At 40.1% G+C, this 56,717-nt stretch carries 60 protein-coding genes and 1 tRNA gene (2 of these 61 cut by a window edge); 45 read left to right on the top strand and 16 right to left on the bottom strand.

The window, feature by feature from the left end:
- Positions 1–1,019, bottom strand: the 5' portion of a protein-coding gene (locus tag ACSZOX_RS07745; protein ID WP_437919291.1) for an ABC transporter ATP-binding protein. The gene continues 745 nt to the left of window position 1, outside the view; only the first 1,019 of its 1,764 coding nucleotides appear in the window; it begins with the start codon at positions 1,017–1,019; its stop codon lies off the left edge, out of view.
- Positions 1,016–1,771, bottom strand: a complete 756-nt coding sequence (gene truA, locus ACSZOX_RS07740; protein WP_437919290.1) for a tRNA pseudouridine(38-40) synthase TruA — start codon at positions 1,769–1,771, stop codon at positions 1,016–1,018. Before truA ends, ACSZOX_RS07745 begins: the two co-directional genes overlap by 4 nt.
- 300 nt (positions 1,772–2,071) lie before the next feature.
- Between truA and ACSZOX_RS07735 the strand changes: the two genes are divergently transcribed.
- Positions 2,072–2,545 (top strand): DUF4293 domain-containing protein, encoded by a 474-nt coding sequence (locus ACSZOX_RS07735; protein ID WP_437919289.1) that lies wholly within the window; start codon positions 2,072–2,074, stop codon positions 2,543–2,545.
- A 4-nt stretch (positions 2,546–2,549) separates the two neighbouring features.
- Entirely contained in the window at positions 2,550–3,008 is a 459-nt protein-coding gene (locus tag ACSZOX_RS07730) for a hypothetical protein (protein ID WP_437919288.1), read from the top strand.
- A 13-nt stretch (positions 3,009–3,021) separates the two neighbouring features.
- Here ACSZOX_RS07730 and ACSZOX_RS07725 read toward each other — a convergent pair whose 3' ends face one another.
- Positions 3,022–4,233 (bottom strand): NAD(P)/FAD-dependent oxidoreductase, encoded by a 1,212-nt coding sequence (locus ACSZOX_RS07725; protein WP_437919287.1) that lies wholly within the window; start codon positions 4,231–4,233, stop codon positions 3,022–3,024.
- A 147-nt stretch (positions 4,234–4,380) separates the two neighbouring features.
- Entirely contained in the window at positions 4,381–4,920 is a 540-nt protein-coding gene (locus tag ACSZOX_RS07720; RefSeq protein ID WP_437919286.1) for a DUF2892 domain-containing protein, read from the bottom strand.
- A 102-nt stretch (positions 4,921–5,022) separates the two neighbouring features.
- Here ACSZOX_RS07720 and ung point away from each other — a divergent pair, with 102 nt between their 5' ends.
- Positions 5,023–5,694, top strand: coding sequence for a uracil-DNA glycosylase (gene ung / locus ACSZOX_RS07715; protein WP_437919285.1), 672 nt, complete (start codon positions 5,023–5,025; stop codon positions 5,692–5,694).
- Here the strand turns inward: ung and ACSZOX_RS07710 are convergent.
- Positions 5,691–6,773, bottom strand: a complete 1,083-nt coding sequence (locus ACSZOX_RS07710) for a DUF6695 family protein (protein ID WP_437919284.1) — start codon at positions 6,771–6,773, stop codon at positions 5,691–5,693. The genes ung and ACSZOX_RS07710 overlap by 4 nt on opposite strands.
- A gap of 11 nt (positions 6,774–6,784) precedes the next feature.
- On the bottom strand, positions 6,785–7,255 hold the full coding sequence (locus tag ACSZOX_RS07705; protein WP_437919283.1) for an Lrp/AsnC family transcriptional regulator: 471 nt from the start codon (positions 7,253–7,255) through the stop codon (positions 6,785–6,787).
- A 329-nt stretch (positions 7,256–7,584) separates the two neighbouring features.
- Between ACSZOX_RS07705 and sufB the strand changes: the two genes are divergently transcribed.
- The 3 genes from sufB to sufD all read left to right on the top strand — a co-directional run bounded on the left by sufB (position 7,585) and on the right by sufD (position 11,215).
- The gene (gene sufB, locus ACSZOX_RS07700) at positions 7,585–9,036 is read left to right on the top strand and encodes a Fe-S cluster assembly protein SufB (protein ID WP_437919282.1); all 1,452 of its coding nucleotides are present in this window, start codon (positions 7,585–7,587) and stop codon (positions 9,034–9,036) included.
- A gap of 65 nt (positions 9,037–9,101) precedes the next feature.
- Positions 9,102–9,860, top strand: a complete 759-nt coding sequence (gene sufC, locus ACSZOX_RS07695) for a Fe-S cluster assembly ATPase SufC (RefSeq protein WP_437919281.1) — start codon at positions 9,102–9,104, stop codon at positions 9,858–9,860.
- Between the two features lie 47 nt (positions 9,861–9,907).
- A complete protein-coding gene (sufD, locus tag ACSZOX_RS07690; protein WP_437919280.1) occupies positions 9,908–11,215 on the top strand; it encodes a Fe-S cluster assembly protein SufD in 1,308 nt (435 codons plus the stop codon).
- Positions 11,216–11,334: 119 nt separating this feature from the next.
- Here sufD and ACSZOX_RS07685 read toward each other — a convergent pair.
- Both ACSZOX_RS07685 and ACSZOX_RS07680 read right to left on the bottom strand, forming a co-directional pair.
- A tRNA-Gly gene (locus tag ACSZOX_RS07685) sits at positions 11,335–11,407 on the bottom strand.
- 236 nt (positions 11,408–11,643) lie between these two features.
- Entirely contained in the window at positions 11,644–13,185 is a 1,542-nt protein-coding gene (locus ACSZOX_RS07680) for an NAD(P)/FAD-dependent oxidoreductase (RefSeq protein ID WP_437919279.1), read from the bottom strand.
- A gap of 152 nt (positions 13,186–13,337) precedes the next feature.
- On the opposite strand from ACSZOX_RS07680, the gene ACSZOX_RS07675 reads away from it, so the two are divergent.
- The 4 genes from ACSZOX_RS07675 (at position 13,338) to ACSZOX_RS07660 (ending at position 16,554) form a co-directional block, all read left to right on the top strand.
- On the top strand, positions 13,338–13,916 hold the full coding sequence (locus ACSZOX_RS07675) for a LemA family protein (protein ID WP_437919278.1): 579 nt from the start codon (positions 13,338–13,340) through the stop codon (positions 13,914–13,916).
- A gap of 77 nt (positions 13,917–13,993) precedes the next feature.
- Positions 13,994–14,431, top strand: coding sequence for a TPM domain-containing protein (locus ACSZOX_RS07670; protein WP_437919277.1), 438 nt, complete (start codon positions 13,994–13,996; stop codon positions 14,429–14,431).
- Positions 14,432–14,441: 10 nt separating this feature from the next.
- Positions 14,442–15,233 carry a TPM domain-containing protein gene (locus tag ACSZOX_RS07665; protein ID WP_437919276.1) on the top strand — a complete coding sequence of 264 codons (792 nt, stop codon included), beginning with the start codon at positions 14,442–14,444 and terminating at the stop codon, positions 15,231–15,233.
- A 181-nt stretch (positions 15,234–15,414) separates the two neighbouring features.
- Positions 15,415–16,554, top strand: coding sequence for a redoxin domain-containing protein (locus tag ACSZOX_RS07660; RefSeq protein ID WP_437919274.1), 1,140 nt, complete (start codon positions 15,415–15,417; stop codon positions 16,552–16,554).
- Between the two features lie 126 nt (positions 16,555–16,680).
- On the opposite strand, the gene pfkA is transcribed toward ACSZOX_RS07660, so the two are convergent.
- The 4 genes from pfkA to ACSZOX_RS07640 form a co-directional block, all read right to left on the bottom strand.
- A complete protein-coding gene (gene pfkA / locus ACSZOX_RS07655; protein ID WP_437919273.1) occupies positions 16,681–17,655 on the bottom strand; it encodes a 6-phosphofructokinase in 975 nt (324 codons plus the stop codon).
- A gap of 18 nt (positions 17,656–17,673) precedes the next feature.
- Positions 17,674–19,383 (bottom strand): protein-disulfide reductase DsbD family protein, encoded by a 1,710-nt coding sequence (locus ACSZOX_RS07650; protein WP_437919272.1) that lies wholly within the window; start codon positions 19,381–19,383, stop codon positions 17,674–17,676.
- A gap of 89 nt (positions 19,384–19,472) precedes the next feature.
- Positions 19,473–19,922: a protein-disulfide reductase DsbD domain-containing protein gene (locus tag ACSZOX_RS07645; RefSeq protein WP_437919271.1), complete on the bottom strand. Its 450-nt coding sequence runs from the start codon at positions 19,920–19,922 to the stop codon at positions 19,473–19,475.
- Positions 19,923–20,035: 113 nt separating this feature from the next.
- On the bottom strand, positions 20,036–20,809 hold the full coding sequence (locus ACSZOX_RS07640; RefSeq protein ID WP_437919270.1) for a biotin--[acetyl-CoA-carboxylase] ligase: 774 nt from the start codon (positions 20,807–20,809) through the stop codon (positions 20,036–20,038).
- Between the two features lie 49 nt (positions 20,810–20,858).
- Here ACSZOX_RS07640 and rsfS point away from each other — a divergent pair, with 49 nt between their 5' ends.
- The 4 genes from rsfS to ACSZOX_RS07620 all read left to right on the top strand — a co-directional run bounded on the left by rsfS (position 20,859) and on the right by ACSZOX_RS07620 (position 24,987).
- On the top strand, positions 20,859–21,233 hold the full coding sequence (gene rsfS / locus ACSZOX_RS07635; RefSeq protein ID WP_437919269.1) for a ribosome silencing factor: 375 nt from the start codon (positions 20,859–20,861) through the stop codon (positions 21,231–21,233).
- A gap of 37 nt (positions 21,234–21,270) precedes the next feature.
- On the top strand, positions 21,271–23,349 hold the full coding sequence (gene ftsH, locus ACSZOX_RS07630) for an ATP-dependent zinc metalloprotease FtsH (protein ID WP_437919268.1): 2,079 nt from the start codon (positions 21,271–21,273) through the stop codon (positions 23,347–23,349).
- Between the two features lie 351 nt (positions 23,350–23,700).
- Positions 23,701–24,348, top strand: a complete 648-nt coding sequence (locus ACSZOX_RS07625) for a LutC/YkgG family protein (RefSeq protein ID WP_437919267.1) — start codon at positions 23,701–23,703, stop codon at positions 24,346–24,348.
- Positions 24,349–24,360: 12 nt separating this feature from the next.
- Entirely contained in the window at positions 24,361–24,987 is a 627-nt protein-coding gene (locus tag ACSZOX_RS07620) for a rhomboid family intramembrane serine protease (protein ID WP_437919266.1), read from the top strand.
- Here the strand turns inward: ACSZOX_RS07620 and ACSZOX_RS07615 are convergent.
- On the bottom strand, positions 24,984–26,522 hold the full coding sequence (locus ACSZOX_RS07615; RefSeq protein ID WP_437919265.1) for a YifB family Mg chelatase-like AAA ATPase: 1,539 nt from the start codon (positions 26,520–26,522) through the stop codon (positions 24,984–24,986). The two genes, ACSZOX_RS07620 and ACSZOX_RS07615, sit on opposite strands and share 4 nt — an antisense overlap.
- A gap of 204 nt (positions 26,523–26,726) precedes the next feature.
- Here ACSZOX_RS07615 and ACSZOX_RS07610 point away from each other — a divergent pair, with 204 nt between their 5' ends.
- The 3 genes from ACSZOX_RS07610 (at position 26,727) to ACSZOX_RS07600 (ending at position 28,038) form a co-directional block, all read left to right on the top strand.
- Positions 26,727–26,996, top strand: coding sequence for a YtxH domain-containing protein (locus ACSZOX_RS07610; protein WP_437919264.1), 270 nt, complete (start codon positions 26,727–26,729; stop codon positions 26,994–26,996).
- Positions 26,997–27,137: 141 nt separating this feature from the next.
- Positions 27,138–27,557 carry a hypothetical protein gene (locus ACSZOX_RS07605; RefSeq protein ID WP_437919263.1) on the top strand — a complete coding sequence of 140 codons (420 nt, stop codon included), beginning with the start codon at positions 27,138–27,140 and terminating at the stop codon, positions 27,555–27,557.
- Complete coding sequence (locus ACSZOX_RS07600) at positions 27,532–28,038, top strand: hypothetical protein (protein ID WP_437919262.1); 507 nt, start codon at positions 27,532–27,534, stop codon at positions 28,036–28,038. The genes ACSZOX_RS07605 and ACSZOX_RS07600 overlap by 26 nt, the downstream gene beginning before the upstream one ends.
- Here ACSZOX_RS07600 and fcl read toward each other — a convergent pair.
- Entirely contained in the window at positions 28,035–28,967 is a 933-nt protein-coding gene (fcl, locus tag ACSZOX_RS07595) for a GDP-L-fucose synthase (RefSeq protein WP_437919261.1), read from the bottom strand. The genes ACSZOX_RS07600 and fcl overlap by 4 nt on opposite strands.
- 57 nt (positions 28,968–29,024) lie before the next feature.
- Here fcl and trmB point away from each other — a divergent pair, with 57 nt between their 5' ends.
- Complete coding sequence (trmB, locus tag ACSZOX_RS07590) at positions 29,025–29,675, top strand: tRNA (guanosine(46)-N7)-methyltransferase TrmB (protein WP_437919260.1); 651 nt, start codon at positions 29,025–29,027, stop codon at positions 29,673–29,675.
- A 9-nt stretch (positions 29,676–29,684) separates the two neighbouring features.
- Here the strand turns inward: trmB and ACSZOX_RS07585 are convergent, their stop codons facing one another.
- Positions 29,685–30,413, bottom strand: coding sequence for an RDD family protein (locus ACSZOX_RS07585; RefSeq protein ID WP_437919259.1), 729 nt, complete (start codon positions 30,411–30,413; stop codon positions 29,685–29,687).
- Between the two features lie 154 nt (positions 30,414–30,567).
- Between ACSZOX_RS07585 and ACSZOX_RS07580 the strand changes: the two genes are divergently transcribed.
- Genes ACSZOX_RS07580 through ACSZOX_RS07555 form a run of 6 tightly spaced genes read left to right on the top strand, consistent with a single transcriptional unit; the run spans position 30,568 to position 36,747 of the window.
- Complete coding sequence (locus ACSZOX_RS07580) at positions 30,568–31,530, top strand: stage II sporulation protein M (RefSeq protein WP_437919258.1); 963 nt, start codon at positions 30,568–30,570, stop codon at positions 31,528–31,530.
- On the top strand, positions 31,521–32,438 hold the full coding sequence (locus tag ACSZOX_RS07575) for an ABC transporter permease (protein WP_437919257.1): 918 nt from the start codon (positions 31,521–31,523) through the stop codon (positions 32,436–32,438). Before ACSZOX_RS07580 ends, ACSZOX_RS07575 begins: the two co-directional genes overlap by 10 nt.
- On the top strand, positions 32,425–33,225 hold the full coding sequence (locus ACSZOX_RS07570) for a hypothetical protein (protein WP_437919256.1): 801 nt from the start codon (positions 32,425–32,427) through the stop codon (positions 33,223–33,225). Before ACSZOX_RS07575 ends, ACSZOX_RS07570 begins: the two co-directional genes overlap by 14 nt.
- Positions 33,216–34,427, top strand: a complete 1,212-nt coding sequence (locus ACSZOX_RS07565) for a DUF4350 domain-containing protein (protein ID WP_437919255.1) — start codon at positions 33,216–33,218, stop codon at positions 34,425–34,427. Before ACSZOX_RS07570 ends, ACSZOX_RS07565 begins: the two co-directional genes overlap by 10 nt.
- Positions 34,424–35,419, top strand: a complete 996-nt coding sequence (locus tag ACSZOX_RS07560; RefSeq protein WP_437919254.1) for an AAA family ATPase — start codon at positions 34,424–34,426, stop codon at positions 35,417–35,419. The genes ACSZOX_RS07565 and ACSZOX_RS07560 overlap by 4 nt, the downstream gene beginning before the upstream one ends.
- Positions 35,419–36,747: a DUF58 domain-containing protein gene (locus ACSZOX_RS07555; RefSeq protein ID WP_437919253.1), complete on the top strand. Its 1,329-nt coding sequence runs from the start codon at positions 35,419–35,421 to the stop codon at positions 36,745–36,747. The genes ACSZOX_RS07560 and ACSZOX_RS07555 overlap by 1 nt, the downstream gene beginning before the upstream one ends.
- Positions 36,748–36,819: 72 nt before the next feature.
- Here the strand turns inward: ACSZOX_RS07555 and metK are convergent, their stop codons facing one another.
- Entirely contained in the window at positions 36,820–38,073 is a 1,254-nt protein-coding gene (metK, locus tag ACSZOX_RS07550; protein ID WP_437919252.1) for a methionine adenosyltransferase, read from the bottom strand.
- Positions 38,074–38,463: 390 nt separating this feature from the next.
- Between metK and ACSZOX_RS07545 the strand changes: the two genes are divergently transcribed.
- From ACSZOX_RS07545 to ACSZOX_RS07445, 21 genes are all read left to right on the top strand, one after another.
- Entirely contained in the window at positions 38,464–39,342 is an 879-nt protein-coding gene (locus ACSZOX_RS07545; RefSeq protein ID WP_437919251.1) for a diacylglycerol/lipid kinase family protein, read from the top strand.
- Between the two features lie 2 nt (positions 39,343–39,344).
- The gene (locus ACSZOX_RS07540; protein ID WP_437919250.1) at positions 39,345–39,695 is read left to right on the top strand and encodes a translation initiation factor; all 351 of its coding nucleotides are present in this window, start codon (positions 39,345–39,347) and stop codon (positions 39,693–39,695) included.
- 433 nt (positions 39,696–40,128) lie between these two features.
- Entirely contained in the window at positions 40,129–40,959 is an 831-nt protein-coding gene (locus ACSZOX_RS07535) for a MotA/TolQ/ExbB proton channel family protein (RefSeq protein WP_437919249.1), read from the top strand.
- Between the two features lie 97 nt (positions 40,960–41,056).
- Positions 41,057–41,707 (top strand): ExbD/TolR family protein, encoded by a 651-nt coding sequence (locus tag ACSZOX_RS07530; RefSeq protein WP_437919248.1) that lies wholly within the window; start codon positions 41,057–41,059, stop codon positions 41,705–41,707.
- Positions 41,708–41,727: 20 nt separating this feature from the next.
- Positions 41,728–42,276, top strand: a complete 549-nt coding sequence (locus ACSZOX_RS07525) for an ExbD/TolR family protein (protein ID WP_437919247.1) — start codon at positions 41,728–41,730, stop codon at positions 42,274–42,276.
- 26 nt (positions 42,277–42,302) lie between these two features.
- The gene (locus ACSZOX_RS07520) at positions 42,303–43,184 is read left to right on the top strand and encodes an energy transducer TonB (protein WP_437919246.1); all 882 of its coding nucleotides are present in this window, start codon (positions 42,303–42,305) and stop codon (positions 43,182–43,184) included.
- A 336-nt stretch (positions 43,185–43,520) separates the two neighbouring features.
- On the top strand, positions 43,521–44,465 hold the full coding sequence (locus ACSZOX_RS07515) for a PstS family phosphate ABC transporter substrate-binding protein (RefSeq protein WP_437919245.1): 945 nt from the start codon (positions 43,521–43,523) through the stop codon (positions 44,463–44,465).
- 32 nt (positions 44,466–44,497) lie between these two features.
- A complete protein-coding gene (locus ACSZOX_RS07510) occupies positions 44,498–46,237 on the top strand; it encodes a tetratricopeptide repeat protein (protein WP_437919244.1) in 1,740 nt (579 codons plus the stop codon).
- Positions 46,238–46,340: 103 nt separating this feature from the next.
- A complete protein-coding gene (locus ACSZOX_RS07505; protein ID WP_437919243.1) occupies positions 46,341–46,721 on the top strand; it encodes an NADH-quinone oxidoreductase subunit A in 381 nt (126 codons plus the stop codon).
- 73 nt (positions 46,722–46,794) lie between these two features.
- The gene (locus ACSZOX_RS07500) at positions 46,795–47,355 is read left to right on the top strand and encodes an NADH-quinone oxidoreductase subunit B (protein WP_437919242.1); all 561 of its coding nucleotides are present in this window, start codon (positions 46,795–46,797) and stop codon (positions 47,353–47,355) included.
- Positions 47,348–47,851, top strand: a complete 504-nt coding sequence (locus tag ACSZOX_RS07495; protein ID WP_437919241.1) for an NADH-quinone oxidoreductase subunit C — start codon at positions 47,348–47,350, stop codon at positions 47,849–47,851. The genes ACSZOX_RS07500 and ACSZOX_RS07495 overlap by 8 nt, the downstream gene beginning before the upstream one ends.
- 14 nt (positions 47,852–47,865) lie before the next feature.
- The gene (locus ACSZOX_RS07490) at positions 47,866–49,101 is read left to right on the top strand and encodes an NADH-quinone oxidoreductase subunit D (protein WP_437919240.1); all 1,236 of its coding nucleotides are present in this window, start codon (positions 47,866–47,868) and stop codon (positions 49,099–49,101) included.
- A complete protein-coding gene (locus tag ACSZOX_RS07485) occupies positions 49,094–49,618 on the top strand; it encodes an NADH-quinone oxidoreductase subunit NuoE family protein (protein ID WP_437919239.1) in 525 nt (174 codons plus the stop codon). The genes ACSZOX_RS07490 and ACSZOX_RS07485 overlap by 8 nt, the downstream gene beginning before the upstream one ends.
- A 1-nt stretch (position 49,619) precedes the next feature.
- On the top strand, positions 49,620–50,972 hold the full coding sequence (gene nuoF / locus ACSZOX_RS07480; RefSeq protein ID WP_437919238.1) for an NADH-quinone oxidoreductase subunit NuoF: 1,353 nt from the start codon (positions 49,620–49,622) through the stop codon (positions 50,970–50,972).
- 17 nt (positions 50,973–50,989) lie between these two features.
- The gene (locus tag ACSZOX_RS07475; protein WP_437919237.1) at positions 50,990–52,003 is read left to right on the top strand and encodes a 2Fe-2S iron-sulfur cluster-binding protein; all 1,014 of its coding nucleotides are present in this window, start codon (positions 50,990–50,992) and stop codon (positions 52,001–52,003) included.
- Between the two features lie 7 nt (positions 52,004–52,010).
- Entirely contained in the window at positions 52,011–53,051 is a 1,041-nt protein-coding gene (gene nuoH / locus ACSZOX_RS07470) for an NADH-quinone oxidoreductase subunit NuoH (protein WP_437919236.1), read from the top strand.
- A gap of 98 nt (positions 53,052–53,149) precedes the next feature.
- Positions 53,150–53,674 carry a NuoI/complex I 23 kDa subunit family protein gene (locus ACSZOX_RS07465; protein WP_437919235.1) on the top strand — a complete coding sequence of 175 codons (525 nt, stop codon included), beginning with the start codon at positions 53,150–53,152 and terminating at the stop codon, positions 53,672–53,674.
- A gap of 1 nt (position 53,675) precedes the next feature.
- Positions 53,676–54,173 carry an NADH-quinone oxidoreductase subunit J family protein gene (locus ACSZOX_RS07460; protein WP_437919234.1) on the top strand — a complete coding sequence of 166 codons (498 nt, stop codon included), beginning with the start codon at positions 53,676–53,678 and terminating at the stop codon, positions 54,171–54,173.
- Positions 54,173–54,502, top strand: coding sequence for an NADH-quinone oxidoreductase subunit NuoK (gene nuoK, locus ACSZOX_RS07455; RefSeq protein WP_437919233.1), 330 nt, complete (start codon positions 54,173–54,175; stop codon positions 54,500–54,502). Before ACSZOX_RS07460 ends, nuoK begins: the two co-directional genes overlap by 1 nt.
- Before the next feature lie 31 nt (positions 54,503–54,533).
- Entirely contained in the window at positions 54,534–56,453 is a 1,920-nt protein-coding gene (nuoL, locus tag ACSZOX_RS07450; protein ID WP_437919232.1) for an NADH-quinone oxidoreductase subunit L, read from the top strand.
- A gap of 39 nt (positions 56,454–56,492) precedes the next feature.
- A protein-coding gene (locus ACSZOX_RS07445) for a complex I subunit 4 family protein (protein ID WP_437919231.1) crosses the window boundary here: on the top strand, positions 56,493–56,717 show its 5' end (the start). The gene runs 1,221 nt beyond the window's last position; 225 of the gene's 1,446 nt are visible here — the first part of the coding sequence; the start codon lies at positions 56,493–56,495; the stop codon falls past the right edge of the window.

The raw sequence follows: 56,717 nt of genomic DNA, 5'->3' as shown, positions 1-56,717 counted from the left end.
GCTGGTTTTAATGTACCTTCGTTCGGTGTGAATTCTTGGGTATCCAATACATCGAATATGCGCTCGGCAGAAACCATTCCCATTTGTAGTGTATTGAACTTATCGATAAGCTCGCGAATTGGCCTAAAAATCATGTTAATATACATCAGAAAAGCCACCACGACTCCAGGAGAGATGCTATTTGCTAATATCTGCTTCGAACCATACCAAACCAACAAACCAGTTGCAATAGCTAAAATGATCTCGAGTACGGGAAAGAAAATAGAAAAGTACCAATTCGCACGAATGTTTGCATCTCTATGTTTTTTGTTGATTTCGTCAAACTTGCGCATCTCTTGCTCTTCGCGGGCAAAATACTGAATAATCGCCATACCACTGATGTGTTCTTGAAGAAAGGTGTTTAGATTGGATACCCAGGTTCTAACATCAATGAAAGCCGATTTCATCGACTCTTTGAAAATATAAGTCGCCCAAATCATAAGAGGCATTGGCACAAGTACAATAAGAGTCAGTGTCCAATCGGTATAAAACATGACGCCCAAGATGACGACAAGTTGTAACAAGTCACCTACGATTTGAATTAATCCCTGTGAAAAGATATTTGAAATGGTCTCTAGATCAGAAATAGTGCGTGTAATAAGCTTGCCTAGCGGCGTATTATCAAAATATTTTAAGCGAAGTTTTGTAATATGGTTGAAGACTTCTATGCGGATATCACGGATCACATTTTGACCAAGTACATTTGTTGCCAACGTATGGTAATAGCGCACAATTGTTTGAGCAAATAGCAATAACATCATAAGGACTAACATCCATGTCAATCCGGAGGCATCTGATTTCAAAATATAGTTGTCTAGGGTATATTCTATCAACATAGGAAGAGCAGGTGCCACAGCAGCCAGCAAGATGGTCAATATAACCGAGACCCAAAACATTCCTTGATAAGGACGCATGTAACGAGCCATTCTTTGTAGTAGCTTACTATCGTAAGTTTTTCCTGTTATTTTTTGTTCGCTCAAGATGAAATAGTGATATAGGGATAAATAACTTCAGTGAGATAAAGGCCATGTGCCGGTACCGACGTGCCTGCTTGTGACCTGCTTTTGCTCTGGATTACGTCTAAAATAGATTCGGGCGTTTTTTGCTTTAGTCCAATATCGAGCAATGTGCCCACAATTGCGCGCACCATATTGCGTAAAAAACGGTCTGCGGTTATATGAAAAACAAGTTTTCCATCCTGCCACAGCCATTCCGCTCTTTTTACGGTACAGATATTTGTAAACACTTGGGTGTTACTCTTTGAAAAACAGCCAAAATCTTGTTTTCCTAGAAGATAATGAGCTGCTAAATTCATTTTTTCTACATCTGGTATTTCTCGGATTTGCCAAGATTTGTGCAGTAAAAATGGGTCTTTATTGAAATGTATATGGTATTCATAGGATCTTTGTGTCGCATCAAATCGAGCATGAGCCTCTGTTGCGACAGGAAGAAGTCTGCGAACGGCAATGTCTGAAGGGAGTAACGCATTTAATGAATGCAGGAACCTGTCTGCATCAGGGATTAGTGTACCTGTTGCATCAAAATGAACATAGAGTTGTTTGGCATGTACTCCCGTATCTGTCCGCCCTGCGCCAATTGTTTCTATATCCCGGCGTAAAATCTTTTGCAGGGCTTCATTCAATTTTTGTTGTACAGAAACTGCGTTGTCTTGGATTTGCCAACCATGATATGCTGTTCCACTGTAAGCAATATCTAGAAAAAAGCGTTGCATTATATCTTCCACGCTACAAATGTAGGGAAAAGTATAATAAGCCACGGTGCGGAATGTATAATCTAACAATTCGATTACCGGAATACGATTCTTGGGTGATACGAAAGTTCCTATCCGTGTTGTGTTCGCAGAAATCGGGTAAACAACTCTTAGATTTAACTGTTATCTTATCGAGTACTACTTATGTGCGTAAAAGTAGGAGTGCTCTTTATGATCGCTAATTTATTTTGGAAGGAACGTAATTAGCTTGCAATAAAAAAGCAAATTTTCTAAGTTTGTCACTGGGTTTAAAATAAGATTATGATTCAACGTATTCAAACACTATGGTTGCTGGCTGCTTCGCTAACGCTCTTAGGGCTTTTTATATTTCCTTATGTAAGCTTTATCAATCTGGTTGGTTTAGGAAAGCAAATTTTTGTTACCGGAACCTACACTTCTCTGAACAACCAATCGTCACAAGAAAGCTCCTCCATCGTACAGGCTATAGTAGCTGGAATTGTAGCCTTATTTCCCTTGGTTATCATTTTCTTTTTCAAGAAAAGAAAGCGGCAGTTGCTTTTAGTAGTCACAGCAATTGTACTTATTATCCTGTTGGGTTTATGGATGTATAGTTCTGCGCATGCGGAGCTTGGTGCAATTTCGCAAAATCTACAAGCGGGAAACATTGGCGTAGGCTTTTTCCTCTTGCCGATCGCAATCATATTTTTAGCTATGGCTGCCGGTGGAATTCGTAAGGATGAAAAATTAATTAAATCAGCGGATAGATTGCGCTAAAGAGATGAAGTCTATAACCATTTTAGCCTGTCTTTTGTTGTGCTGTTGTTGCAACTTGTCCTTTGCACAAGAAGATCCTACACGTAATGTGTTGGATGATGTGCAAATTGATCTGAAACATGTAAAGTTAGACCCTGAGCATGATACATTGACTGTGGAATTGTTTTTAATATCCTATCAACGGCAACCACGAGAATTTAAGTTGAACACCTATGCGACTCAGGTAACCGATGATGCTGGTGAAAGACACTTTTTCACTTCAATAGAAATGGGCCGAGTGCTGTTACGCTTGGCGGACAAGCAAAATTATCTCCATTACCTCCTCGAAGACGACGTTCCTGTTTCATTGACTATAAAAGTCGCCGATTGGAAGAGTAAAGCCGTTCCGCGTAAAATTGCTTTGGTGTTTGAAGACAGTACAGAAGAAGGTAAATTTATTACCCAGGAGGTCGACTTAAAATAACCTCACATAGGCGTTATTTTTTCCTGTCGAAGCCATATAGGGTAGTTCGAGTGTCTTTTTTACCGCTGATCATGTTGGCAATAACCTGAGCGCCAATCATGCTAAACGTAATCCCATTCCCACCGTACCCTAATGTAAACAACATGTTGGGGGATCCGGGCCAAGGACCGATAAAAGGAAGTCCGTCGTCAGTGGAACTGAAAGTTCCACACCAGCTCATTTCTGGAATAAGTGGAACTTTGGGAAACCATTTTTTAAATTTCTTCTCCAATATAGCGGATTTTTTTCTTAGAAAATCATCGCGTTTGTTTGGCGAAGAAAAGGGAAGATCTTCACCTCCAATAATAATGCGATTATCACTTGTGGTTCGCATATACAGATAGGGGGAGCTCGTTTCCCATAACAATGCTCGATTGTACCAAAGTTGCTCTTCGTCGATAGGCTGTGATACCAAAGCATAAGTCGATAATAAACGCATGACGCGACGGGGAAGAAAATCTCCTGCCTCGAAGCCCGCTGCAATGACAACATAAGAGCAATAGATGTGTTGGCCATTTGCGGTTGACAATTTATAACCCGTATTTGTTTTTTTATAGTCGGTGATACGTGTGTTTGAAAACAGTTCGATTTTTCCTCGCTGACGGTAGTAATCTAGGATTCCGGTACTTGCAGCGTAGCAGTCCATTTGTGCAGAGCTGTCGTTGTATAAGGCTGCATGGTGAGTCGTACCTAATGTCTGTTGAAGTTCTTTCTTTTCGATGAAGTCTACGGGTAAGTGATGTTGCTTGCGGATCTTATATTCTTCTTTGAGCGCTCTACTGCTCGATTTTTTACTTGCGAGAAGAAATGTGGGGACATGTGAAAAACTTTGTTTTGTTTCTGTTTCCTCCAATACGTCAGCGATATCGTTGATTGATCGAAGACAATCGTGGTAGGCTTGAACAGCATGCTTTTCGCCGACTTTTTTAACTAACTCAGTTAATGGTACATCAATCTCGTATTGGAGTTGGGCTGTGCTTGCAGCTGTTGATCCCAAGCCCAATGATCTTTTGTCAATCACAATGCATTCTATATTTTTTTTGCACAGTTCGTGGGCAACAAGGCTTCCTGTTATACCTGATCCAATTATTGCAACATGTGTATGGATATCTTGCCGAACTGGATTATGATAATTGTATAATTTATTTTTTACGATCCAAAAAGGTAAACCTGAATGTAAGTCCATAGTGAGTTTACCTAAATAACAATATTGGAAGCTGCTTTGTTTAAATGTTAAAACAAAATTTCATCAATTTCTTCTATAGTAGAAAATTAAATCCAAGGTTTTTAAAAGGTGTATTCAAAATAAAAGCCGGCTTTATGCCGGCTTTTATTATCTAGAATATCGAATTTGCTGTTTGTCCATTAAGGACATCTGATCTTTCATCATCTTGATTTGATCCGCAAGTAATTTGTTTTTATCTGCCTTTTTAGCTTCAGATAGGAGCTTTTCGGCCTCTCTTTTGTTTCGTTTTGCCATTGCTACACCCGCAAGGCTCAGTTTTGCCAAAGCAACGTTATGATCCATATGAAGGCCTAAAGTGAGCGCTTTTTTGAAAAACTTTTCCGATTGAAGGGGAGCACGTTGGCTTTCTATAATACCAAGTAACATATGGTAATATCCGTGCTGAGCAGTAATGAGCTGTTTCTCGTAATTGTTTATTTTCTTAAGCCATTGTTCCGCTTTAGGCATGTTTTCTTTGCGAAGGAACCATTGTGCTAGTAGCATGTTCTCATTAAAAAATACAGTAACCCATGCAAGTATGGTAATTAAAATACCTAGGATCCCTAAAGCCCAGTGTCCAAACCAAAAAAGAACCACTGTTCCGATCAGTAAAAAGCTACTGATGATTATACGAACTATATTTGACATTGCTTTAAATTTCTAAAAATAAACTGACTACAAATATCCGGTTATTTTCGAGCTTATCCAACTTGTTTGCGGGATAAAATTGTAAAATTGTACATTTGTGGTATGTCGGAACGTTATGATCAAAGTTGGGCGGCTGTTTTGAAACCGCTTTTCAAACAAGATGCGATGCAACATCTGTCGGCTTTTGTACAGGAAGAGCGTCAAAAAACATTGGTATTCCCTCCCGAGGACCTGGTGTTTAACGCTTTTAAACTCACCCCATTTGAGAATGTCAAAGTTGTCATTCTGGGTCAGGATCCGTATCATAATGACGGGCAGGCGCACGGTCTATCTTTCTCTGTGCCGGATGGGATTGGGATTCCCCCATCTTTGCGCAATATTTATGCTGAACTTGCGACGGATATAGAGGGGTTTCGTTCCCCTTCAACAGGCAACCTGTCGCCTTGGGCAGAGCAGGGCGTTCTTTTGTTGAACGCCACATTGACTGTCCGTGCACACCAAGCAGCTTCCCATCAAAAAAGAGGTTGGGAAGAGTTTACGGATCAAATCATCCATGCTGTTTCACAAAAACTGGAGCATGTAGTTTTTTTACTTTGGGGCAGTTATGCACAGAAGAAAGCCTTGTTAATCGATCATAGAAAGCACCTTATTCTCAAGTCCGTACACCCATCGCCATTGTCCGTTTATAGGGGCTTTTTCGGCTGTAAGCATTTTTCGAAAGCAAACCAATATCTTTTAGATCATTCGAAGCTTCCGATTGATTGGCAGATTTAAGCGTATAGCTCTTTCAAATCTTTATACGCATAGTCTTCGGTCGCTAAGCGTTGGATATGATTAATTCGGATTTTACGTCCATATTGTTTGATATGTGTAAAGAGAAGGTGGCTGTCATATGTGACTTCAAAGGGTTGTGTCATGTCGATTTGTTCCATGGCTTCGCCTAGAACGACATATTCGAGCTCTCCTTTCGAAGTGAAGCGTTTAATTAGTATTTTTTCTGCTGAGACCGCTTGGATGGAAAACCAAGCTCCGTCGCCGACTCCCCCTAAATATTGAGCATCCTTAGGTACCGTGATTGGTTTAGAGGAAAAATCCATATAGCCGATGATCATGTCGTTGGGTAAAAGTAAGGCTTTCTGTTTTGTGACGTTGTCTCCAAGCTTTTTCAATAAAAAAGCGAACGACTGCCATCTGTTCATTTTGAAATGTTTGAAGCCCGTTGTACTAGAAAAGGAATATATCATACGGTCTTCTACGGCGTTGACTACATTACTTATAGGGCTCGCTTTGATCGTTTCAGGCAAATTAATACCGTGGCGCCATGTGTATTTGTTCGACGACCGAATCAACATTCTTGTAATGAAGCGGGAACAGTTATTATTGCTCCGCGCGACCGCACCATAAGGGAAAGTTCCCTGGTGGACGCAATCATCACCATAAGCTTTTGCGAGTTCAAAATTGATGTCTTTCGCTATGGAGAAGTATAGGATGCCTTCACCATACATCGCAGGTTTAAGCAACTCCATCTGTTCAATAATCTCTACAAGATTGACAATGTTATTTCCGTCAAATTTTGCTCTCATTTTAATCTCCAACCGTGGGTCAGAAAATTTAGATCTTGCCCTGCCGTAGCCTCTTGGTGTGATGTACCGCCCGAAATCATAGAACAGCATTTCTCCACTTGTACGTTTGATAATGACAATTCCTGTATGTCCTACTTTAAAGTTCAAGTTTTTGACGATGCCGATTTTTTTGAAAAACATCATCCATTTTTCATCCCCTCTTATCGTGGCATCTGGCCATGTTAAAACAAGGGCCAAATCATTACATTCAACTTGGTTTGTTTGTGGCATGTGTATTCTTCTTAATATTCCAAAGGAACAATAGGTTCTTTTTTACTGGTAGACATAATCATCATTGTTTGGAAGGTTTTCACAAAAGGAATTTTGGCAATTTTTTCCATGATGACCGCTTCGTAAGCTTTGATGTCTTTAACATAAACTTTTAGAATAAAATCACAATTTCCAGTTACATGGTGACATTCCGTGACTTCTGGTATTGCTTTAACCGCTTCCACAAATTCTGGAATGGCGTTGTGTGTATGGAAGTCTAGCGAAATTTGAATGAAAGATTTGATGCCCAAGCCCAATTTTTCTTCATCTACAAATGCGTGGTAGCTTTTGATAAATCCAGAGTTTTCGAGCTTCCTTACCCGCTCGAGAGTAGGAGCAGGAGACAATCCTATGTTTGATGCTAACTGCAAATTTGTGATTCTGCCATTCTCTTGCAAAAGCTTCAGTATTTTCAAGTCTGTTTTATCTGGTTGATATGGCATATTTTTAATCAGCTAAAAGTGAATATTATATTTTACGAAAAGTAAATGTACGGAATATTATTTCGAGAGCAAAGGTGATCGTGTAATAATTGATTATAGATAAAATTTATGTTAACTTATTTCTGTTATTACTTGTTTCTATCTGCGATCATCCGAATGTAAAAAAAGCCTTGCAAAGTCTGCTATAGCTATAAAAAAATGATATCTGTCACTTTTTTTAGTAAAAAGTCCGTTTAATTGGTTTGGCGAATCGGTTTTATTGCGTATTAAATCGTATCTTTGTAGTCCGAATTAGGGTAGGAATCGCCATTAATAAAAGGGGAAGAGAAATGAGTACCAAAGACGATGAATTACTAAAAGAGCTAGAGCTCGAAGAATATAAGTACGGTTTTACCACCGATATTGAAATGGAAATCGCCCCCAAAGGGCTGACCGAGGATACTGTTCGTTTAATCTCGGCGAAGAAGAATGAACCTGAATGGTTATTGGAATGGCGACTAAAAGCTTTTCGTCATTTCTTGTCTATGAAGATGCCTACGTGGCAAAACTTTGAAAATCCAGAAGTGGACTTTCAAGATATTTCCTATTACGCAGCACCGAAAGCGAAGAAGCAATTAGAAAGTATGGATGAAGTTGATCCGGAATTGTTAGCTACTTTCGAGAAGTTAGGCATTCCATTGGATGAACAGAAAATTCTAGCAGGCGTAGTGGCTGTAGATGCCGTTTTCGATTCAGTTTCTGTAAAGACGACTTTTCGCGAAAAGTTAAAGGAGCAAGGGGTAATCTTTTGTTCTTTTGGTGAGGCAGTTCAGGAGTATCCAGAACTTGTGAAAAAATATTTGGGAACCGTGGTTCCGCAAACAGACAATATATACGCGGCGTTAAATTCCGCTGTTTTCTCTGATGGATCATTTGTTTATATTCCGAAAGGGGTGAGGTGTCCAATGGAGCTTTCTACTTATTTCCGAATTAACGCCCAAAATACAGGGCAGTTCGAACGCACATTGATTGTTGCAGATGAAGGTGCTTATGTCTCCTATTTGGAAGGGTGTACAGCGCCAATGCGTGATGAGAACCAGTTGCATGCAGCTGTGGTCGAGCTTATTGCTGAGCGTGACGCGGAAATTAAGTACTCAACCGTCCAAAACTGGTATCCAGGAGATAAAGATGGAAAAGGTGGTATCTACAATTTTGTCACCAAACGAGGCATTTGTAAAGGTGACAACGCTAAAATATCGTGGACACAGGTAGAGACGGGATCTGCAATTACATGGAAATATCCTGGCGTAATTTTAAAGGGAGATAACTCTGTCGGTGAATTTTATTCTGTTGCAATGACGCGGAATAGACAGGTTGCAGATACCGGCACAAAGATGATCCATTTAGGAAAAAATACGCGTTCTAAGATTGTTTCAAAAGGTATTTCAGCGGGTTTAAGCCACAATAGCTATCGTGGTTTGGTTAAAATTGGGCCTAACGCGGATAAATCGAGAAACTTTACACAATGTGATTCTCTGCTAATTGGTGATCGTTGTGGAGCACATACTTTTCCTTATATAGAAAACAAGAACCGTTCTGCAAAATTGGAGCATGAGGCGACCACTTCGAAAATTGGAGAAGATCAGATCTTCTACTTGAATCAACGCGGTATAGATTCGGAGAAGGCAGTCGGTTTGATTGTAAATGGATATGCAAAAGAAGTGCTAAATCAACTTCCTATGGAATTTGCTGTTGAAGCACAGAAGTTGTTGGCGATCTCTCTTGAGGGGTCTGTAGGATAATTTAATAGTAATATAGCCTGCGGATATCTATGTCTCAGGTTTGATAAGCAATAGACACAATAGAAATGTTATCAATTAAGAATTTACATGCGTCTGTAGAAGACAAACAAATATTAAAAGGACTCAATTTAGAGGTCAAAGCAGGAGAGGTTCATGCGATTATGGGTCCCAATGGTGCTGGAAAAAGTACGTTGGGAAATGTGTTGGCAGGGCGTGATTCTTATGAAGTGACCGACGGTACGGCCTTATTGGATGGCATTGATTTGTTGGACTTGGCTCCTGAAGATCGTGCACGCGAAGGTCTGTTTTTGGCGTTTCAATATCCTGTTGAGATTCCTGGTGTTTCTAATATTAATTTCTTAAAGACCGCAGTGAATGATATTCGTGAGTATAGAGGGTTACCTCCAATGGAAGCGAAGGAATTTTTACAAGCGGTGAAGGAGAAACAGAAATTAGTTGAATTTTCTGCAAATTTAGCTAATCGCTCGCTTAATGAAGGTTTTTCTGGAGGAGAGAAAAAAAGAAACGAAATTTTTCAGCTTGCAATGTTGAATCCTAAATTAGCTATCCTTGACGAAACGGATTCAGGATTAGATATTGATGCCTTGCGTATCGTTGCAAACGGTGTAAATCAACTCCGTTCGAAGGATAATGCTTTTGTCGTAATTACCCACTACCAACGTCTATTGGATTATATTGTGCCCGATTTTGTGCATGTACTTTATAATGGTCGAATTGTGAAGACAGGACCAAAGGAATTGGCGCTGGAGTTGGAGGAAAAAGGTTACGATTGGTTAAAAGAGTATGACACGCAAACTGCATAATCTATTTATCCATGGATGAATTAGAAAGCGGATTGATAAAAAAGAACATGAGTACAATAGTTGCAGATTCATTATATCAACAGTTAGTATCCTGTTTTCAGGAATTGGAGACGGTACAGGAGCCGGCAAATCTGGCTAAATTTCGTAGAGAAGCGTTTGACCGTTTTCTAGAGGAAGGTTTTCCTACTGTTAAAAACGAAGAATGGAAGTATACTAATTTACATCCTTTGGTTAACCATACTTATGTGTTAAATGCCGATGTAGATGTGAATAATATTGATACCAGTAAAGCAGATATCCCAGGGCTTGATGCGCATCGTGTCGTGTTGGTAAACGGGCAGTATGTTTTAGCATTCTCTTCATTGGAAGATGAGATAGGTCTTGTTGTGAAGCCAATAGAGGAAGCGCATACAGAGGCAAATTTTCAGAAACATTATGCACAACATGCTGATCGCTCGGGGAATGTCTTAGTAGAACTTAATACAGCACTGCAGACATCTGGAGTTTACATCGGTGTTGCGAAGAACAAAGTGGTATCAAAGCCTATTCATATTGTTCATGTAGCGGTTGGTGATAAAGATTTTTTTGCGCAAACAAGAAATCTAATTGTAGTGGAACCTCATGCGGAGGCTGAAATAATAGAATCCTTTATTACATTAGACGACACAGCAAAGAATTTAAATAACAAAGTTACGGAGATTGTTGTTCAGGAAAATGCGAAATTGCAGCATTATTATCTGCAAATTTCGGAATCGGTTAGTCACTATATTCATCATACTGAAGTTTACCAGGAGCAACATAGTCTTTACAATAATTACAATGTGAACTTGCCTGGAGCAACCTTTATACGGAATAATATCAATGTTCGTTTGGATGCCGAAAATGTGGAGTCCCATTTGTATGGGATCAATTTAACAGCTGGGAAACAATTGGTAGATAACCATACTGTTGTTGATCATATGAAACCGCATTGTGAGTCGTATGAGTGGTACAAAAATATTCCTCAAGACGAATCTACGGCTGTCTTTAATGGAAAGATCTTCGTTCGTGAAGATGCGCAAAAGACAAACGCTTTTCAACAGAATAATAATATGTTGATCGGAGATAAATCAACAGTATATACAAAGCCCCAATTGGAGATTTTTGCTGATGATGTTAAGTGTTCTCATGGGTGTACAATGGGACAATTTGATGACGAAGCATTGTTTTACTTGCGCGCGAGAGGAATTGGTGAAGAGTCTGCTCGTGTACTCTTGGTGCACGCCTTTGCTTTCGATGTAACATCACGTTTTTCGAATGAAGAAGTTCGTTTGTACGTAGAATCTTTGGTAGCAGAAGGTTTAGAAAGAAAATAGATTATAGTTTTCCATTTTTATATTGAAAAGGCGTTTAGAAGTTCTAAACGCCTTTTCTTATAGCTCTCGTTTACATTGTTGTAAATAAAAAATCCCGTTTAATTAAACGGGATTTGAAGAGCGAAAGACGAGATTCGAACTCGCGACCCCAACCTTGGCAAGGTTGTGCTCTACCAACTGAGCTACTTTCGCTGATTGTGGAACAAAGGTAGTCATTTGTGCCTTATCTGTCAATAGCTTTTTTTAAATAATTGGAAGGCCGAGTTAGGTTGGCTGCTGTACTAAACGCATTATTTGATGATATGAAACGAGCTTTTCCTGATGTCGGCTTTGATTACAGAAGGATCGTAAGAAGCCCTAAGTTTTTAAACCCAATTAATTGTTTTCTGCAAGATTGTATCCTCTCCTCTGTGTTTAACCGGTACAGATTAAAGTGGAATGGCATCTACACAGTTTAGGCCATCTATCGCTGCCGAAACAATTCCTCCTGCGTATCCCGCTCCTTCCCCGCAGGGGTATAGGCCCGCGATTTCTGGATGTTGCAGACTATTCTTATCTCGAGGAATACGAATAGGGGACGATGTGCGAGACTCTACGCCGACTAATATGGCTTCGTTGGTATAGTAGCCTTTCATTTTCTTTCCAAAAATTGGTAAAGCACCTCGAAGGGCATTATGTACAAACGAAGGTAAGACTTCGTCAAGGTTGACGCTTGTTGTTCCTGGCTTATAGGACGTTTCTGGTAAGGATGTGGATACTTTCTTTTGTACAAAATCGACCATACGTTGCGCAGGAGCAACTAGATTTCCTCCACCCAACTTAAAGGCTTTTTTCTCAATCTGCTGTTGGAATTCCAATAAAGCTAGGGCATTGTCGAGTGCATTAGGAACATCTTCCAAATTAACCTGTATGACTGTTCCGGAATTTGCGTGAGGGTTGTTGCGTTTGGAAGGCGACCAACCATTGACGACGATTTCATCATGATCGGTAGCACAAGGGGCAATAACCCCGCCAGGACACATACAAAATGAAAATACCCCTCTGTCGTGAACTTGTTCAACCAAGCTGTAATAAGCAGGTGGCAGATTTTCATGCCGTGTTGTGCAATGGTACTGAGCTTGGTCTATTATTTCTTGCGGGTGTTCAATGCGCACGCCGAGTGCAAAAGGTTTAGCTTCAATAAGCCATCCTTTCTTATGGAAGAGTTGGAAAATATCACGCGCGGAATGCCCTGTCGCAAGAATTACATGATCGGCTAATATGGTTTCTTGTGCGGAGGTTTGTACACCGGTAACTTTTCCAAAAGCAGATAATATATCATCTACGCGACAATCGAATCTAATCTCTCCCCCACATGCTAAGATTCTGTTGCGCATGTCTTCGATAATATGGGGAAGTTTATTTGTTCCAATGTGTGGGCGCGCATCGACCAAGATATCGGTTGTTGCCCCATGCTCAACGAAGATTTGCAGAACTTTCTGTACGTCGCCACGTTTGTTGGAACGCGTGTAGAGCTTTCCGTCAGAATACGTTCCCGCTCCCCCTTCTCCAAAACAGTAATTGGATTCAGGATTAACGAAACCTTCGCGATTTATTTTTGCAAGATCGCGTCTTCGCTCTTTTACAGATTTTCCTCGTTCAATGATCACGGGTTTTAGTCCCCTTTCTAAGCAACGATATGCGGCGAACAGTCCCGCAGGGCCGGCACCAATGATAATGACTATAGGAGCGTCATGTACCATTTTTGTCTGCGAAGTAAAGACGGTAGGATTAGGCGATTCATCGATAAAAAAAACAACTCTCAAGCGGTATAAAACCTGTTTCCCGCGGGCGTCGATGGATCGTTTCCGTATGAGATGGCCTTGTATACGTTCCCGCTCAACCTTTAATTGTTTAGCTCCTAAGGTCAGTAGCCTATCTTCGTTATCGATAAATTCGGGCGCAAGCGCTATTTCAATTTCCTTTTGCATACTTTTTGGCTGGGTTTTTATCCCAAAACACGACAAAGGTACATAATTGTCTGTCAAATTGTGATGTATTTACTTCTGGTATAGCATTTGTTTCTGCTTTTTTCTTAGGAACATTTTTATTATTTTTATAGAGAATTGATTAAAAATTGCACATGAAAAGATTATTAATTGCATTTGTAGGGTTGTTTACAGCGCTGTCGTTTAGTTCTTGCGGATACAACACTATGGTATCAAAAGACGAAAATGTGAAAGGAAAATGGGCGCAGGTCGAAAACGCGTATCAACGTCGTGCTGATCTTATCCCCAATTTAGTGGCTACTGTTAAAGGTGCTGCACAGCATGAAGAAGGAACGTTGACCGCTGTTGTGGAAGCAAGGGCAAAGGCGACTTCCGTTAATGTTGATCCCTCTAATTTATCCGATGAAGCGATTGCTAACTTTCAACAAACGCAAGACGCTTTATCGCAATCCATTGGACGTCTCTTAGTAAGTGTTGAAGCATATCCTGATTTAAAAGCTAATGCTAATTTTCAGGAGTTGCAGGTTCAGCTGGAGGGGACAGAAAATCGTATTTCTGTAGAACGCAAAGCTTATAACGATGCTGTGCAGGATTACAATACTACGGTAAGAAGTTTTCCCAATAATTTGATGGCCGGTATGTTTGGTTTTAAAGCTAAAGGCACATTTAAGGCTGCAGAAGGATCCGATAAAGCGCCTACAGTCTCTTTCTAGGAAAAAGTTAAAAAGTATAATCAGAAGGTGAATGGAGCGTAATAAATGTTTCCATTCATCTTTTTTATTTAAAAAAAATGGATATATTTTCAACCGAAGAACAGGACCGTATCGTACAAGCGATCAGTGTTGCTGAGAGTCTGACATCGGGTGAGATTCGCCTGGTTATCGATAAGAAAGTAAAAGGTGACTCTCCCATAACTGCTGCAATTAGTTATTTTCAGAAATTAGATATGCATAAAACCATGTTGAAAAATGGGGTTTTGATCTATCTCGCCATTGATGATCACCAGTTCGCAATTATTGGCGATAAAGGCATCAATGAGAAGGTAGAAACAGATTTTTGGGAGTCTACTAAAGAGGAGATGCGCAGTTATTTTCAAAGAGAAGATATTTGTGCTGGACTTGTTGCAGGAATTCAGCATATTGGACAGCGTTTACAAGCCTATTTCCCTCGGCGCTCGGATGATGTAAATGAGTTGCCAGATGATATTTATTATGGTTCAAACGGATAGATCTGTAAATATGATGAGATATAAGATAAAATCTTTGCTATCGGCATTGTTTGTTTGTTTTCTTTCTATCCTTACCTTAAGGGGGCAAGACTTGCCACAGAACACGAATCGGTTGGTTTCAGATTTTACAGGTACATTAAGTAATGCTGAAATTAAAGCGTTGGAAAGTAAGATTTCTGCTTTTTGGGATAGTACCTCAACGGAGATCGCCGTTGTAATGATTTCAACGACGGATGGATACGAAATAGCAGATTATGGCGTTCGTTTAGCGAAAAAGTGGGCTATTGGAAATCGTAAATCCAATAATGGAGTCTTAGTATTGGTCGCCTTGGACGATCGAACGGCGACTATACAGACGGGCTATGGCTTGGAAGGAATACTGCCTGACATTATTGCGTATCGCATTGTTCAGAATGAAATTATCCCACACTTTCGTAAACAGGATTATTTTGGAGGGCTTGACAAGGCTGTTGATGCGATAATCTCCTATACAAAAGGAGAATATAAAGCGGATAAGCGAGGCGTCGCTAAAGGTAGAGAAGGAGGTGGAATTCCTGTTATTGCAATAATAATCATTGTTATTATTGTCATTTCCATCATTTCAAAAAATGGTGGAGGCGGTAATAGAGGTGGTCGCGTTGTGACAGGGAGAGGATCTTCAGACCTTTTTTGGTGGACGCTTTTGAATAGTTTGGGGAGAGGCGGCGGCGGCAATCGTGGCGGAGATGGCGGATTTGGTGGTGGTTTCGGCGGTTTCGGAGGAGGAGACTTTGGTGGCGGTGGAGCTAGCGGTCGCTGGTAGAACTGGCATGTTTTGTGTTTAAAGTGATTAGTAATAATAAATAGAATATATGAAATGTCCATGATTGTAAACCGAATGTAGTGAGCTCATTGATTCCATTAGAATTAAACACGATCAATAAGCACAAACGCGCATGAAGACAATCTAGACATTCCATATAGCCATTAAAAATAGATAATATATGAAAAAAGCAGTGTTAATGTCATTGGGGGTTATTCCAAGCTTATTGTTCGCGCAAGAGGAATTTACTTTAAATGGAAAAGTTGGGCAAACGCAAGCTGGAGCGAAAGTCTTTATTCAATATCGCGATAATGGACAGACTGTTTTGGATTCCGCGAATGTGACAAATGGAGTCTTTAAATACCAAGGATCGGTATTAGAACCTACGCAGGCTGGTTTGTTTCTTTCGACAGAAGGGAAAACGATGTCGGAATTACGTGAAAGCCCAGAAAGACCGCCGATGAATGTGGTTTATTTGGCGAAGGGCGTGATAAAGTTTGAAGGGGCTGATTTCAATTCAGCGGTTAGTAGTGGCAATGCTGTTAACGATGATTTTTCTAGATATAAAGGTGCTTTAAAAGAAGTTGAAGATCGCTTTGCAGCCCTAGATGTAGAGTATCAGGCAGCACCTGATGATAAGAAGGACGATGAGGTCTTCATTGCTGGTCTTCGTGATAAAGCTGAAGCCATCTATGAAAGGCAAAATGTAATTAATGAAGATTTTGTAAAGGCAAACCAGAACAGTTATGTAGCCTTGAGTATTCTCGATGAGCTGGCTTCTCCAGAAAATATTACATCATTTGTAAAACCTGCATTTGAAGGTTTTTCTGCGACGTTGAAAGAAACGAATGTCGGTAAAGGACTTGCTGAGAAAATTAAAGGTATGGAAAAATTAGCGGTTGGTTCACCCGCACCAGATTTTACGCTGCCTGATACAACAGGCAAAAGCTTATCTCTGTCTTCTTTGCGTGGTAAGTATGTTCTTGTTGATTTTTGGGCAAGTTGGTGTGGACCATGCCGCCAAGAGAATCCGAATGTTGTTGCCGCCTTTAACCGTTTTAAAGATAAGAATTTCACTGTATTAGGTGTGTCTTTGGATCAGCCAGGAGCAAAAGAAGATTGGTTAAAAGCTATTGAGGCTGATCAGTTGGGGCAATGGCCACATGTTTCTGATTTACAGTTCTGGAATTCTCCTGTTGTCGAGTTGTATTCCATAAGAGGTATTCCCCAAAATTACCTCATCGATCCGGATGGTAAAATTGTAGCATCTAATTTACGCGGAGAGGATCTGGAGCAAAAGCTACAGGAAATTTTAAATTAATCGTCTTAAATCATTTGAAGAGCGTATTTTTCAAATGATTTTTAATATGAAAAGGTCATTTCAAGCAAAAATTCTTCTGACTTGAAATGACCTTTTTTATTATTGAAGATACGCTGGCCCTCGTCTTTACAAGGACAGAATTTCAACAATACGTGTCAAATTTTCGTTAATCTTATCAATATGTTTGATCGCCTTGCTAAATGGCGTGAATTGGACATGGCCACAGATAAGACCTGCCATTTCTCCACGTCGTCCCTCGATCAATGCCTCTACGGAAGCTACTCCTAGTCGACTTGCTAAAACACGATCCATACAGGTTGGCTTTCCTCCACGTTGAATGTGACCCAAGATGGATAGCCGTACATCATAATGAGGGAAGTTTTCTTTTATTTTCTCCGCTACAACAAATCCACCTTCTTTATCGCCTTCCGCAACGATAATAATGCGTGAAGATTTATTTTTGCGGGTTTTGTCGAGTCGCTTCATAATGGCGTCATAGTCCACTTGTAGTTCCGGGATTAGAACAGCTTCGGCACCCGTAGAAATTCCCGATCGAAGAGCGATGAGGCCTGAGTCCCGTCCCATAACTTCGACGACGAAAAGACGATCATGAGACTCTGCAGTATCTCTGATTTTATCCACGGCATCGACAACTGTATTTATAGCAGTATCGTATCCGATAGTGAAATCTGTTCCTGCAAGGTCGTTGTCGATGGTTCCTGGAATCCCTATAATCGGAATATCAAATTCTTCGATGAATTTAGATGCTCCTGTGAAAGTTCCATCTCCCCCAATAACTACCAATGCGTCAATATCGAGTTTTTTAATGTTTTCAAAAGCTTGTTTGCGTCCTTCATAGGTTCTGAACTCATCACTGCGAGCCGTTTTTAGCACGGTTCCACCACGTTGTATAATGTTCGCCACAGATTTTGCATCCATTGGAATAATGTCGCTATGTACGAGTCCATCGTAGCCACGGCATACGCCAAACACATTTAAGCCATTATAAATACCGGCACGAACTACCGCGCGAATGGCGGCATTCATCCCTGGAGAATCTCCTCCGGAGGTTAAAACGGCAATATTTTTAATCGTTTTCATGTTAGATTGATTATGTCTTTATTTCTTTTTAAAGCTTTCTATCCCCTGTTTGAGGTAGTTGGCATAGCTTTCCACATCGTAGTTCGCTCCGCTTGGCGGTAGGAGTACGTTGCCCTCTGTATCCACGATCACATATTGTGGTTGGGAGTTGCTGTTGAACGTTGCCGCCTGGAAGTCACTGTTCTTCTTCCCTATGCTGTTGATCTTCTTGCCCGAATAGCTCGATACATACTGTTCTTCGGGCTGAAGTGCCGTACGGTCATCCACAAACAGCTCGATCATCACAAACTCGTTCTTGAGCAAGGAAGCCACCTGGGGATCTGTCCATACATTGGCCTCCATCTTACGGCAGTTGACGCAGTTCCATCCGGTGAAGTCGATCAGGGCCGGTTTCCCCTGCTCTTTGGCAGCGGCAAGCCCCTCTTCGTATTCGTAGTAAGGTTCGAATCCCTTCGGGGTACCACGCTTATGGAAGATATCGTAATATTTTTTTGTCTTGCTTGCCTTGGTAGAAGCCGTTGTACCAAAATTGGCAACGGACAGGTCAAAGTCCTGTGTGGCCGAAGGTGGCAGGAAGGCCGAAATGGATTTCAGGGGTGCTCCCCACATCCCGGGCACCATGTACACGACAAAGGCAAATACGACAATGGCGAAGATGGTCCGCGGTACGGAAAGATAAGCAAGGGGACTATCGTGCGCAAAGCTGATCTTGCCGATCAGATAGAGCCCCATCAGTCCGAATATGACGATCCACAGTGCCAGGAACACTTCGCGGTCCAGCCAGTCCCAGTGGTAGGCAAGGTCGACATTGGAGAGAAACTTCAGGGCCAGTGCGAGCTCCAGAAAACCGAGTACCACTTTCACGCTGTTCAGCCATCCGCCCGACTTGGGCAGGGATTTGAGCATGGAGGGGAAAACGGCGAAGAGCACAAAAGGTATGGCCAGTGCAATGGAGAATCCCAACATCCCGATGGCCGGTCCCATTCTCTCGCCCTTGGAAGCGGCATCCACCAACAGGGTACCGATGATCGGTCCTGTACAGGAGAAGGATACCAATGCCAGGCTGAAAGCCATGAAGAAAAGACCGATCAGGCCACCCTGATCTGACTTTGCATCGATCCTGTTGACAAAGGAGCTGGGCAGGGTCAGTTCGAAGGCCCCAAAGAAAGAGGCCGCGAAGAGCACCAATACCAGAAAGAATATAAAATTGAATACCCCGTTTGTGGAAAGGGCGTTCAGCGCATCGGAGCCAAAAGTAATGGTGATGAGCATCCCCAGTGCCACATAGATAATAATGATAAACAGTCCGTAGAGAAGCGCCTGCGATATGGCCCTGGCCCGTGAGCCGCTACGTTTGGTAAAAAAGCTGACGGTAAGGGGCACCATGGGAAATATACAGGGCATGATGAAAGCGGCAAAGCCTCCGATCAGACCGGTGATAAAGATTCCCCAGAGAGATCTATCCTGTGCGGTATCTGTTGTCCCTGTTTTTGTTTGGTCTTTGGCCAGGCTATCCTGGGCAACACTATCTGTTGCTCCATCGGCAAATACCAGATCATCAGGAACAGCCAGAAGACTGTCTGCTGCTGTTTGTGATGTGCTATCACTTGATGTCGTTCCTTCAGAGAAGACAATATCTTCTGACGATATTAAGCTGTCTTGCTGTCCGAAAGAAGAAAGATGAAAGAAGGAGAAAATAAGAATTTGTACGAATGTGACGTACTTCATTAATAAACGCATAGTCTATGTCGATAATGCGCTAAAATAAAAAAAAGGCAGTAAACTACTGCCTTTTGCTATGCTATTATTCGTAAATACTACTTAATTGTGACGTTAAAAGCGTATTCATCAGGAGGTAAACAGCGATTTTTATCACAAGCCATAAATTCGACAACCCCCTTTACAGTGGTTTGATTTTTGGATAATTTTACTTTTTGTTGGAAAGTCACTTCTTTTGAATAGAATGGAACATCCATTTTGAAATCTTTTTCGTATTTCGACTGTGGTGTTGGAGCGGCGACTTTACCGTTTAAGGTGAAATCCTTTGAAGGTGTAAATTGAAATGTTGTTGCAATAGGCCCCCCATCAGGAACATTCAGACCATAAATATGCCAACCTTCATCAATCGTTGCTTTAACAAATACGACAGCTTCTTTACTGTTCAATTTTTTAGAAGCGACACTCCATTTTACAGGATTGTAAATTTGAGCTATAGCTCCCCCCACTGTACACAAAACAGCAATAATAAGTAAACTTAATTTTTTCATGTAATCTTTCCTTTTTCTAGTGGACTCTTTTCGTATTACTAAGTTTAATCAAAGCTAGAAAAGAATTTTAAAAAATGGACGACAATCCGTGTTCTTAACTGCGAAAATTACGGTTAGATTATAAATGTAATTTCTTTTAAATCGAAAATTCGTAGCTGCTGACCAACGCTTAGAATAAGTTTTCCTTCGGAATTTACTTCCCGGATAGTGGCTTCTCGCTGCTGTCCGTCTATAAGAAACAAGGCGGGAGTATCTCGGCGGAACAAAAGTTGATTGTAAGAAGTAAGGAGCTTTTCTGAATCCTGTAAATCTAATGTGCAATAATAAGAAAGAATGGTATGCAGGAGATCGATGCCGCACTCTTCGATATCAAAATCGGACGATATTTGAGATTCTTTGACGAGCGAGGTGGCTTTATTCAAAAGGTGTTCATCGAAATTTCTTTGGTTGATATTCAGGCCTATTCCAATCGTAGCAACACGTATTTGCTGTCCCTGTATTTGATTCTCAATTAAAATTCCGCCTATTTTGCGATTATTAATGTAAATGTCGTTAGGCCATTTTATGGACACTGCAGGGGAAAACGAACTAACCCATCTATGTATTCCTAGACATACGAGAATATTGAGGTTGAACGATTGCGCTATACTGAGGTTCTTAGGATATAGGTTAAAGCTGAATGTTAGATTTTCACCGGGTTTTGTCTCCCAGGAACTCCCTCTTTGACCTTTTCCTTGCGTTTGGTGTTTTGCCATAATGGCAGTCGCTTCCCGAAGTGGCTTAATATTTGACAAAAGTTCTTTTAAATAATCGTTTGTGGATGATACTTCTTCAAGAACAATTAAATTTTGTCTAAGGTAAAGTCGGGAAAATGTGTTATTTTGCAAGGGAAAAATATTTTATAAATTAAATATCGTTCAAAACTAATATTTTTTAATGAGTAAAAATACAAAAACACAATTGTCGGGAAAGCTTGCTGAGGTAGTTGTTTTGGGAATGCAGGAAAAAAAAGGCAACGATATAGTGCGGTTAGATATGCGGACTGTTAATGCAACTTTGTCGGATTATTTTGTAATTTGTCATGCAGACTCAACAATTCAAGTCAATGCTATCGCCAAGAGTATTGAAGACGAAGTATACAAGGCGTTTGGTCAGGAGCCTTGGCATAAAGAAGGGCATGGAAACGGAGAGTGGATCCTGTTGGACTTTGTAGACGTTGTTGTTCATATATTTAAGACCGAAAAGAGAAGTCATTATGGCATTGAAGATTTGTGGGGGGATGCACAAGTGCAATCCTACCAGAGTGCCTAGTTTTTTAAGAAAGTAAGAAAAGATATAACAGATTGTAATGAAGAAAATCCCAAGTAAGAAAGTGACTCCTGTTCCGCCAAAATTTAATATGATGTGGTTGTGGATATTAATTATCCTTGGATTCTTTGGGTTGCAATACTTTTTTAGTAGCGAATCGGCAAAGAAGATTACCTATGCGGAATTTGAAGAGAAGATGCTTCGTCCGGGAGATGTGGAAAAGCTGGTGGCGTTTAAAAATAACGATTTAATAGATGTAGAGGTTTATATTAAGAAAGATAAGCTAAAGGAGGACAAATACAAAGAAGTTGCTCCTAGCTCTAATTCTTTAATGTTAAATCCTGCCGTTGGCCCACAATATGTTTTTACAGAGCCTTCTGCTGAAATCTTGGAAAAGAAATTGAATGCCTCGCAGGATAGTTTATCTGTAGGACAGGTGAAAGTGTCTGCTACATATGAAGACCGCTCCAACCCTTGGGCTGGATGGTTTATTTCCTTCATGCTTCCGTTATTGATTATCGTGGCTATATGGATGCTTTTGATGCGTCGTATGGGCGGTGGTGCTGGAAGTGGTGGTGGTGCAATTTTCAATATTGGCAAGTCTAAAGCGCAGCTTTTTGATAAGGAGTCTCAGATAAACATTACATTTAACGATGTGGCAGGTCTTGAAGAAGCCAAAACTGAGGTCATGGAGATTGTAGACTTCTTAAAAAATCCAAAGAAATATACAGATTTAGGTGGTAAGATTCCGAAAGGAGCACTACTCGTAGGGCCTCCGGGAACAGGTAAAACATTATTAGCCAAAGCCGTCGCTGGGGAAGCTCAAGTTCCTTTCTTCTCGCTTTCAGGATCGGATTTCGTAGAAATGTTTGTTGGTGTTGGAGCATCGCGTGTTAGGGATTTATTTAAACAAGCGAAGGAGAAAGCTCCCTGTATTATTTTTATCGATGAGATAGATGCTATTGGACGCGCGCGTGGAAAGAATTCTATGATGGGTGGCAACGATGAAAGAGAAAACACCTTGAACCAATTATTGGTTGAGATGGATGGTTTCGGTACCAATTTAGGTGTTATCATTTTAGCTGCGACAAATAGATTGGATGTATTGGATTCCGCTCTGCTTCGTCCAGGTCGTTTTGACCGACAAATTTCAATCGATAAACCTGATTTGATTGGTCGTGAACATATTTTTAACGTCCATCTGAAGCCATTGAAACTTTCTGAGGAAGTTGATGCGAAAAAATTATCTGCACAAACGCCTGGTTTTGCCGGTGCAGAGATTGCAAACGTTTGTAACGAAGCTGCATTAATCGCTGCAAGAAAGAATAAGCGTGCTATCGATATGCAAGATTTTCAGGACGCGATTGATCGTGTTATTGGTGGTCTAGAAAAGAAAAATAAGATTATATCTCCTGAAGAGAAGAAAATTGTCGCCTATCACGAGGCAGGACATGCTATTTCAGGTTGGTTTTTGGAATATGCAGATCCACTGGTTAAGGTGTCTATTGTGCCTAGAGGGGTTGCGGCTTTGGGTTATGCTCAATATTTGCCGAAAGAACAATTCCTTTACACAACAGAACAATTATTGGACAGTATGTGTATGACTATGGGGGGACGTGTAGCTGAAGATATTACATTCGGAAGAATTAGTACAGGTGCTCAAAACGACTTAGAGCGGATTACCAAACTTGCTTATGCCATGATTGCGGTATATGGTATGAATGACAAGGTTGGAAACATTTCATTCCGTGACAGCTCTGGTGATTCTCAGTTTCAGAAACCATATTCGGATCAAACAGCGGAACTTATTGATGAAGAGGTTCGCGTGCTGATTGCGGCGGTTTATGAACGGACAAAACAGCTTCTGTTGGAAAAACAAGAGGGTTTGATAAAAATCGCTGAAAAGTTATTGGAAAAGGAAATATTATTTCAGAGCGATCTGGAAGAAATTTTGGGAAAACGCCCTTTTGAAAACCGTACTACGTATGATGAATTTGTAAATGGCGGAGCTGATGGGGGTGGAGTACCACAAACAGATTTGCCATTGGATTTACCACAAGATAGTACGAATAATAATCAGGATTCGAAATCTAGAGAAAATAACGAACTTAACAATTAGAAGATAACGCTGAACATCTGAATTTAGAAAGACCGGGCATTTATGTTATTGTTTTTCTTGCCGATGTTCAATATACTTGTTCAGGGCTCTTTACGAACGATTGTAGTTTCGTTTAAGATCCCTGAACTTTTTTAGAAGTTCCGTTCTTCTTCAATATGGCGGTTAATAGTATACTTTTAAACTTACATGTTCATTTTTTAGCCTTTTGATGTCATGAAATGTCCATGATTGCAGAACACAAACACGAATGAAAATAACCCAGACATTCCATATGACCTTTAAAAATCAAACCAAGTGAAACGAGCTCATTTATTCCAATGAAATCTAACACTAGTAAATAGTTATTTACATATGAATACCCGAAATACTACAGCGAAGGAAAGGATGCTTAAAAAAGTTCGGCATGCTTTATTGCAAAAACGGGATAATCCGCACTTGGATTTTGAAGATTCACCTTTGTATAAAGATGAGGAAGAGTCTCTTGATGTTACTTTTGCAAGAGAGCTAACGGAGGCTTCCGGAAACTTCGTGTATTGTGATGGTGAAATCGCCTTAATTGAAAATCTCATACTTTTGGCGGAGACCTTAAAAATAAAGAGAATTTTTGCATGGGAGCCTCAGGTACAAAATCTTTTGACGCCATATGGATTCCCTATTTATACGGATGCTCATCAATTTGATTTGGCAGATGCAAGCATCACCGCTTGTGAAGCACTTATTGCAAGAAATGGAAGTGTCTTACTGTCTAGTGGCGGGCTAGCAGGACAAAAACTGGCTATCTCTCCTCCTGTTCACATTGTCATAGCAAGGGCTTCAGAACTTGTGATGGATATCAAGCACGGTCTAAAAAAAATCGGCGATAAATATGGTGATCAGCTTCCTTCTACAATCTCCTTAGTTACTGGACCATCAAAGACTGTTGCATTCGAAAATGAATTAATCCGCGGTGGGGTAGGATCCAAAGAACTGTATGTTTTTTTACTTGAAGACAGATTTTAACGTTAATTGAATATGATCAACGCGCTATATAGCACGCCAGTGGCCTCTATTATTTTTGCTTTAACGATAGGCCTGAGTTTATATGTTTTTTCGAACCCGCAATGGTATGGGAAATTGATGTTGCATCCCTATAGCTTGCAACGTGATAAATCAAAATGGTATATGGTGCTAACAAGTGGACTGATTCACAAGGATTGGGGACATCTGATCTTTAATATGATTACATTTTACTATTTCGGATTCAGCTTGGAGCTTATGTTTGTTCAGTTTAGTGGGGAGGTAGGACATTTGTTATTTGCAGGATTCTATCTACTCTCATTGATTCTTAGTGATATACCCACCTTTGTCCGCAAGCGGAACGATCGTTCATATGCTAGTTTGGGTGCTTCTGGTGCTATTTCTGCTGTTCTTTTTAGTTTTATTATGTTTGAGCCTACTGCTATGCTGGGTATCTTTTTAATTATACCGATGCCTGCTTATCTTTTTGCTCTTTTGTTTTTAGGATACAGTATATGGGCTTCGAAAAACGGGCAGGATCATATTAATCATGATGCACATCTATTTGGAGCCTTGTCGGGTATAGCACTCACCTTGTTGTTGTATCCATGGGCTATACGCCACTTTATGGATAATTTTTAACCTGCCCAGCTCTCTCGATCAAGGCTTCTGAAATGTATCGCTTCCGCAAGGTGATGATTTTGAATCATAGCCGAATTCTCCATATCCGCGATAGTTCGAGCGACCTTTAAAATTCGGTCATAAGCACGCGCCGATAATCCAAGACGTTCCATGGCCGTTTGCAACAGGATTTTTCCTTCGGATGTTATCTTGCAGACTTCCCGAACCACTCTTGTTCCCATTTGTGCGTTATTGTGAATGTTTTTCATCTCGATAAATCTTTCGGCCTGAATCGTTCGAGCACGTATTACACGAGCTCGAATCGTTTCGCTTTTCTCACTATTTCTATTGCCCGATAGTTCATCTAATTCTACAGGTGTTACTTCTACATGTAAGTCTATTCGATCTAAAAGAGGCCCGGATATTTTTCCAAGGTAGCGATGCACTGCTGTGCTGCCGCAAATACATTCTTTGTTGGGGTGATTGTAATAGCCGCAGGGACATGGATTCATGGCGGCAATAAGCATAAAGCTTGCCGGGTAATCTACCGCAAATTTTGCACGGGAAATGGTAATGACGCGAGATTCTAGGGGCTGGCGCATGACCTCCAGTACCGAACGTTTGAACTCGGGCAGTTCGTCGAGGAAAAGTACGCCGTGATGTGCTAGGGAAATCTCTCCAGGTTGAGGAGTGGAACCGCCGCCAACAAGCGCGACATCTGAGGTCGTATGATGAGGCGCTCTAAAAGGACGTACTGTCATCAAAGACGAAAGTGCGCCAAGCTGCCCCGCCACGGAATGGATTTTTGTAGTTTCCAATGATTCGTCTAAGGAAAGGGGTGGTAAAATGGTAGGAAGACGCTTTGCTAGCATTGTTTTTCCCGAACCGGGAGGTCCTATTAATATTACATTATGTCCACCAGCAGCTGCAATTTCTAGCGCACGTTTGATATTTTCCTGTCCTTTTACATCTGAAAAATCCATTTCATAGTTGTTAATTTGATGGAGAAACTCCTTTTCTAGATCAATTTTTGTCGGAATCAGCATTTGCTCTCTATTGAGGAAATTTACTATTTCGCTAAGGCTATTGACTGGCAGCACATCCAATTGTTGCACTGCGGCAGCTTCCCTAGCGTTAGATCGTGGTAGAATGATGCCTTTAAATCCATCTATGTTTGCCTGAATGGCTATCGGCAAGGCTCCTTTGATTGGTAGGATATCGCCATTGAGCGATAGTTCCCCTAATATTACATAATCATCAAGAAGTTGGGCTTGAATTTGTCCAGAAGCAGCAAGAATCCCGATGGCTATCGCTAAATCGTAAGAAGATCCCTCTTTCCGAATAGCAGCAGGTGCCAAATTGACAACAATTTTCTGACGTGGCATACGGTATCCCATCGTCATAATTGCGCTTTCTATACGTTGCCAACTTTCTTTGATCGCATTATCAGGTAATCCAACAATATAATACCGTGTTCCGGTAGATATATGTACTTCAACGGTAATGGTTGTTGCTTCTATGCCGTATACGGCACTACTAAAGGATTTAATAAGCATGGCATGTTTACAAGTGGTTTTGTTAAAGATAGTTAATATGGCCGAAGATCCAAAAAAAAGCATGACATTTAGGCTTTGGAAGGGTTTTTGTTGTATTTCAATAACGAGAGTTTCCAAACTGAAATAGTTTTGTATTTTTAAAACGTTTGCAACAATCGTTTGTTAAACATATATAGAGGTAGAATTATTAAATGTTAGAAGTGTATGAATGAAAATGGTAAAATAGTAACGGCATTATTGGCGGGCTTAGCGGCTGGCGCAGTTTTAGGTTTGTTGTTCGCGCCTGATAAGGGCTCGGAGACAAGAGATAAGATAAATGAATCGTTGGCAGATTTAGGTGATGCTATTAAAGAACGTGCAGAAGAGCAATTTGATCAGTTAAATGATTTGAAAGAAAAATTGGTAGCTGTTGTGAAATCAAAAGTCGCGAACGCTGAAGTTGCGCTCGATGATGAAATAGAAGAACATGCATAGTGAAGGACGGGCTTGTCCGTCTTTATACAGATAAAAAAACAAGGAGGGACTGTCTACATCTTTAAAATAGAGTTGTTGCTGTCTGTAGAGATGTTGTCTACGTGGTGGTAATATAAACGGTCTCCTTAAAAAAATCAATTCATGAAAGAAGAAAAATTCTCACTCGGTGGTACCTTTCAGAAAGGAAAGGAATATGTCGATACGCAACTGAAGCTGATGCAGCTAAAAGCGTTGGCCAAAGGGTCACGCATAGCTGGATCTTTAGTGCTGGATGTAACGAAAGTGGTGTTTACTTTATTCATTATATTTTTTTGCTCTATGGCTCTGGGGTTCTTTTTAGGGGAACTCTTAGGGAGTAATGCCTTAGGTTTTTTATTGACAGGAGTACTATTCTTTGTGCTGATATTGCTAATAAGGGCTTTTGAGCCTAAGTTGGAACGTGCATTTATGGATATGACCATTCGCAAGTTAGCCAGTAAATGGGATGGTGAGGAAGACGAAGATATTATTGAAGAAAAGGTCAAAACAGGCGTTCATGAAGAATTCACAGAAAATAAATAATTTACAAGACCTAAAATCAGAGATCGCACGCGTGAATCTGAGAAAAAAGGAACAGGAAGCTTATCTGGTCGATCAGTATCAACTTTTGAAATCCAAGATTGATGCTCCCGCACGGTTTGTGCGAAATATTACTTCAAATATTCCGGGAGCAGGGATGTTGAAAGGTGTAGTAAGTGGTATCGGAAAGGCTACACAAGGGAAAGATGCGGATTGGCTAACGAACGCGTTACAGATAGGCGCCCCTATAGTTCTTAATTCGACATTATTGCGTAAAGCCGGCTGGTTGAAGAAAGCTGTTGTTCTTTTGGCTTCGGAGACTGCTATAGGGCAGGTTAATCAAAATAAAGTAAGCGGTTTTATTGATAAGGTGACGAGCTTTATTAAACCTAAGAAGAAAAAAAAGAAGGCAGCTTCACTTGAAATTACAGCAGAAAATGCGGTAGTTAATACCGATATACCTCCTAATCACGGACACGATTAATTCGTGTATTTCAGTAAAAAGTCTTGATAGGCCAATTCAATGCCCTGATGGAGGTCAACTTTATGTCTCCATCCCAAGGCGTGCAATTTCGAAACATCCATTAGTTTTCTTGGGGTGCCGTCGGGTTTCTCGGTGTCAAAAATTAATTTTCCCTCATACCCAACGATTGTGCGGATTAAATGGGCAAGATCTCGAATGCTCAGGTCTTCTCCCACGCCAACGTTAATAAATTCTAACGCACTGTAGTTTTTCATTAGAAATAGACAAGCCTCTCCTAAATCGTCTGCGAAAAGAAATTCACGTAAAGGAGCGCCTGTTCCCCAAATGATTACCTCTGGCAAATTTTGTGCTTTGGCTTCATGAAAACGTCTTATTAAGGCAGGAAGTACATGAGAGTTTTGTGGATGATAGTTGTCATTAATGCCATATAGATTTGTAGGCATTGCAGAGATGAAGTCGCAACCGTATTGCGAACGGTAAGCTTCGCACATTTTGATACCTGCTATTTTCGCAATGGCATAAGGTTCATTTGTAGGTTCAAGTGTGCCTGTGAGTAAGTAGTCTTCTTTCAGTGGTTGCGGAGCGTGTTTTGGGTATATACAGCTCGATCCTAGAAAAAGCAATTTTTCCACTTTATGGATATGAGATTGATGGATAATGTTGGTTTGGATGGCTATATTGTCGTAAATGAAATCAGCACGATACGTGTTATTAGCGATGATACCTCCTACTTTTGCTGCTGCAAGAAATACATGAGTCGGTTTTTCAAGTGTAAAGAAATATGCAACGGCGGACTGATCCCGTAGATCTAATTCTTGAGAAGTTCGCGTAATAATATTACGATATCCTTCCTTGGTTAAGGCACGTACGATAGCCGATCCTACCATACCTCGATGTCCTGCGACAAATATTTTAGCTTCTTTTTCCACAATTGACCATTGATTCCTGCAAATATAAGGTTATTTTTGCTGACAAAATATCGGAAAATGGGTAAGGATAAGTTAAGAAAGTTTGCGGAAGTTGCAACTTTTAAAAACGTTGTACAGCTTGATGCAGGTAAAGATTTTAAGGGGAAGTGGGCTTCTCAGTTTTTTGGCAATAATAAGCCTGTTATTTTAGAATTGGCCTGCGGTAAAGGAGAGTATACTGTAAATCTAGCTAAGTTATTTCCCGAGAAAAATTTTATTGGTATCGATTATAAAGGAAACCGTATTTGGCGCGGAGCTAAAACAGCCTTGGAAGAAGGAATTGATAATGTAGCATTTCTTCGTATCCAGATCGAAACGATTTTAGAACACTTTGCTTCCGGAGAAATTTCTGAAATATGGATAACCTTCCCAGATCCTCAACCGCAGGATAGTAGAGAGAAGAAACGGTTAACACATCCTAAATTTTTGGAACGCTACAAAGATTTGTTGAAGTCTGATGGTATCATGCATTTAAAGACAGACAATGATGGTTTTTATGCCTATACATTGGAGCAGATCACTCTCCAAAAGGCTTCAATATCAAAAGAAACAACAGATCTTTACCAGTCCGCTCTGGTAGACGATGTTTTGGCAATTAAAACATATTACGAGAAGAAATACTTGGCGCACAACAAGAATATCAACTATGTGCAATGGCGCTTCTCTTAGGTGCAACAATTACTTGTCACGGAAAGTGTAGTAGTAATCTTTTATTACAATATCTATAAATTCTTCAGGCCGCATTTGCGGCTTGACGTTTAATAAGTCAACAAGTTTATTGCTTAATGCGAGTATAATGTTGTAATCTTTGCGTTCGTAACCTTTTTTATAGATATCTTTTATGGAATTCGCATCTTTATCAGATAGTCTGATGACCTCTGGGAAGGTAACGACATATTGTTGCGTTATTTCGGCGAATAACGTTTGTTGGATTGCTGTATTTTGTTTGGTGCTAATAATAGCTGTGTCAGCCGCCATATCGCCTATTCGTTGTGCATTCCTCGTGATAACGATGCTGCTTATCCCTAAAGCACCTGCACATAGAAATATATCCACAATGGAACAGACCCAACGAATGAAATATTGGTATACGGTGGCGCGCGTACCATCGATTTTTACGACTCTTATTTTTAGGATCATTTTTCCTATCGTTTGCCCACTAAAGAATGTTTCCATCAAAAAGGGATAAAAAAAGGCGGGCAGTAAACCTAACATGTAGATCCCCATGGTTAGCCAAGTATCACTTTGTTCCCATAACCCCGTAGTATTTAACAGAAAATATAGGAGAATCGCGTAGCAGAGGATGATAAAATAGTCTATTCCAAAAGCAATAATTCTAGCTCCTAAAGAAGCTAAATCATACTCAAATTTTACATTTTGGGGTGTGTTAATCTGTAACTTATTCATCTTTTCTGCAAAAAATCTTTTGTTTATCTGTCTCTATTCCTTGTAGAAAGATAGTAATTCTTTTATAAAATACAAGTGAAATATTGGGTTGGTGATGTCGCTTGATACTGATTATTTCGCTATATTTGGATAGCGAGCTTATAAATTTAATGGTATGAGAGAGGCGTCCTTCATTGAACGAAATAAAGATAAATGGATCTTAATTGAACGCAATTTAAGAAACAAAATAAATGTAACGCCAGATGAACTCGCTTCTAATTATATAGAGTTGACCAATGATCTTGCCTATGCACAGACATTTTTCCCGAGGTCTAAGACGAAGGAATACCTGAATGAACTTTCTATTTTAGCCCATCAGCAATTGTATAGAGACCAAAAATCTTCCAGAAATCACATCAGATATTTTATAGAAGAAGAGGTCCCTTACGCGATCTGGCAGTTGCGTCGTCCGCTTTTATACGCCTTGATTTTATTTTGTTTAGCTATCGGGATTGGAGCGCTTTCCGCTCATTATGACTTAGATTTTATACGTCTTATCCTTGGTGATTATTATGTCGATATGAGTATTGATAATATTGAGGCTGGAAATCCGGCCGGAGTTTACCAAAGTGGAAGCACATTGGGGTCCGCTTTAGCGATTACAATTAACAATGTGCACGTTGCATTTTTAGCCTTTGCGTACGGTATTTTTTTTAGCATTGGGGCGGGATATATTTTGTTTAGTAATGGACTTATGGTGGGCGCTTTTCACCATATGTTTTATCAATATGGCGTGCTCAGGGAAGCAATGTCTGCAATTTGGATTCATGGTGCTATTGAGCTGTCGGTAATTGTTATTGCAGGAGGATGTGGCTTGGCCATCGGAAATAGTATTTTGTTCCCTCGCTCGTATAGTCGATTGGAGTCCTTTAAACGTACCATGAAGATCGCGTCTAAGGTACTTGTGAGTACTGTTCCCTTTTTCATTATTGCAGGTTTTTTAGAGGGCTTTGTAACGCGGCATTATCAATTGTCTGTTTGGTTGTGCATCGTTATCATTGCTGTTTCTTTTGCTGCTATTATTTATTTTTACATTGTTCGACCTTTTAAATTAGCTCGCATAAAGGGATGGAGATAGATTTTGAATTCAGAAAGGAGCGAAAACTTGGCGAGATTGTGCAAGATTTTGTCAATTTATTGCGGTTGATAATCGGACATTTCTTTCGCACAATTCTTCGATTAGCTATTGTGCCTCTTTGTTTAATTTTGGTTTTAATATACTATGGTACGACAAAGATTAATTTAACGCAATCGCAAGATTTTACAGACTCCTTACAGGTTGTTGGTATTGCTTTCGCCTGTCTTGGCGCTCTTGTCATTGTAGGGATGATATGCTATGGTTTTGCTATAGAATATTTCATCTTACTAAAGAATAAGAGAAATACAGATTTCACTTCGGCTGATGTTTGGCATGCTTTCCGGAATCATATTGGGAAGTATTTGAAATTTTTGCTGATTGCTATTATTGCACTCTGTATTCTTATCATTCCTTTGCTGTTGGCGATGTTTATCTTGATGTTTATACCGCTCATTGGAAGTTTTGCTGCGGGGATATTGATGGCATTTGTTGGCGTTTGGTTTTTTTGTGCTTTCTTATTTTATAGAGAAGGATATATGGAGGGAGGTAATGCAATTCAGCAGTCATTTTCCCTTTTGCGGAGGAAGATTATTGATTATAGCATATCTTCTTATATTGTAAGTTTTATTTTTCAAGCCCTGTTGATGATGCTTTCCCTTATGCCTATGCTTATTTTGGGTATCATAGCTTACAATACAATAGGATTTCAAGATACTTTTTTTGATAGTTTTCTCGGAAGAATACTTGTCGCAATTGGTGGGATTCTTTTCGTTCTTTTATATGTAGTATATTATATGTTGTCTGTGTTGATATCTGGAATCATCTATGAGACAGCGAAGGAAGTAAATTATGGAGAGGATGTTTACGAGAAAATAGCGGACCTAGGAAGGAGAGATGATGGGGCTTAAGTTGTTTTTCCTTTTTTCACTTCTCGTGTCATCTTTGGTCCTGCGGGCACAAGATAGTATATCGCGAGATGTCCTGTTGGAAAGTCCACTAGAGGAAGATAGCAAAACGAGTGATTATTTGAAGGATGGTTATTATGACACGATAGCAAGATATGAGCAAATCCCCAAAGTTGATACAGCGCTTTATGGTAAATTAATAAAGAAGTATGCAACGGAGGAGTTTGATTACGCTGAGGATAGCATGGATAAAATAGGATTCTTCCAGAAAATCTTTAAACGGTTGAGCCATTGGATTGATAGTTTTTTTCCGAACCTAGGATACGTAGAGTTTACAGACGTATATTATAAGGTTTTAGGCTTTCTTGGTATTCTCATTTTAGTTTGGATCGTTTATCGGATCATCTTTTCGGGTAATCGACTCTTATTTTCTGAAAAGAATGAGCAAAGCCCGGAAAATGAGATACGCTTTGTGGAGAAGAATTTACTAGACTTGAACTTATTGGATTTCGTGAATAAGGCGAAGATCGATGGCGATTTTGTATTAGCCATTCGGTATCTCAATCTGCTGAATATACAATTGCTTGCAAGGAAAAATGTATTCGATTGGAAGTATACGAAAACACATATAGAACTTATTGAAGAAATAGAAGATCTGGAGCTGAAAAAGGATTTTGAGCGTAATGTATCCATCTTTAATAGGGTATGGTATGGGAAAGCCGTTGTGGATCAGGCTAAGTATGACGAGTATGCCGATTATTTTTTTAACTTTCAGGCGAAATGGCGATGAACAACGGAAGCAAATTTGGCCTAATATTACTCGCTATAACCATTGTTATCATTGGTTTTATTGATGTAACGAGTGATAAAAAGATCGATTGGACAAGAACATATAACCAGCGTGATAAAATCCCTTATGGGCTCTATTTTGTTCGGCAGGAACTATCGAATATTCTTGGAGATTCTGTCGTAATCGAAGATTTTACATCAACCCATTACAGTGCTCTTCGCACATTTTTAAAAGGAAAGGAAGACGGGAGTATCGTCTATGTTGTCGATCAGTTTTATGAGGGCAAGGAAGTTTCTAAAGAGCTTCTGGAATATGTTGAACGGGGGGGAGAAGTTTTTATTTCCTCGAATACGATTCCTTATGCATTATTAGATACGTTACAGATAAGACAAGATTACTACTATCCCGAGAATTTTGAAGATGTTGTTGATATAGAGAATCGACCATTTTTATTGAACGATGGAAAGAACGCTTTTTATAAAGACTTAGAATATCCGGGCCTGTTTTATGACTTAGATTCTGCCGCAGTTCGGATTATCGGTTGTTTTGAAATAGGAAAGAAAGAGATTCCCGACTTTGTAGAAGTTAAGAGAAAGAAAGGACGTTTTTTATTGCACCTTGAACCACTCATGTTTACGAATTATTATATGGTTCAGAAACGCAATTTTATATACGGTTCAGCTTCGTTGAAGCTACTTTCACGAAATAAGGTCTATTGGTATGACGGTTTTTCTGAAGATAAAAAGGCACGTACACCGCTACGGGTTCTGCTGTTGAACGATGGATTGCGGCAGTCTTGGTATATCTTGCTATTTGTATTACTGTTGTTTTTACTCTTTAAGAGTAAACGCGAACAACGTGCGGTGAAGGTGCTTTATCAGGAGCCGAATTTGTCTAAAGAATTTGCGAGAACCATCGCTTCGCTATATTATGAAAGTGGAAATCCGGGGAATTTGGCGCAAAAGAAAGTAGAGTACTTTCTCTACGAGCTTCGCATGTATTTTCAATTGGATATTTTAAAGCTGGAAGAAGTTGATTTTCCAAAGCAACTGTCATCAAAATCTGCGGTTTCAGTAGAACAATGCGTTCATCTGGTTGATCTCTTAATAAGATATCGGGCGGCAACTGCGGCAACGGATCAGGAGTTGGTCCAATTAAACAATGAAATAGAAGAATTTAAAATTAACGCGAATATATTATGAGCGAAATAGTAAATAAATACGAACCAAGCTTCGACCATCGAATAGATTTGACAGCGTTAAAAACAAAGATGGATGCTGTAAAAGGTGAAGTGAAAAAAGTTATTATAGGTCAAGATGATGTCGTGCATAAATTGATTGTGTCGATTTTAGCCGCAGGACATTCACTTATTGAAGGGATGCCTGGGGTCGCAAAAACCTTGACAGCAAAACTTATTGCACGAAGTATTCAAGGGGAATTCCGTCGGATTCAGTTTACACCCGACCTTATGCCTTCAGATGTTACAGGCTCTTCTGTTTTAGATTTGACGAGCAATGAATTTCAATTCAAAAAGGGGCCGATTTTTGGAAATATAGTGTTGATTGATGAGATCAACCGCGCACCCGCTAAGACACAGTCTTCCTTATTCGAATGTATGTCTGAGCATCAGGTGACCGTGGATGGACATAGCTATCGCGTTCCTGCCCCCTTTATTGTATTTGCTACACAAAATCCGATAGAACATGAAGGGACTTACCGATTACCGGAGGCACAGCTCGATCGTTTCCTCTTCAAAATAAATATTGATTATCCCGTATTGGAACAGGAACTAACGATTCTTAGGGAACATCATGGGCAAGGTCAACGTAATAAAGAAGATCAGGTTAACGCGGTAATTACGGTGGAAGATATTGTCCATTTTCAAAATCTTATTAAACAGATTTATGTGCATGATGATGTTTTCAATTATATAGCGCAAGGCGTATTAAATACCCGGTCTAATCCCGACCTATCGCTTGGAGCTTCGCCGCGCGCGTCTATCGCTATTTTAGAGGCTTCTAAAGCTGTAGCTGCCTTAGCAGGACGAGATTTTGTGATTCCTGACGACGTCAAATATGTGGCACCTAGTATTTTATCTCATCGTGTGTTGCTGACTCCCGAACGAGAAATGGAGGGTTTTACCACGGATTATATTATTCAACAGATCATGGACAGTATCGAGATTCCAAGATAATGAAGTTTATTCGTAGCTTATATATTCGAAATAATTTTTTCTATGCGCTGCTTTTGTTGGCGACAATTTTCCTGCTTTCTTTTTTTATTCAGGCATTATTTCTAGTAGCTACTATTTTATTCTGGTTATTTATTGCTGTCTGTCTTTGGGATATCGTCTTTCTGTATGCCGGGAAAAGTAAGGTGATGATCCGTCGTAACTACCCCGAAAAGCTCTCTAATGGGGATGAAAATGAGTTGAAGCTTGAATTGATAAGTAACTATCCTCGGAAAGTCGGGGCGCGGGTTTTAGAGGAATTTCCGGTGGAATTGCAATTTCGGGAGACCGATTTTTCGGTAATGTTAAAGTCGCGGGAGGTTAAAACGATTACTTATGTGATACGCCCCACCACGAGAGGCACATATCAATTCGGAAGATGCCATGTATTGGTTCACCATTTCGGTTTTTTTGAACGCAAATTTACGGGAGCGGATCCTTTGGATATTGCTTGCTATCCTTCTTTTATACAAATGAGGAAATATCAGTTGTTGGCGACGACGGACCGTTTGGTTGAGATGGGGATAAAGCGTATTCGAAAAGTTGGTGCGACGTTGGAATTTGATCACATTCGCGAATATGTGAGAGGGGATGAATACAGACATCTCAATTGGAAAGCTACTGCTAAGCATAAGAAATTATTGGTTAATCAATATCAAGAAGAGAAATCTCAACCGATTTATGCGTTAATTGATACAGGAAGGGTAATGCGCATGCCTTTTCGAGGCTTAACGTTGTTGGATTATGCTATTAATTCTACGCTGGTACTGGCAAACGCTGCTATTTTGAAACAAGATAGGGCAGGCATGTTGACCTTTTCAAAAACGGTGTCTAACCATGTGACTGCAGAAAAAAGGAATAATCAAATGCGGCTGATCTCGGATAAACTTTACGGTATTCAGACTGATTTTGAGGAATCTGAATTCGGTGGCCTTTATGCTTTTTGTAATAAGCATGTGAATAAGCGGTCGCTGTTAATGCTTTATACGAACTTTGAAACGCTCGACGCTTTATCTCGACAGATGCCTTATTTACGGATGTTATCAAAGAGACATATTGTTGTTGCTGTGGTTTTTAAGAATACCGAGTTAATAGATATGGCAAAAGAGCGGGGTAAACGCGTTATCGATGTCTACAACCAGATTATTGCACAAAAATTTGTTTATGAAAAGCATTTGGTGATTCAAGAGCTCAATCGGCAAGGAATACAGACGATTTATACAGCTCCGGAACATCTTACCGTTAATGCAATTAATAAATACCTTGAAATTAAAGCCAGAGGGCTTCTCTAAGTGGTTTTGTAAATCGTATTAATTCATTAATATATAATAAAATGAAAGGGGCTTAATGCCCCTTTCATTTTATTATAGTGAGAAAACTTCTTTAATGCGATCGACGTAGTCTAGTTTTTCCCAGGTGAAAAGCTCTACTTCTATCGTTTTTTTCTCGCCTGTTGAGCTCTCAAATGTTTTGTTTACTTTTTGAGGCGTTCTTCCCATATGCCCATATGCTGCCGTTTCCGAATAAATTGGGTTTCTCAATCCCAACCGTGTTTCAATACCATAAGGGGTCATATCGAACAAATCAGCGATTTTTGTTGCAATCTCTCCATCAGAGATGCCAACTTTACTCGTACCGTACGTATTCACATATATTCCCATAGGATCTTTCACACCAATGGCATAAGAGATCTGAACGAGTATTTCATCTGCGACGCCAGCGGCCACTAGATTCTTTGCAATATGTCGTGTAGCATATGCTGCCGAACGATCCACTTTGGAAGGATCTTTTCCTGAGAAAGCACCCCCGCCGTGTGCTCCTTTTCCGCCATAAGTGTCTACGATAATCTTACGACCGGTAAGTCCTGTATCCCCATGAGGCCCTCCGATAACAAACTTACCCGTTGGGTTCACGTGGAACTTGATGTTATCTGTGAATAATGCTTGCAACTCCGGTTTCAATTGTGCTTTTACACGAGGGATTAATATATTCTTGATGTCGGCATTTATTTTTGCTAACATCTCCGCTTCTGTATCAAAGTCGTCATGCTGCGTCGAAATCACAATGGTATCGATACGCTGAGGTTTGTGATCGTCGCTATACTCGAGGGTTACTTGTGATTTCGCATCAGGTCTTAAGTAGGTTATTTCGCTATTCTCCCTGCGCAAAGCCGCCAATTCGTACAACAAACGGTGGGCAATATCAAGAGCGAGTGGCATGTAATTGTCGGTTTCGTTGCTTGCATATCCAAACATGATACCTTGGTCACCTGCCCCTTGTTCTTGTCTTGTTTTTCTGTCTACTCCTTGGTTGATATCTGCAGATTGTTCGTGAATAGCAGATAAGACCCCACAAGAGTTTGCTTCAAACATGTAAGCAGATTTTGTATAGCCAATTTTCTCGATAACAGAACGGGTGATCTTTTGCACATCTAGGTAAATTTGAGATTTCACCTCTCCGGCCAAAACGACTTGACCAGTCGTCACTAAAGTTTCTATTGCTACTCGGGCATCTTCATCCCAAGCAAGAAAATTATCAATTAAAGCATCAGATATTTGGTCTGCTACTTTATCAGGATGTCCTTCTGACACCGACTCTGAAGTAAATAAGTATGCCATTGCATGTTTTTTTTTGATTATAAAGGAGGGTATGCAAGTAGAAGTGGAAAAACAATTTTTGATTTTAGCACTTTTTTACTGTGGTTGCAATCCCCTTAAACATAGATTTCTATGTTAACGCAAATCAGTCCACATTTTGCGAACAAAAATACGACTCTTTGTTTTATATCTAAAAACTATTTCAAAATTGTCTTGTCAAAAAAATGTCAAGGTGCGTTCTAAGTTAGCATAATAAGTGAGGTAAGTCGGCAAATAAAGGAGAGACAGGTGATAGCTGGGTATAAGTAGTCTTTTAATCCTGAAGTCTGATTTTGATTCTGGAGCACTATTGCACATAAATTGAAGAACTATTTCATTATCTTTATCCCCTTAAAAAGGAAATGACCAGCTATGCGTCAACGTAAAAAAATTTTGTTTGTTATTAATCCTATCTCGGGAGGGAAAAAGAAAACAGCGTTTAATAAACAAGTTTTAGAGGTTTTGAATTTAGAGAAATTCGACCCTACTTTCACATTAACCGATCACGCAAATCATGCGTTTGAATTGGGGAAATGGGCCATACAGGAAAAATACGATGCGGTGGTGGCTGTAGGAGGAGACGGAACGATTAATGAATTGGGGTCTGCCATTGTAGGAACGGATATGCCTTTGGGTATTATTCCTGAAGGATCGGGGAACGGATTGGCCCTTTATTTAGGGATTCCATTGAATGAGGCTGCAGCTTTGAGACGTATTAATAGGTTTGAAACGGTAGAGGTAGATGTTGGTGAAATTAATGGGCGACATTTTTTCAATATAGCAGGCTTAGGTTTTGACGCTTCTGTGAGTGACCACTTTGCAACCGAGAATATCAGAGGTCCTGTCGGCTATTTACGATCGGTCATGAATGTATTAAGTAAGTTTAAGCCAAGTAAATATACAGTCGTTGTGGACGGGAAAGAGCATCGTAAAGAAGCCTTTATGATTAGTGTTGCTAATTCTCCGCAATATGGGAACAATGCTTATATTGCGCCACAGGCATCGATTAATGATGGTATTTTGGATGTATGTATCGTTCATAAATTCCCAGTATACTTATGGCCGAAGATGTTATTCCACTTGTTTACGAAGAGTGCCGATCAGTCTGAATACGTAGAGATACTTCCAGGAAAAGTGATTACAGTTATTCGGGATGAAAAAGGTCCTGTACATGTAGACGGGGAGCCGATAGAAATGGGTACGCAACTCGATATTCAGATTAAACACAGGTCGCTTAAAATAATTTGTTAATTATGGCAAAACAAAAGAAACAACGGTTTGAAGGCGTAGTGTATTCCACTGCCGATGATTTTGAATATACAGATACGAATAGCGAGGAAACGCAAGAGACCCTTCCTATAAATCGTCAGAAATTAAAAGTGCTGTTGGATAAGAAAGCACGAAAGGGAAAAATTGTTACAATTATCCAAGGTTTTGTAGGAACTGACGAGGACTTAAATGATTTAGCCAAAAAGTTGAAACAAAAATGCGGTGTAGGTGGAGGAACCAAAGATGGGGAGATTTTAATTCAAGGCGATTTTAAAAATAAGATCTTTGAAATGCTTTCGCAAGAAGGATATGGTGTTAAATTGGTTGGTGGATAGTGACTTACAATCGGTTGCATAGGCTTGAAAATGACGATTATTTGACTCAGGATCGTCGATTTTGTAGGTCATAGTGGAGAGTTGTAACAGAGTTTTGACAACAAATACCGTAAGTGAACACTTACTTATTTTTGAGACTTAATGATTTTTTAATTTGCATAAACGAAAAAAAATAGTTTTCATTGTAAAATATATCGCATTAAACGGCGTTAAGACATGAGGCGATGATACATTAGAACGGAAAGGAAACCGCTGGTGGTTTACTGATGAGGAGCTTCTTGAAATATGTATAAATTAATGCAGAGAAAATTTTATTTTTAATACAAAATAGTATATTTGTTTTGCTACGATGCAAAATAAGGGCTTGTAAATTGCACAAATTGAATTAAACATTAATATTAAACAACAGTAAAAATCTAAAAATTAGTAAAAAATGGCAAACGCACCAAAAACTACTGCTCCTGCTAAGAAAGAAAGCGGAAATTCAGGTAATTTATTTGCGAGTTTAGCAATCATCATTTGTTTCGTAATTGGTTACATCGTATGGAAATTTGTAATGGGTAACCCTACTAACTTCCAGGAGAACAATCCAGAAAACCAACCAAATCCAGGAAACTATTTAGGAATGATTTACCATGCAGGTGTTATCGTACCTATTTTGATTGGTTTATTCTTAATGGTATGGGTATTTTCTATTGAGCGTTTTATCGTTATTGGTAGAGCAGCAGGAACAGGTAATGTAGGTAACTTCGTTAGAAAAGTACAATCGTTAATCAACGGTGGAAATATCGACACGGCGATCGCTGAGTGTGATAAACAAAAAGGCTCTGTAGCAAATGTTGTGAAAGCAGGCTTATTGAAATACAAAGATGTTTCTGCAAACACTGGATTAGATGCTGAAAAATCAGTAGTAGCTATTCAAAAAGAAATCGAAGAAACTACGGCGTTAGAAATGCCTATGTTAGAGAAAAACATGAATGTAATTGCTACATTAGTTTCTATCGGTACATTGACAGGATTATTAGGAACAGTAACAGGTATGATCAAAGCCTTCTCGGCTCTTGCTACAGGTGGTGCTCCAGATTCTGCAAAATTAGCGAACGGTATCTCTGAGGCCTTGATCAATACAGCTACAGGTATCGGTACTTCAACATTCGCTATCGTAATGTATAATATCTTGACTGCTAAAATTGACTCTTTAACTTATTCTATCGACGAAGCTGGTTTCTCTATCGTACAAACGTACGCGGCTAACCACAAATAAGAAAAATGATTTTTTTAAATTTCTTTTATGGAATTTGTGAAAAAAAGTCATCATAACATTGTAGAATAGGAATTGTTAATTAAAGAAGTAAAGAGAAATGGGTAAAGCAAAAGTAAAAAGAGCCAGTACCTCCATCGACATGACGGCGATGTGTGACGTATCGTTCTTACTTCTTACATTCTTCGTATTAACGGCGACAGCGCGTCAACCTGAAGTTTTGGTTGTAGATACACCTGCGTCAACAACCCCGGATAAGTTGCCTGATGATAACTTAGGTATTATTTCCGTGGCGAATGGTAAAATATTCTTTGCAGTAAAGAACCCGACTGTTCGGGAGATTACATTGAAGAATATGTCGCAAAAATATAGCGTTGCCTTTTCCGGAGAGGAGTATGAGAAGTTTAAACAATTGGACGAATTTGGTGTTCCAATTAAAAATTTACGTCAACTACTTTCATTGCCAAATGACCAACGTAAGGAGGAGATCCAACCGGGTATTCCTGTAGATAGTACGGAGACTGCATCAAACGAATTGTATTCCTGGGTACAGGAAGCTCGAAAAGCGACGATAGAATATAACCGTTCGAGAGAGGGTGAAAAAGATTTCACCGATCCAGGACCAATGAAAGTTGCTATCAAAGCGGATGCAGAAGAAAAATATCCAGTTGTTAATTTGATTATTGAAACATTGCGTAATCAGAAGCAGAATAAATTCAGTTTCGTGACTGGTTTGAGAGCTCAGGAGTAATCGCATAATTACAAAAGAAAATGGCAGAATTAAATCAAGATAGTGGTAAGGGCAAAAAGGGTGGTAAGGTAAGAGCGAAGAAAAACGGTGGTAAAGTCGATTTGACAGCCATGGTGGATCTAGCCTTCTTATTGATTACTTTCTTTATGTTAACCACGTCGTTAAATAAACCACAGGCAATGGATGTTGCTATGCCAGATAAGAATAAGATGGATGCCAACGATAATCTGGAAATTGCAGATAATCGTTCCATTACATTATTACTTGGTTCAGACAACAAAATCTCTTGGTACTATGGGCAGCTTGCAAAACCAATTTATCCGCCAACGACTGTAGCGTACGGTAAAGAAGGTATTCGCCAAGTGTTGCTGAAAATGCAAAAAGAGGTTCCTGCACGTTCAGGTGGTAAAGATTTGATTGTGGTAATCAGACCGAGCGAAAAATCTGTACAACGAAATCTTGTTGATATTCTAGACGAGATGAAAATTGTAGATGTAAAACGTTACATGATTTCCAAAATCAACAACGACGAAATAGAGGTATTAAAAGGCGAAGGTCTTTTTAACTAATGACTAATCGCATAATTAAGTAAAATATGTTTGGTTCTAAATTAGATATATTCAAAAAAGAATGGCTTGAAGTTGTTTTTGCGAATAGAAATAAAGAGTATGGTGCCTACGACTTACGCAAGTTTGCTCCGAAGGCGACAAACATCGGTCTATTCACTATTGCAGCTGTCGTTCTTGTTTTGAGTGCTCCAAAAATGTTTAACATTACGATATTTCCAGATAAACCTGTAGAGCAAGCTCCTGTTATCACAGAAGTTACTTTAGAGGATTTGGATATCCCGGAGCCAGAAGAAGAGGAGGAAGAGCCTCTTCCACAAGAAGAAGAGCCACCTCAACGTATAGCGCAGGAGCCACCGGCGGAAGACTTGGTTCGTTTTCCTGAGCCTAAAGTGGTGCCTCAAAATCAAGTAAAAGAAGAGGTTGTTTCTCAAGAAGAAATTAAGAAAGAAAATAAAACACCAGCTCGTATCACGCTAAAAGGTACTAAAGGAGCTTCCGGTGTTCCTACAGGAGAATTTGGTCCTAAGAAAGTTGAAGGCCAGATTACAGGTAGTGCTACAGGAGATCCTAATGGAAATGCGGATGCAAATAAAATTTTCACAGCGGTGGAGGTTAATCCCGAGCCAATCGGTGGTCTAGCTGCATTCCGTAAATGGGTTGGGGAAACTTATACCTATCCACAAGGTGCAATTGATGCCGGTGTTAAGGGGCAGGTTGTTGTTTCTTTCGTTGTAGAAAAAGACGGTAGTTTGACGGATATTAAAGTGGTAAAAGATTTATCATATGGTACTGGTCAGGCTGCAGTAAATGTATTGCAGAAAGCAAAAAAATGGAAACCAGGGATTCAGAATGGTCGTCCAGTTCGCGTAGCATATACATTGCCTATTACACTAAACCTTCAACAGTAATATGAACGGTTTGCGTAAAAGCACAAATAAATTTAGTCAGAAATCGCCTACCCAGCGATTTCTGTCTATTTTAGGCCTAGCGATGTTCGCTTTCTATTTTACGTTGGGCATTTTAATTATTTTTTGGAAAAGTTTTCCGATTCCAATTGATCCGACGTATAAAAATTTTTTTGCAATACTGCTTATTGTGTATTCATTTATGCGATTTGCGAGGTTATGGCAAAATAATTTTAACCGCTAGTGTTTGATCGATTAAACTTCTCTTAAAGAGTTGATTCTAATAGATTAAATGGAAATTAAAAGAATGAATTAGTACATAGTTGGTACAGTAATAGGATGAAAAGCTTAATATATATATTCTTTGGTGTTTTAGTGGCTGGCATGGTCATAGGCTGTTCGCGATCAAAAGAACGAGGTAATGGGACGTCTGATACGATTAATGGGGCAACGCAGAAAGAAGATATTTTGGTTGGTTCGCTGAATGTAGTCGTTGATGCATCGGTTTTGCCTTTGTTGAAAGAGCAAGAAGAAGTGTTTTTATCCTCCTATCCGAATGCAAAACTGAATCTGATTGTAAATCCAGAAGTTTTTGCGGTACGCGAGCTATTGTCGGATAAAGCTCGGGTTGCTATTTTAGCCAGAAGGTTGAACAAACGCGAAGAAGAATATTTTAAGCAAAGGTCAATTACGCCTAGAATATTTCCTATTTGGACCGATGGAATAGTTGTTATAGGCCATACTAAATCGGCAGATACTAGCGTTACTATGGAGTATTTAAGTGAAGCTATGCGTGGAAATAGCACGGATAAGAAAAAAATTGTATTTGATGATTTGAATTCGAGCGTTTTCAGACATATGCAAGAGTTGGGAAAGATGGAGAAAGTTGCCTCTAACTTTGTAGAGGCTGCGGGCAGTGCAGAAGAGGTGCTGAAGCGCGTTGCCCAGTGCCCGGAATGTGTAGGTTTATTGGGATTCAACCAATACAACGATTTGGTTTCTTCATTTACAAATAAAAATAATATTCGTATATTGAGCGTGCAGAATACACAGAGCGAGAAGGCTGATAATTTATTTTACAAGCCGAGTCAATCAACCATCGCCGCAGGACAATATCCTTTGCAGCGCACATTTTATGTGCTAAACTATCAGCCGAATCTTGGATTGGGCATCGGTTTTTCTGCCTTTTTGACTGGAGATCGAGGACAGCGTATCGTGTTGAGATCAGGTTTAGTCCCTGCAACTATGCCAGGGCGCGAGATTATAGTACGTGATAATATTTAATTAGTAAGAATAAAATAGAACACAAATAAATTATGACAAACAGCAAATTATTTTTAAGTCTATTATTGGCTGGGGCCGTTGGTTCTGCAAGTGCACAGAGCTTAAAAGATGCGAAAGCTGCGCTTACAGCTGAGCAATATGACAAGGCGAAAAGCATTCTTCAGAATTTGGTGGAGAAGAAGGCGAAAGAGGGTGAAAATTATTTCTATTTAGGAAAGGTTCACTTAATTAATGACAAGGTGGATTCCGCAGCTTATGTATTCAATCAAGGTTTGACAAATGCGCCAAAAGAACAATTGAATAATGTAGGTTTAGGTATTGTTGATTTGATGAGCGGTAATCAAAGTGCTGCTGAAAGTAAATTTGCAACAGCGGTTTCCGGTCTAGGAAAGAAGGATTATCTTCCTTTATTGTATATCGGTGAAGCGTATATTGACGCACCGAAGCCTGACTTTACCAAAGCAATTGAGTACTTAACGCAAGCTAAGGCTAAAAATGCAAAAGATGCAACTATTTTAGTGGCTTTGGGAGACGCTTATGCTGGACTAGGTGAAAGCAGCCAGGCCTATGTCAATTATCGCGATGCAGAATACATGGATCCGACATTATTGGCACCTAAAATTGGTCAGGCGGTTATTTCAAGAAGAGCGCAAGCTTATGATGTCGTTATTGAACAACTAACGGCATTAACACAAGAGCACCCGGAATATGCTCCGTTATACAGAGAGTTGGCAGAAACGTATTATTTATCGTCTTTGAAAGCTCCTGAGGATCAATACCGCGAGATCAACCAAAAAGGTGTTGAGAACTACAAAAAATATTTGGAGTTGACAGGTGATAACTCTGTAGAGGCTAAAACCCGTTATGCGGATTTCTTAGTATATTCGGGTAACTATGCCGAGTTGAAAACAGTAGCGCAAGAGCTTGCAAATGCTCCTGGAGTAGACGCGAAAGTTTATCGTTACTTAGGTTATATCGCTTATAATCAAGATAAAGACTTTGCTAAGGCAGCAGAATATATGAATACGTTGTTTTCAAAAGTTCAACCAGAGCGTTTGATCCCTCGTGATTACCTCTATGCGGGTCTAGCGAATTTAAGCGCGGGCGATGAGGCAAAGGGAGCTGAATTCTTGAAGCAAGCGGTAGAGAAACAGGCTGAAGATGATAATTTAGAAACTGAAATTGCAGAGACAGCATTTGCTAAATACCAAGATGGGGATGTGGATAATGCTATTAAAATCTTCCGTTTGCCAGCTGCTGATCCAAAATCTGACTATTATTACGATGCAAACTATTATCTTGGTTTAGGTCAATACAGCAAAGGCTCTAAAATTGTTTCTCCAGGTGAAAACGAGGAGGTAACACCAGAGCTTGGCGAGCAGAAATTGGCTGAAGCAAGACCGATATTGGAAGAAGCGGTGAAAGCTTTTGCAGTTGTAACAACGGCGACAAAAGAAGATGTTATCAAGAAATATTTGATTAACGGTTTATACTATAAAGGTCTTTCTGAATTGGCTTTAGACGGGGTTATGTATGAACCAGAGAAAGCACAGGGGCTTTTTGTAGATTCGTTTACAAAATTACTTGAAGCGGTTAAAACGGTACAGAGCGAAGATCCTAATCTTAATTCTTACATCTCGGATGCAAATAATTACTTAGGTTACTTAGCTTATTTAAAAGGAGATAATGCAAAAGCAAAAGCATATTTCCAAGAGACAATAAAGGTTGACCCTGAAAACGAATTTGCGGGTCAGTTTGTTGATCAATTATAAGATTAAAAAATCATTAAAATATGAAGGGACTGCTTGCAGTCCCTTTTTTTTATGCGAAAAAATTATATATTTGTTATTGAGAACAGATAATAAACTAATAATTATGGAAAGTGTAAACCTAAATAGCACTCCAGTAGATTATATACCTATTTTAATTCAATTAGGTGTAGCAATAGGTTTTGGTGTTTTAACAATCATCGGAACACATTTAATCGGTCCAAAAGTTCGAACGGAAAATAAGTTGGGAGCTTTTGAGTCTGGCGTACCGGTTATTGGTAACGCAAGACAACCGTTTTCTATTAAGTATTTCTTAGTGGCAATCTTGTTCGTGATATTTGATGTGGAGGTGATATTCATGTATCCGTGGGCTGTTAATTTCCGTGAGTTTGGTGTAGAGGGGCTCCTAGAAATGTTCGTTTTCATGGGCTTGCTACTGCTTGGATTTATCTATGTGATAAAGAAAAAAGCCTTGGATTGGGATTGATACCCTTTTTAGTCCTATTGCGATAGGATTTTCCCATCAATATAAACTTAATATAAACCAAAAATCGATAGTCATGGGTAAAGTGACATTGGCAGAAGCGCCTCCAGGTGTGGAGGGATCAGGATTTTTTGCAACAACTTTAGATAAAGCTATTGGCTTGGCTCGCGCAAATTCGCTGTGGCCACTGCCATTCGCAACATCTTGCTGTGGAATAGAATTTATGGCAACAATGGGGTCGACTTATGATCTAGCACGCTTTGGGGCGGAACGCCCCAGTTTCTCACCTCGGCAAGCGGATATGTTACTTGTTATGGGAACTATTGCAAAAAAGATGGCCCCCGTGTTAAAGCAGGTGTATACGCAGATGGCAGAACCTCGATGGGTTATTGCTGTTGGTGCATGTGCTTCTAGTGGAGGAATATTTGATACATATTCGGTTCTTCAAGGTATAGATGAGATCATTCCGGTCGATGTCTATGTTCCAGGTTGTCCCCCTCGTCCGGAGGCTATTTTGGACGGGGTACTCAAACTTCAGGAGATCGTAAAAAATGAATCACTGAATCGCCGTAACACACCAGAATATAAGGCCTTGTTGGAGAGATATGGCATCATAACTGATAACGGAAATGGATAGATTGAGTAATGAAAATATTATAGCGAGCTTGTATGCGAGGTACGGAGATCAAGTTACCGTACTGGGAGAACCCCATGGTTTACTTACCGTTTCGACAGCGGTGAATAATACCCTCGATTTGCTAGCTTACCTTAAGGAGGATCCATTATTACGCTTTAATTATTTGACGGACATTACCGCTGTCCATTACCCTAAACAGGATCAGGAGTTTTGTGTGGTGTACCATATTCACAATATGTTGCAGAATATACGGTTGAGGGTGAAAGTGTTTGTTGCAGGACCAGAGCCTAGGATACCCTCAGCGACGATATTATGGCCTGGCGCGAATTGGATGGAACGAGAAACGTATGATTTTTTTGGGGTCATTTTTGAAGGACATCCCGATTTACGTCGTATACTGAATATGGACGAATTGGACGTATTCCCAATGCGAAAAGAATACCCTTTGGAAGATCCTAATCGAGTAGATAAGAAAGACTTTTATTTTGGACGATAATTAAGCGAAGAAAGATGAGTACACCTATAACCAAAATAACACCGAACACCGCTGTATTTTCTGATAATGATCCGCAAGAAGAGCTTATCACGTTAAATATCGGTCCTACCCATCCCGCAACTCATGGTGTGTTTCAAAATGTGGTACAAATTGATGGCGAACGTATTGTAAGTGGCGTTTCTACCATTGGCTACATACACCGAGCCTTCGAGAAGATTGCGGAACATCGGCCTTTTTATCAAATTACGCCGCTTACAGATCGATTAAATTATTGTTCGGCACCTATCAACAATATGGGATGGCATATGACGGTAGAAAAGTTATTGGATATAGAAATTCCGAAGCGCGTGCAATATATGCGGGTGATCGTGATGGAGTTGGCACGTATAGCGGATCACATCATCTGTAACGGTATATTGGGTGTGGATACAGGTGCTTTTTCTGGCTTTCTGTACGTCATGCAAGAACGGGAATTCATTTATGAAATTTTTGAAGAAATATGTGGTGCGCGATTGACGACAAATATCGGCCGTATTGGCGGATTTGAACGTGATTTTAATGAGATTGCTTTTCGAAAAATAGAAGAGTTTCTGCTTCGTTTTCCGCCAGTATTAAAGGAGTTTGAGAATTTATTTGTCCGCAATCGGATATTCATAGAACGGACATCTGGCGTGGCGGCAGTAACTCCAGAGGAAGCGTTGAGTTATAGTTGGTCTGGCCCCATCCTTCGGGCCACGGGAGTGGATTACGATGTGCGCGCTGTAGCACCTTACAGTTCTTATGAAGAGTTTGATTTTGATGTTCCTGTCGGAACGACCGGTGACGTGTACGACCGATTCATGGTGCGTAATGATGAAATGTGGCAATCCTTGCGTATAATTCAGCAGGCTCTTGATAAAATAAAGAAAGAACCGAAGGGCATATTTCACGCGGATGTCCCTGAATTTTATTTGCCGCCGAAGGAGCAGGTGTATACCAATATGGAAGCACTAATTTATCATTTTAAAATTGTAATGGGGGAATGGGAAACCCCAAAATCTGAGGTATACCATGCGGTAGAGGGGGCAAATGGAGAGTTGGGCTTTTACCTCATCCACGATGGAGGTCGGTCGCCCTATAGATTACACTTTAGAAGACCTTCTTTCATCAATTATCAGATGTTTGCACCAATGAGTAGCGGTATGCTTATATCTGATGCGATTATTAATATGAGTAGTTTAAATGTTATTGCAGGAGAATTAGATGCTTAGTATACACGAAAATATGATTGTCGATTTTTCGCCATCCTTACTCGATAAATTTGGAGAAGTCGTTGCCCGCTATCCAGCAGGACGACAAAAGTCCGCTTTGTTACCCATTCTGCATCTGGTGCAAGCTGAGTATGGCTGGTTGAGCGTAGATGCCATGGATAAAGTTGCTTTGTACTTGGAAATAAAATCCATTGAAGTCTATGAAGTTGCAACATTTTATACGATGTTTTTTTTGGAACCTAAGGGGAAGTATGTTTTGGAAATTTGTAGGACTGGTCCTTGTTGTCTTGTGGGAGCAGAACGTATGATGAAACATCTTGAATCTACATTGGGGGTAAGAGAGGGAGAGGTGACATCCGATGGCTTATTTTCGTGGCGGGGTGTGGAATGTGTTGCCGCTTGTGGATTTGGTCCCGTATTGCAGATCGGTCCTGAATATACATTTTATGAGAAATTGACAGAGGAAGGTCTCGATCAATTGATAGATGAACTCAAGCATAAATCACAAACCGCGTAAGATGGCACGTAAATTATTATTGAACCATATCGACGTTCCTGGCATAAATACCTTCGAGGTATACCGTCAAAAAGGGGGCTATCGCGCAGTCGAAAAGGCGCTGAAAACCATGTCTCCAGACGATGTTGTCGAGGAAGTGAAGAAGTCGGGATTGAGAGGTCGCGGTGGAGCGGGATTCCCGACAGGCATGAAGTGGGGGTTTTTAGCAAAACCAGAGGGCGTACCACGATATTTGGTGTGCAATGGTGACGAATCTGAACCAGGGACATTCAAAGACCGTTTTTTGATGACGCATATACCTCACGCCTTGGTCGAAGGCATGATTGTTTCGAGCTATGCATTGGGTGCGCACATATCCTACATCTATATTCGGGGGGAAATGATGCCCCAAATCCGGATTGTAGAACGAGCGATTGAAGAGGCCAAAGCTGCTGGGTTTTTGGGAAAAAATATTTTAGGAACTGGTTACGATTTAGAAATATATGTACAACCAGGAGGTGGTGCTTATATCTGTGGCGAGGAAACAGCATTGTTGGAATCTTTGGAAGGAAAAAGGGGGAACCCTCGTATTAAACCTCCATTCCCCGCTGTAGCGGGCTTATATGGCTGTCCTACCGTTGTTAATAATGTGGAGTCTATCGCTGCAACAGTACCTATACTGAACGAAGGCGGGGAAGAATACGCAAAGATCGGTATAGAACGAAGTACTGGTACAAAACTTATTTCGGCCTCTGGAAATTTGGTTAGGCCAGGTGTCTATGAGATTGAATTGGGGCTGCCTGTTGAAGAATTTATTTATTCTGATGAATACTGTGGCGGTATAGCTAATGGAAAGCGATTGAAAGCTATTGTGGCCGGAGGATCGTCCGTCCCCATTCTTCCTACCAATCTGGCATTGAAGACAGCCAAAGGTGAGTCTCGCCTGATGACTTATGAATCCTTAGCCGATGGAGGTTTTGTAACTGGTACGGCTATGGGGTCCGGAGGCTTTATTGCTTTCGATGAGGATCAATGTATTGTGCGAAATACATTGAACTTTACCCGCTTTTATCATCATGAGAGTTGTGGGCAGTGTTCTCCTTGTCGAGAGGGAACAGGCTGGATGGAAAAGGTCCTACATAAGATTGAGTATGGGCATGGTGATATCTCTGATATTGATTTGCTGTGGGATATACAGCGCAAGATAGATGGGAATACAATCTGTCCGTTGGGCGATGCTTCCGCTTGGCCTGTGGCTAGTGCCATACGGCATTTTAGGGATGAATTTGAGTGGCATATTTTAAATCCAGAAGAGTCTAAGACGAAAAACTTTGGTCTAGCGCATTATGCAGACCCTTTGAGTCCGGTTGTATAAGATTTTAAATGAACAAAATGGCAGAAGAAGGAAAATTTAAAGTAACTATAGACGGCATCTCCCTTGAGGTGACTCCGGGAACGACAATCTTGAACGCCGCACGTCAAATTGGAGGAGATATTGTACCGCCTGCTATGTGTTATTATTCCAAACTAGAGGGTAGTGGTGGAAAATGTCGAACATGCTTGGTTAAAGTGTCAAAAGGGTCAGAAAAAGATCCTCGACCGATGCCGAAGCTTGTAGCCTCTTGTCGTACTACCGTGATGGACGGTATGGAAGTTCAAAATATAACCTCACCTGATGTTGTAGAAGCTCGTAAAGGTGTTGTCGAGATGCTATTGATTAACCATCCATTAGACTGTCCTATTTGTGATCAAGCGGGTGAGTGTAAGTTACAAGATCTTGGCTATGAGCATGGCGCAGAACAGACGCGCTATGAATTTGAACGGCGTACATTTGAAAGAATTGACCTTGGTGACAAAATACAGTTACACATGAACCGTTGTATTTTGTGTTACCGTTGTGTTTATGTTGCTAATCAGTTAACGGATCGTCGTGAGCATGGAGTTTTGAATAGGGGCGACCATGCAGAGATATCTACCTTTATTAGCCAAGCCTTAGATCACGAGTTTATAGGAAATGTTATTGATGTGTGCCCGGTAGGCGCTTTGACGGATAAAACATTTCGTTTTAAAAATCGTGTTTGGTTTACCAAGCCTGTGGAGGCGCATCGTGCATGTCCAACCTGTTCGGGAAAGGTGACACTTTGGTACAAGGGGGAAGAGGTGCTCCGCGTCACAGGACGTAAAGATGACTATAACGAGGTGGAAGATTTTATCTGTAATACTTGTCGTTTCGAACGAAAGCGTACTGCAGATTGGACGCTTGAAGAACCAACGTTACTGCCCAATGAATCTGTTATTACGGCAAATCATTATACGGAATTTGCACCTCCTCCTGTTATTCAAAAGAATAAAGAATTGCAGGTCGCAAATACGGAACAATTAGCTAGAACCGAACGATTGAAATAATAATGACATGGAAGAAGCTTTTATTTTAGAAAAATTAATTTTAGTGGTTGTGGTATTTACGATCTCGCTGGTAATCGCCATGTATTCTACGTTAGCAGAACGTAAGATCGCCGGTTTCATGCAAGATCGGTATGGGCCAAATCGTGCCGGTATTGGTGGGATTCTACAACCCCTATGTGATGGTGGCAAGTTCTTTTTTAAAGAAGAGATTATTCCCGCAGGAGCGCATAAATTTCTTTTCGTAGCTGGTCCTACATTGGCTATTATCACGGCCTGCATTAGCTCTGCCGTAATCCCTTGGGGACAAGATTTACATGTTGCAGGACGCGCCATCTCTTTGCAGGTTGCAGATATTAACGTAGGTGTGCTTTATATCTTTGGCGTTGTAGCTTTAGGGGTTTACGGTATTATGATCGGAGGATGGGCATCCAATAATAAATTCTCCTTGATGGGCGCCATTCGTGCGGCTTCACAGAGTATCAGTTATGAGATTGCAATGGGGTTGTCTATTATCGCCTTATTGATGGTTACGGGAACGTTATCCATGAAGGAGATTGTTGCACAGCAGGTAGGTTTTATGCAATGGAATATTTGGGTACAGCCGTTGGGTTTTTTAATCTTCATGACTTGCGCTTTTGCGGAATGTAATAGAGTCCCTTTTGATTTACCGGAATGTGAAACTGAATTGGTCGGTGGATATCATACGGAGTATTCTTCGATGAAGTTAGGACTCTACATGTTCTCGGAGTATATCAATATGTTTGTTTCCTCCGCATTGATGGCTGCGCTCTATTTTGGTGGCTATAATTTTCCTTTTATGAATGATTTAGGCCTCTCTCAAAATTGGATAACCATTATTGGGGTTTTAGCCTTTTTCTTAAAAATATTCGCCTTCATCTTCTTTTTTATGTGGATTCGGTGGACCTTGCCAAGGTTTCGATATGATCAATTGATGAATTTGGGCTGGAAGATGTTAATTCCTCTAGCGATAGCAAATATTGTGCTTACAGGCGTCATTACAATTATTAAGGATACATATTTTCCTTAATAGCATAGAGTGATATGATAAATCATAATGCTTTTATATCCTGATGTTTTTGGGTTTGCTTATTCAACGTAAGGAACCCGTTTTATAAAGAAATAATTATGCAGTCACTATCAAATAGAAAAAAGGTAATTGAACAAAAGCCGATGAACTTTTGGGAACGTATGTATTTACCAGCTATCGCTAAAGGACTGGGAATTACTATACGTCACTTTTTCAAAAAAATTCCTACGGTAAAATATCCAGAAGAACAGCGACCTTATTCTAAAAATTTCAGAGGACAACACTCCTTGAAACGAGATGAACAGGGGCGAGAACGTTGTACAGCTTGTGGATTATGTGCTTTATCCTGTCCTGCGGAAGCAATTACCATGACGGCCGCCGAAAGGACAAAGGATGAGCTCCATTTATATCGCGAAGAAAAATACGCAACGGTGTATGAAATTAATATGCTCCGCTGTATTTTTTGTGGCTTATGTGAGGAGGCTTGTCCCAAAGAAGCGATCTATTTGGATGGTCCGCACGTGACTGCGGAGTATTTAAGGAAGGATTTTATCTATGGAAAGGATAAATTGGTAGAGCCGGTATTTGATATTAAGAAATTGAACCCAGAAAAAACCAATTAGGATGTCGGTATTTTATTTTGTTGCTTTTCTCGCTATTTTCTTCGCATTGATGACAATCTTTACAAAGAATCCTGTGCATAGCGTATTGTATTTGGTGATAACCTTTTTCACACTTACTATCCACTATATTTTACTCAACGCGCAGTTTTTAGCCGTGGTTAATTTTATCGTATACATGGGAGCAATTATGGTGTTGTTTCTTTTTGTTTTAATGTTATTGAATCTCAATGAAGAAACCGAACCCATGAAGTCCAATCTAGTAAAGATTATGGGGGCAATAGCCGGAATGTGTCTGCTTGCTACTTTGTTAGGTGCGTTCCGTGTTCTGGAACCTTCGAATGAAAGGGTTCTCGGGAATGCTGAAATAGGGCTCGTTAAAAATTTAGGAAAAGTATTGTTTAAAGAATTCCTTCTGCCGTTTGAAATTTCATCAATACTATTGTTGACCGCTATGGTAGGGGCTGTATTATTAGCAAAAAAAGAGGTTAAAAAAGCGTAATGGGAAATATAATTACACAGATGCAAGGCGTGCCCCTCAATCACTACATTATATTTTGTAGTATTATTTTCGCCATTGGGGTGACGGGCGTACTGATCCGGCGAAATGTCATCATTATCATGATGTCTATTGAGTTGATGCTCAATGCTGTTAATTTATTACTTGCCGCTTTTTCTGCTTATCGTGGTGATGCGAGTGGGCAGGTTTTTGTATTTTTTATTATGGCTTTGGCAGCGGCGGAGGTAGCTGTAGGTTTGGCTATTATTATCATGGTATATCGGAATACGAAATCGGTAGACATTGAATCGTTAAGCAAGTTGCGTTGGTAATTGAATAAAGACACTTTATAGTATAAAACGTATGTCAGAATTAATTTGGCTTATCCCCTTGGTACCTTTTTTAGGTTTTGTAATCAATGGTTTGACGAGAAAGGGTACACCCAAGGTTCTTACCGGTATCATTGGTTGTGGAGTCGTGCTTGTCTCTTTTATCCTCAGTCTTACACTCTATTTTGAGATTGCAGATGCACGTGCCGCTGGCGAAGAGGCATCTATTCATGTCCTCTTATTTGATTGGTTTTCTGTTGGTAAGCTACAGATTGCACTCTCTTTCTTAGTGGATCCTTTAAGTGTGATCATGCTGCTGATTATCACCGGTGTTGGTTTCTTGATCCATGTATATTCATTCGGCTATATGGCTGATGATTTGGGTCTGCGTAAGTTCTTTGCTTACCTCAACCTCTTCATATTTTTTATGACTATACTGGTTTTGGGATCAAATTACTTGGTGATGTTCATTGGTTGGGAAGGGGTTGGCTTATGTTCCTATTTACTGATAGGGTTTTGGTTTAAAAATTCGAGCTATGCTTCTGCCGCAAAAAAGGCTTTTATCATGAATAGGATAGGAGACCTCGGCTTTTTGATTGCGTTATTTTTGATTATAGAAACGTTTGGTAGTTTGGAGTATACACAAATTTTTGCGCAGGCAGATGGTATTCCTGTTGGTAATAATACAGTATTTCTGATCACAATGTTACTGTTTGTCGCAGCGACAGGGAAGTCTGCTCAAATACCGTTGTTCACATGGCTACCCGATGCTATGGCGGGGCCGACGCCTGTTTCAGCGCTTATTCATGCGGCTACAATGGTTACCGCGGGAATTTATATGGTATTACGTTCCAATATTCTCTTTGCACTTGCGCCAACCACCATGGATATTATGGCGGTCGTTGGTGCCGCTACCGCACTGTTAGGCGCGTACATTGCACTGACGCAAAATGATATTAAAAAAGTATTGGCATATTCTACGGTTTCCCAATTGGGATACATGTTTCTCGGCCTCGGGGTAGGTGCGTTCACCGGGGCTTTTTTTCATGTACTTACTCATGCTTTCTTTAAAGCGCTATTGTTTTTGGGGGCAGGATCGGTGATTCACGCGATGCATCATGAACAAGATATGCGCAAAATGGGAGGATTACGAAAAGCACTGCCTATTACTTTCATAACGATGTTCGTTGGAACAATCGCCATCAGTGGTATACCTCCGTTTTCGGGTTTTTTCTCTAAGGATGAGATATTGGCGCACACCTTCCAACAACAACCGCTACTTTGGGGGATTGGAATAATCACAGCTTTCTGTACTTCCTTTTACATGTTTCGTCTTTTATATCTTACTTTTTTTGGAAAATTTCGCGGCACAGACGAACAACAGCATCATTTGAAAGAGTCCCCTTGGCAAATGACTATTCCGTTGATTGTTTTGTCGGTATTATCGGTCTTAGGAGGTTACATTAATTTTCCTTCTGTATTGGGCGGACATCATGCTCTAGAAGATTTTTTGACACCTGTATTGGAGAAAGGTAAAGTTCATATAGCAGCGTTGGAATTGAGCCATAGTACAGAGTTTCTGTTGATGGCTGTTTCGACATTAGGCGCCGTAATCATGGGGCTATTCGCCTATAACAAATATGTCCAAAAGGGCAAGATACCGCATGCTGATGAAAAGGAATCACCTGTTCTACACCGATTGTCTTATCGTAAACTTTATATCGATGAGTTTTATGATGCTCTTATCGTAAGACCTTTGAAGCATTTGTCTATCATCTTATACAAATATTTAGATCGACTCGGCATCGATGGTGTTGTGAATGGCGTAGGCGAGTTTTTTGTTGGAGCAGGTAAAGGAATTCGGCAACTGCAAAGTGGCCATGTAGGCTTTTATATCATCATGATGGTAGTAAGTGTAATTGCTATTTTGATTTATGGTATCGTGCGTATTTAACATTAAGGATGGATACTTATTTTCACTATTAATTTGCTAATGGATAACCTATTTATATTATTACTGATACCTTCTTTAGCAGCACTTGCACTGTGTTTTTTGAAGAACGACATTGTAGCGAAATGGATTGCCCTTGGAGCTTCGCTGTTAACACTGGTCAGTACCTTACCTTTTCTTTGTGGATTTACAGCGGATGCTAATGTGCAATTTGAACAAAGTTGGCTGTGGATTGCCTCATTAGGTATTAAGTTCCATATAGGATTG

This window comes from Sphingobacterium sp. LRF_L2, assembly GCF_965644235.1.
Taxonomy (GTDB): domain Bacteria; phylum Bacteroidota; class Bacteroidia; order Sphingobacteriales; family Sphingobacteriaceae; genus Sphingobacterium.
The sequence above is the reverse complement of the archived record's forward strand: the minus strand, read 5'-3'. Positions and strand labels throughout refer to the sequence as shown.

Excerpts from the sequence above, each read along its gene's own strand:
- ACSZOX_RS07620 (WP_437919266.1), top strand. The coding sequence starts at position 24,361 with ATGATCAACGCGCTATATAGCACGCCAGTGGCCTCTATTATTTTTGCT.
- nuoK (WP_437919233.1), top strand. The coding sequence starts at position 54,173 with ATGGGAAATATAATTACACAGATGCAAGGCGTGCCCCTCAATCACTAC.
- ACSZOX_RS07680 (WP_437919279.1), bottom strand. The coding sequence starts at position 13,185 with ATGCAAAAGGAAATTGAAATAGCGCTTGCGCCCGAATTTATCGATAAC.
- ACSZOX_RS07650 (WP_437919272.1), bottom strand. The coding sequence starts at position 19,383 with ATGAAGTACGTCACATTCGTACAAATTCTTATTTTCTCCTTCTTTCAT.
- ACSZOX_RS07485 (WP_437919239.1), top strand. The coding sequence starts at position 49,094 with ATGCTTAGTATACACGAAAATATGATTGTCGATTTTTCGCCATCCTTA.
- ACSZOX_RS07605 (WP_437919263.1), top strand. The coding sequence starts at position 27,138 with ATGAAAGAAGAAAAATTCTCACTCGGTGGTACCTTTCAGAAAGGAAAG.
- ACSZOX_RS07720 (WP_437919286.1), bottom strand. The coding sequence starts at position 4,920 with ATGTCAAATATAGTTCGTATAATCATCAGTAGCTTTTTACTGATCGGA.
- ACSZOX_RS07600 (WP_437919262.1), top strand. The coding sequence starts at position 27,532 with ATGAAGAATTCACAGAAAATAAATAATTTACAAGACCTAAAATCAGAG.
- ACSZOX_RS07660 (WP_437919274.1), top strand. The coding sequence starts at position 15,415 with ATGAAAAAAGCAGTGTTAATGTCATTGGGGGTTATTCCAAGCTTATTG.
- rsfS (WP_437919269.1), top strand. The coding sequence starts at position 20,859 with ATGAGTAAAAATACAAAAACACAATTGTCGGGAAAGCTTGCTGAGGTA.
- truA (WP_437919290.1), bottom strand. The coding sequence starts at position 1,771 with ATGCAACGCTTTTTTCTAGATATTGCTTACAGTGGAACAGCATATCAT.
- ACSZOX_RS07505 (WP_437919243.1), top strand. The coding sequence starts at position 46,341 with ATGGAAAGTGTAAACCTAAATAGCACTCCAGTAGATTATATACCTATT.
- ACSZOX_RS07575 (WP_437919257.1), top strand. The coding sequence starts at position 31,521 with ATGGAGATAGATTTTGAATTCAGAAAGGAGCGAAAACTTGGCGAGATT.
- sufD (WP_437919280.1), top strand. The coding sequence starts at position 9,908 with ATGAGTACAATAGTTGCAGATTCATTATATCAACAGTTAGTATCCTGT.
- sufB (WP_437919282.1), top strand. The coding sequence starts at position 7,585 with ATGAGTACCAAAGACGATGAATTACTAAAAGAGCTAGAGCTCGAAGAA.
- ACSZOX_RS07490 (WP_437919240.1), top strand. The coding sequence starts at position 47,866 with ATGAGTACACCTATAACCAAAATAACACCGAACACCGCTGTATTTTCT.
- ACSZOX_RS07665 (WP_437919276.1), top strand. The coding sequence starts at position 14,442 with ATGATGAGATATAAGATAAAATCTTTGCTATCGGCATTGTTTGTTTGT.
- ACSZOX_RS07675 (WP_437919278.1), top strand. The coding sequence starts at position 13,338 with ATGAAAAGATTATTAATTGCATTTGTAGGGTTGTTTACAGCGCTGTCG.
- ACSZOX_RS07530 (WP_437919248.1), top strand. The coding sequence starts at position 41,057 with ATGGGTAAAGCAAAAGTAAAAAGAGCCAGTACCTCCATCGACATGACG.
- pfkA (WP_437919273.1), bottom strand. The coding sequence starts at position 17,655 with ATGAAAACGATTAAAAATATTGCCGTTTTAACCTCCGGAGGAGATTCT.
- ACSZOX_RS07710 (WP_437919284.1), bottom strand. The coding sequence starts at position 6,773 with ATGCCACAAACAAACCAAGTTGAATGTAATGATTTGGCCCTTGTTTTA.
- ung (WP_437919285.1), top strand. The coding sequence starts at position 5,023 with ATGTCGGAACGTTATGATCAAAGTTGGGCGGCTGTTTTGAAACCGCTT.
- ACSZOX_RS07735 (WP_437919289.1), top strand. The coding sequence starts at position 2,072 with ATGATTCAACGTATTCAAACACTATGGTTGCTGGCTGCTTCGCTAACG.
- ACSZOX_RS07555 (WP_437919253.1), top strand. The coding sequence starts at position 35,419 with ATGAAGTTTATTCGTAGCTTATATATTCGAAATAATTTTTTCTATGCG.
- ACSZOX_RS07705 (WP_437919283.1), bottom strand. The coding sequence starts at position 7,255 with ATGCCATATCAACCAGATAAAACAGACTTGAAAATACTGAAGCTTTTG.
- ACSZOX_RS07615 (WP_437919265.1), bottom strand. The coding sequence starts at position 26,522 with ATGCTTATTAAATCCTTTAGTAGTGCCGTATACGGCATAGAAGCAACA.
- ACSZOX_RS07645 (WP_437919271.1), bottom strand. The coding sequence starts at position 19,922 with ATGAAAAAATTAAGTTTACTTATTATTGCTGTTTTGTGTACAGTGGGG.
- ACSZOX_RS07545 (WP_437919251.1), top strand. The coding sequence starts at position 38,464 with ATGCGTCAACGTAAAAAAATTTTGTTTGTTATTAATCCTATCTCGGGA.
- sufC (WP_437919281.1), top strand. The coding sequence starts at position 9,102 with ATGTTATCAATTAAGAATTTACATGCGTCTGTAGAAGACAAACAAATA.
- ACSZOX_RS07495 (WP_437919241.1), top strand. The coding sequence starts at position 47,348 with ATGGATAGATTGAGTAATGAAAATATTATAGCGAGCTTGTATGCGAGG.
- ACSZOX_RS07580 (WP_437919258.1), top strand. The coding sequence starts at position 30,568 with ATGAGAGAGGCGTCCTTCATTGAACGAAATAAAGATAAATGGATCTTA.
- ACSZOX_RS07670 (WP_437919277.1), top strand. The coding sequence starts at position 13,994 with ATGGATATATTTTCAACCGAAGAACAGGACCGTATCGTACAAGCGATC.
- ACSZOX_RS07570 (WP_437919256.1), top strand. The coding sequence starts at position 32,425 with ATGATGGGGCTTAAGTTGTTTTTCCTTTTTTCACTTCTCGTGTCATCT.
- ACSZOX_RS07730 (WP_437919288.1), top strand. The coding sequence starts at position 2,550 with ATGAAGTCTATAACCATTTTAGCCTGTCTTTTGTTGTGCTGTTGTTGC.
- ftsH (WP_437919268.1), top strand. The coding sequence starts at position 21,271 with ATGAAGAAAATCCCAAGTAAGAAAGTGACTCCTGTTCCGCCAAAATTT.
- ACSZOX_RS07585 (WP_437919259.1), bottom strand. The coding sequence starts at position 30,413 with ATGAATAAGTTACAGATTAACACACCCCAAAATGTAAAATTTGAGTAT.
- ACSZOX_RS07525 (WP_437919247.1), top strand. The coding sequence starts at position 41,728 with ATGGCAGAATTAAATCAAGATAGTGGTAAGGGCAAAAAGGGTGGTAAG.
- trmB (WP_437919260.1), top strand. The coding sequence starts at position 29,025 with ATGGGTAAGGATAAGTTAAGAAAGTTTGCGGAAGTTGCAACTTTTAAA.
- ACSZOX_RS07510 (WP_437919244.1), top strand. The coding sequence starts at position 44,498 with ATGACAAACAGCAAATTATTTTTAAGTCTATTATTGGCTGGGGCCGTT.
- ACSZOX_RS07475 (WP_437919237.1), top strand. The coding sequence starts at position 50,990 with ATGGCAGAAGAAGGAAAATTTAAAGTAACTATAGACGGCATCTCCCTT.
- ACSZOX_RS07520 (WP_437919246.1), top strand. The coding sequence starts at position 42,303 with ATGTTTGGTTCTAAATTAGATATATTCAAAAAAGAATGGCTTGAAGTT.
- ACSZOX_RS07460 (WP_437919234.1), top strand. The coding sequence starts at position 53,676 with ATGTCGGTATTTTATTTTGTTGCTTTTCTCGCTATTTTCTTCGCATTG.
- ACSZOX_RS07540 (WP_437919250.1), top strand. The coding sequence starts at position 39,345 with ATGGCAAAACAAAAGAAACAACGGTTTGAAGGCGTAGTGTATTCCACT.
- ACSZOX_RS07560 (WP_437919254.1), top strand. The coding sequence starts at position 34,424 with ATGAGCGAAATAGTAAATAAATACGAACCAAGCTTCGACCATCGAATA.
- nuoL (WP_437919232.1), top strand. The coding sequence starts at position 54,534 with ATGTCAGAATTAATTTGGCTTATCCCCTTGGTACCTTTTTTAGGTTTT.
- metK (WP_437919252.1), bottom strand. The coding sequence starts at position 38,073 with ATGGCATACTTATTTACTTCAGAGTCGGTGTCAGAAGGACATCCTGAT.
- ACSZOX_RS07610 (WP_437919264.1), top strand. The coding sequence starts at position 26,727 with ATGAATGAAAATGGTAAAATAGTAACGGCATTATTGGCGGGCTTAGCG.
- ACSZOX_RS07625 (WP_437919267.1), top strand. The coding sequence starts at position 23,701 with ATGAATACCCGAAATACTACAGCGAAGGAAAGGATGCTTAAAAAAGTT.
- nuoF (WP_437919238.1), top strand. The coding sequence starts at position 49,620 with ATGGCACGTAAATTATTATTGAACCATATCGACGTTCCTGGCATAAAT.
- ACSZOX_RS07465 (WP_437919235.1), top strand. The coding sequence starts at position 53,150 with ATGCAGTCACTATCAAATAGAAAAAAGGTAATTGAACAAAAGCCGATG.
- ACSZOX_RS07515 (WP_437919245.1), top strand. The coding sequence starts at position 43,521 with ATGAAAAGCTTAATATATATATTCTTTGGTGTTTTAGTGGCTGGCATG.
- ACSZOX_RS07725 (WP_437919287.1), bottom strand. The coding sequence starts at position 4,233 with ATGGACTTACATTCAGGTTTACCTTTTTGGATCGTAAAAAATAAATTA.
- ACSZOX_RS07500 (WP_437919242.1), top strand. The coding sequence starts at position 46,795 with ATGGGTAAAGTGACATTGGCAGAAGCGCCTCCAGGTGTGGAGGGATCA.
- ACSZOX_RS07535 (WP_437919249.1), top strand. The coding sequence starts at position 40,129 with ATGGCAAACGCACCAAAAACTACTGCTCCTGCTAAGAAAGAAAGCGGA.
- ACSZOX_RS07565 (WP_437919255.1), top strand. The coding sequence starts at position 33,216 with ATGGCGATGAACAACGGAAGCAAATTTGGCCTAATATTACTCGCTATA.
- nuoH (WP_437919236.1), top strand. The coding sequence starts at position 52,011 with ATGGAAGAAGCTTTTATTTTAGAAAAATTAATTTTAGTGGTTGTGGTA.